Here is a 56,745-nt window from a genome sequence, read left to right on the forward strand (position 1 = left end):
CTCGATCGCCGTCTCGATCATCGACAGCGTGAATCCCTTGATGCCGAAACCGTAGACGGCAAGGTTGCGTCTCTCCGCCTCCAGCAGCCGTGCCGAGATATGTTCCTCCTCGCCATGATCGGCAAGCATGGCGGCAAGCCGCTTCTCGGTCATGCGGAAGAACTGTTCGTTCTGCCACAGCGTATCGTCGGCATCGAAGCCTATGGTGGTCAGTTCGCCGGTCTTCTGCATCGAGGCGTTCTCATGTGTAAACGAGGCTGAACCTAAGCTCACGGCCGCGATTTTCAACCGCAACGGCCAATGCCGACCGCTCCCCTTCCCTTCCGTCGCCGGGGACGACTATACTCCTAAATCCGCAACCCAATCTGGTGAATGATGCCGCCTGCAAAAAAGGAAGTCCGTCCGTCGAGTCGCGGAGGGCGCGCCCGCACGCCTGCCTTCGTGAAAAACCTGCGTGGCGTCAAGAACTGGAAGGAAGTCAGCGAATGGCTGGACTGGCGCGGCATCGAAGACATCGAATGCATTACGCCTGACCAGGCCGGCGTCGCCCGCGGCAAGATGATGCCGTCGAAGAAATTCACCTCCAACACCTCGCTGGCTCTGCCTTCAGCCGTGTTCATGACCACCATTTCAGGCGGCTATCCCGAGGACGGCAACGGCTTCCATTACCCGGAGGACGACGGCGACCTCAAGCTCATGCCGGACCTGTCGACGCTGACGGTGGTGCCCTGGGAGGAAGACCCGACGGCGGCCGTCATCTGCGACCTCGTCCACCAGGACGGCCGCTCGGTGGAATTCACGCCGCGCAACGTCTTGAAGCGTGTTCTGGCCGCCTATGACAGGCGCGGGCTGAAACCGGTGGTGGCGCCCGAGATCGAATTCTATCTGGTGCGCAAGAACCCGGATCCGGACTACCCGCTGACACCGCCCGTCGGCCGTTCGGGGCGGGCGATCGGCGGCGGCGCCGGCTATTCGATCGCCGGCGTCAACGAGTTCGACGAACTGATCGACGACATCTATCATTTCTCCGAAAGCCAGGGCCTGGAGATCGACACGCTCATCCATGAGGAGGGCGCCGGCCAGCTCGAGATCAATTTGCGCCATGGCGATCCCGTCGAGCTCGCCGACCAGGTGTTCATGTTCAAGCGCACCATTCGCGAGGCGGCGCTGAAGCACGAAATCTACGCCACCTTCATGGCCAAGCCGATTCAGGGTCAGCCGGGTTCAGCCATGCACATCCATCAGTCGGTCATCGACAAGAAGACGGGCAAGAACATCTTCTCGGCCGAGGACGGCTCGGAAACCGAGGACTTTTTCCATTTCATCGGCGGCATGCAGAAGCATGTGCCGAACGCGCTGGTCATGTTTGCGCCCTATGTCAATTCCTACCGCCGGCTGACACAGGCGGCTTCAGCTCCGGTCAACAACAAATGGGGCTACGACAACCGCACGACGGCATTCCGCGTGCCGCGCTCGGATCCGGCGGCGCGCCGCGTCGAAAACCGCATCCCCTCCTCCGACGCCAACCCCTACCTGGCACTGGCCGCTTCGCTCGCTTGCGGGCTGATCGGCGTAACCAACAAGATCAAGGCCGAACCTCCGGTGCTGACCACCGCCAATGCCGACGAGATCGACCTGCCGCGCAGCCTGCTCGAAGCCGTCGACCTGTTCGAGGGCGACGAGGAACTCGGCGCGCTGCTGGGCAAGTCCTTCGCCGCGACCTACGCGGCGATCAAGCGGGCGGAATTCGAGACGTTCATGGAAGTGATCAGTCCTTGGGAGAGGGAGTATTTGTTGCTGAATGTGTGATGGCTGGATGGCTCGCAAGTAGTGAGTAGTGAGTAGTGAGTAGTGGGTAGTGGGTAGTGGGTAGTTTCTCAACTCACCTCCACACCATAGACTATTCACTACTCACTACTAACTACTAACTACTAACTACTAACTACTAACTACTAACTACTCACTACTCACTACTCACTACTTGCTACTTACTACTCTCTCAAAAAAACACCCGGGTCTTCGTCGCATCATGCCCTACCAATCCCCGATCTCCCCCGGCCGTTCCTGGTACGAGGACACGGCCGGCCCGCGACCCGAATATCCGGCGCTGGACGGCGACCGGAGCTGCGACGTCGTTATTGTCGGGGGCGGTTTCACCGGCTTGTCGGCGGCGGTGTATCTGGCCAAGGCTGGCACCAATGTCGTTTTGATCGAGGCGTATCGCTTCGGAGACGGCGCTTCCGGGCGCAATGGCGGCCAGCTTGGCACCGGGCAGCGCGCCTGGGCCGAGGAGCTGGAGGCCGAATACGGGTTTTCCCGCGCCAAGGCACTGTTCGATCTCGCCGAGGAAGCGAAGGCGCATCTGCTCGAATTCGCCGCCACCAACCAGATCGATATCGACTACATGCCGGGGCAGCTCTCGGTCGCGCACAAGCCGCGCTATGTCGACGACTACAAGACGCATGCCGAGATCATGGCGAGCCGCTTCTCCTATCCGCACATCTCCTTCATGGACAAGATCGAAACGGCGCAGCGGCTGGGCTCGACAGCCTATTTCGGCGGTACGCGCGACACCGGCACGGGCCATATCCATCCGATGAAACTGGTGATCGGCACGGCGCGGGTGGCGGCACAGGCCGGCGCACGATTGTTCGAAGCGACGCCGTCGACCGGGATTGTTTCGAGCGGCGGCACGGTGAAGGTTTCGACAGCCAGGGGGACGATCACAGCGCAGAAATGCCTGATCGCGGTCAATGCCTATGGCGGCACGCTCGAACCGGTGAGTGCCGCGCACATCATGCCGATCGGCTCGTTCATCGGCGCGACCGTGCCGCTTGGAGCTGGCACAAACGTGCTGCCGGGCGGCGAGTCGGTCGATGATTCCCGCTTCGTCGTGCGCTACTTCCGCAAGTCGAGGGACGGCCGGCTGCTGTTCGGCGGACGCGAGGTCTATGGCGTCAACGACCCCAAGGATATCCATATCCATATCCGCCGCCAGATCGCGGAACTCTATCCTGCACTGAGGGACGTCGAAATCACGCATGGCTGGGGCGGCTATGTCGGCATCACGGTGCCGAGAAAGCCGTTCGTGCAAGAAGTGATGCCGAATGTGATCTCGGCCGGCGGCTATTCCGGCCACGGCGTCATGCTGTCGAACTTCTTCGGCAAGCTCTATGCCGAAACGGTAGCCGGCAACCGCGACCGGCTGAAGCTGATCGAGGATCTGAAGATCCCGCCGTTTCCCGGTGGCCGGCGCTTGCGCGCGCCGCTGCTTTTCCTGGCGCTCAACTGGTTCGCGTTGCGCGACAGGATTTAACAATTGTTGAGTAATATCATGGGGGCTGCGACATCCAAGCGTTGCAGAATCTTCAGCAATGGCGCACTGATGCCACAATCGCGGGCAAAAAGTGCATTCTCTGGGCGAATATAGACGGGGATTTTCTGCGGGCCCGCCCGCTGTTTGATTTGGGACCGGTGTGATCGACGCACGCGTTGCGGTGTTTGATCGAAGAACATCGCCCCTTATGGAGGTGGCAAGAGTGAGAGAGCCCTTCAGTTTCGGTGCTCCGGAACGTCGGCGCTTTGCCATGCAGTTCGGCTACGACATGCGCCCGTCATTCTGGCAGGAAGTCCGTTCGAACTCGCATCTGGTGATTGCCGCGGTCGGCACGGCCGCGCTGCTCGGCGTGGCCGCGGTGGCCCTTTGGCTGGCGTTGCCGGCGAACGAGCGGCAAGCGGTTGCCAATCCAGAGCAAGCCATTCCGGCCGTTCCGGTGAAGACGACGAAGATCGCGCCGGCGGGGATCACGGTGGCCGCGGCGGCGATGCCGCAAGCGGCGCGAAAGTCCGACCAGGTCTCGCCGACGGTGGCTGTCTCGGAAGCCGCCATTCCGGCGCTCGCGGCGAACGACCCGCGCTGGACCGCTTCCCGGTCGAAGACCGCACCGGCTCCCGAGCCTGCCGCTTCCGGCCAGTCGGCGAGCAAGGCCGGGCAGACGCCTGACAAGCCGGCGGCGGCCGCGGCATTCGCGCAACCCGCTGCCGACACCGACGCCGCCGCCGAGCTCGCCAAAGTCGCCGCACCGGCCCCGCCGGCGGGCAGCAGTCCCGATGGCGCGCAGACCGCCGCCATTCCTGCCGTGCAACCACAAGTACCGTCGCAGCAATCTGCGGCGCAGGATGACGACAGCAATGCCAAGCCGCGCAAAGCGGCCGCCGGCACCGGTCGCATCCTCAGGGCCGTGACCATGCGTAGCGGCCCGAAGAAGAATGCGGCCGCCATCGTCACGGTGCCCGCCAAGACCTCGGTGCAAGTGATGAGCTGCAAGCGTTGGTGCCAGATCGTCTACAACGGCAAGACAGGCTGGGTCTACAAAACCTACATCAAGACCGGTGCCTGACGCACCAGCGCCCCGATCAAGGCAAGCACGGCCGGGCCGAGGTTGGGGGCAGCGATGACGGTGTGCGTCAGATGCAGCGCCCGCCGTCGACCTCCAGCGCCACGCCGGTGATGAAGGCGGCCTCGTCGGATGCCAGCCACAGTGCCGCATTGGCGATGTCGAGTGGGGTCGAAAGCCGCCCGAGGGGGATCGAGGCGCGGAATTTCTCGCGGATTTCGGGTGTGTCGGCGCCCATGAATTTTTCCAGCATGCCGGTCTCGCCGGCCACCGGACACAGGCAGTTGACGCGGATGTTCTTGGGCGCGAGTTCCACCGCCATCGATTTGGTGGCGGTGATCGCCCAGCCCTTCGAGGCATTGTACCAGGTGAGGCCGGGCCGAGGCCGCAGGCCAGCGGTCGACGCCGTGGTCAGGATCAAGCCGCCGCCTTGCCGCTCCATGATCGGCACGACTGCAAGGGCGGCATGATAGACCGCCTTCATGTTGACCGATGTGATCAGGTCGAACGTCGCCTCGTCGACTGCGAGCATGTCGCCATTGCGATGGGTGAACCCGGCATTGTTGACCATGATGTCGATGCGGCCGAAGGCGCTTTTGGCGGCATGGACCATGTCGTCGAATTCGGAGCGCTGCGAAACGTCGGTCTGGGTCCAGATCGCCGCCTCGCCGATCTCGCCGGCCACGCGTTCGGCACCCCTGGCATTGAGGTCGGCCACGACGATCCTGGCGCCCTCCTCGGCAAAGCGCCGGGCAATGCCCTCGCCGAAACCCGAAGCGGCCCCGGTGACGATGGCGACCTTGTCCTTCAGACGCATGTTTTTCCGCTCCCTCGGTTCATCGCGTGGCTTTTACCGCGGGCTGCCGGCGGCATGGCCTGTGCCGCAACAAGCAGAGCGCTGATTCTCCCTTAGCTTTCGTCACATTCACGTCCTATGCTGCAACTGCGAAGGCTTGGCGGAGTTGTCGCTTGCCGACAAGCCTCCGCCTGGTGCCAGTGTCAAGCACACATCTGGACCGACGCAAATATGTAGCGATCGGTCCTCGATGTGACACCATGGCACTGGAATATTTAAATCGATTAGAATATATCAGCCGCGTACTCGCGACCGGCGTCAAAGCGGATAGACCATGACCAGCCAGATCATCCCCGTCGACCCTTTCGACTTCATCATTTTCGGTGGCACCGGCGACCTGTCGGAACGCAAGCTTCTGCCGTCGCTCTACTATCGCCAGCGCGACCATCAATTTTCCGAGCCAACCCGTATCATCGGCACGTCGCGTTCGAAGATGAGCGATGACGAATTTCGGGCTTTCGCCAAGCAGGCCATTTCCGACCACGTCAAGGCGGCCGATATCGACCCCAAGGAGCTGAAGACCTTCCTGGCGCGGCTTTCCTATGTCCCGGCCGATGCGACGAGCGGCGCGGGGTTCGACAGGCTGAAGAAGGCTATCGGCGACAGCGACTGCATCCGCGCCTTCTATCTGGCGGTGGCGCCGGCGCTGTTCGGCGACATCTCGCACAAGCTGAAAGAACACGATCTGATCACGCCGAACTCGCGCATCGTGCTGGAGAAGCCGATCGGCCGCGATCTCGCTTCGGCGCAAACGCTCAACGATCTGGTCGGCGACGACTTCCATGAAAGCCAGATCTTCCGCATCGACCACTATCTCGGCAAGGAGACGGTGCAGAACCTGATGGCGCTGCGTTTTGCCAATGCGCTCTACGAGCCGTTGTGGAACTCCGCCCATATCGATCACGTGCAGATCACCGTCGCCGAGACCGTCGGCCTGGAAGACCGTGTCACCTATTACGACAAGGCCGGCGCGCTGCGCGACATGGTTCAGAACCATATGCTGCAACTGCTCTGCCTGGTCGCCATGGAAGCGCCCTCCTCCATGGACGCGGATGCCGTGCGTGACGAGAAGCTGAAGGTGCTGCGCGCGCTCAAGCGCATCAACGGCAACGAGGCGCCGAAGCACACGGTGCGTGGACAATACCGCGCCGGCGCCTCCGCAGGCGGGCCGGTGAAAGGCTATGTCGAGGAACTCGGCAAGGACAGCAACACCGAAACCTTCGTCGCGATCAAGGCCGAGATCGGCAACTGGCGCTGGGCAGGCGTTCCGTTCTACCTCAGGACCGGCAAGCGGCTGGCGACCCGGGTCTCGGAGATCGTCATCGAGTTCAAGCCGATCCCGCATTCGATCTTCGGCGGCGACAGCGCCGGGCCGATCTTCGCCAACCAGCTGGTCATCCGGCTGCAGCCCGACGAAGGCGTCAAGCAATTCATTATGATCAAGGACCCGGGTCCGGGCGGCATGCGGCTGCGGCAGATTTCGCTCGACATGAGCTTCGCGCAGTCCTTCGACGGCCGCGCGCCGGACGCTTATGAACGGCTGATCATGGATGTCGTGCGCGGCAACCAGACGCTGTTCATGCGCCGCGACGAGGTCGAGGCCGCGTGGAGGTGGATCGACCCGATCCAGAACGCCTGGGAAAGCGCCAGGCAGGAGGCGCAGGGCTATACGGCGGGCACCTGGGGACCTTCGGCCTCGATAGCGCTGATCGAACGTGACGGGCGGACATGGCACGAGAGCAATTGAACAGCGCCAGCTACAACTGGAATGGCTTTTCCGATCGCGCGGAATTGGCGGCGGCGCTGGCCGGCCGCGTCGCCGATCGCCTGGCAAAGGCAATCGCGGCGCGCGGCACGGCGTTACTGGCCGTTTCCGGCGGCACGACGCCGGCAAAATTCTTTGCTGCCCTGTCGGGAATGCCGATCGCCTGGGACAAGGTGACGGTGACGCTGATCGACGAGCGCTTCGTGCCGGCGTCCTCGCCGCGTTCCAATGCCGGACTGGTGGCCGCCAATCTGTTGCAGAACGCGGCTGCGGCGGCACGGTTCGTGCCGCTCTATCATGAAGCCGTCAGCATCGAGGATGCCGCGGCATCGGACAATGCGGCGCTCCAGTCCCTGCCCTGGCCGCTCGACGTCGCAGTGCTCGGCATGGGGCCTGACGGCCACACCGCTTCATTTTTTCCCGACGCCGACGGTCTTGCGAAATTGCTGGACCCGTCCTCGGACAGGATCGTGCTGCCGGTTCATGCGGCAAGCGCCGGCGAGCCGCGGCTGACCCTGTCGCTGGCGCGCATCATCGATGCCGGCCTCCTGGCGCTGCACATAGAGGGCGAGGACAAACGCACCGCCTTCGACGGCGCGACCAGTGCCGGGCCGCGAAAGCCTATCCGCGCCGTACTCGACGCATCGCCCCGGCCCGTAGAGGTTTTCTGGGCACCCTGATTTCAACTTACTGCGGTCCCGGCAACGGCGGGAGGATGTTTCCGGGACCCTCGCCTGAAAGGACCGACACCATGACCGCCAGACGCGACATCGAAGCCATCACGGAGCGCATCCGCCAACGCTCGAAGGCGGGACGCGAGGCCTATCTCGGCCGCATCGCCAGCGCATCGAACCAGACCGCCAACCGGACGGTGCTGTCCTGCGGCAATCTTGCCCATGGCTTTGCCGTGTGCAGCCCCTCCGAGAAAGTGGCGCTGGGCGCCGACAAGGTGCCGAACCTCGGTATCATCACCTCCTACAACGACATGCTGTCGGCGCATCAGCCCTTCGAGACGTTCCCGGCGCTGATCAAGGAAGCGGCGCGGGAGGCCGGCGGCATCGCCCAGGTTGCCGGCGGCGTGCCGGCGATGTGCGACGGCGTCACCCAGGGGCAGCCGGGCATGGAGCTTTCGCTGTTCTCGCGCGATGTCATCGCCATGGCTGCCGCGATCGGCCTGTCGCACAATATGTTCGACGCCGCCGTTTATCTGGGCGTCTGCGACAAGATCGTGCCCGGGCTGGTGATCGCGGCACTGACCTTCGGCCATCTGCCGGCGGTGTTCATTCCGGCCGGGCCGATGACGACAGGCCTGCCCAACGATGAAAAGGCCAGGGTTCGCCAGCTCTATGCCGAGGGCAAGGCAGGCCGCGCCGAACTGCTGGAGGCCGAGTCCAAGTCCTATCATGGACCGGGGACATGCACCTTCTACGGCACGGCCAACTCCAACCAGATGTTGATGGAGATCATGGGCCTGCACACGCCAGGCGCTTCCTTCGTCAATCCGGGCACGCCGCTGCGGGATGCCTTGACCCGCGAGGCGACGAAGCGGGCCCTGGCGATCACCGCGCTTGGCAACGCCTATACGCCGGTCGGGCGGATGATCGACGAGCGTTCGATCGTCAACGGCGTGGTTGGCCTGCACGCGACCGGCGGCTCGACCAACCATACCATCCATCTGATCGCCATGGCCGCAGCCGCTGGGATCGCGCTGACCTGGCAGGATATTTCCGACCTCTCGGAAGCGGTGCCGCTCCTGGCGCGCGTCTATCCCAACGGGCTTGCGGATGTGAACCATTTCCACGCTGCGGGCGGGCTCGGCTTTCTCATTCGCGAGCTGCTCGACGAAGGCGTGCTGCATGAAGATGTGCAGACGGTATGGGGCGAAGGCCTGCGACCCTACGCAGTCGAGGCAAAGCTCGGTGCCGAGGGCAGCGTCGTGCGCGAAGCCGCCCCGCGCGCGAGTGGAGACGCGAAGGTGCTGGCGCCGTTCAAGAAAGCCTTTCAGCCGACGGGCGGCCTGAAAGTGCTGGCCGGCAATCTCGGCCATGCCGTCATTAAGACGTCCGCGGTGAAGCCGGAACGGCGCCTCATCGAAGCGCCGGCCAAGGTGTTCGACAGCCAGCAAGGGCTGAACGAGGCCTTCAAGGCCGGCACGCTAACCGGCGACTTCATCGCCGTCATCCGCTTTCAGGGACCGAAGGCCAACGGCATGCCGGAACTGCACAAGCTGACCACCGTGCTCGGCATCCTGCAGGATCGCGGCCAGCGCGTCGCGCTGGTCACGGACGGGCGCATGTCTGGCGCCTCCGGCAAGGTGCCGGCGGCGATCCATGTCACGCCGGAAGCGGTCGAGGACGGCCCGATCGCCAGGATCCACGACGGCGACATCATCCGGCTGGATGCGGACGCCGGCACGCTTGAAGTGTTGGTACCGGCGGCGGAATTCGCGCTGAGGCGAACAGCGGAAGCCGATCTCATCGGCAATGAGTTCGGTTTTGGCCGTGAACTCTTCGCCGGATTCCGGCAATTGGTCGGCCGCGCCGACCACGGGGCCAGCGCGTTTGGAACCGCCTGATCCATCTGCAAGGAATTCATGAAAAAGGGCGGTTCGGAACCGCCCTTCTTGCTTCGGGAACCCCGGCCATCATTCCGCGACGGCGATCTCGGTCCGTTCGCCGGCCTTGACTGTTACCGGCATCTCCTTGTCATGACCCTCATCCGACATATGCCGGACAACCACATAATCGCCGGCCGGGATCGTCTGCTGCCAGTTGTCGCCGTAGTTGAAGCCGAGCGATTTGCGCTTGCCCTCGATGTCCTTTTTCGACGAAAGCACCTCAATTGAATAAGCGCCGGGCGCCGATATTGCGAGCACGCCCGCATCGAGCACGACCTTCACATCCTGGCTGTCGCCGGCCTTGACGCTGAAAGGCTGCTCGACGACGGCGAGATCGAGCGTTGTCACCGCCACATAGTCGTCGGGCGGCAGCCAGAACTTGCTGTCGGCCCCATAGGAGTGGTCGACGCTGTCGCGGCTGCCGTCGATCTTCTTCTTCGCCTTGACGATCTCAAAGCCGATGGCCGAATTGTCGGCCTTGTCGCCGCCCGATGTATAGTAGGCATTGAGCACGGCCTGGCCGACGCCGACCACGAGGTCCTTTTCAACGGTCTGCCCGGGGGCGAGCTGGATTGTTTCCGTCATCGTGCCGGCACCGATCTGCACCGTCACCTTCTGTTCGCCCGCCGGCACGATGGCCTGGGTGTCGCCGTAATGGGTGGTGCTGCCACCGGGATAGGCGAAATCGACGCGGGCTTCGCTGCTGATCTCGGCGCCCTGGCTTGCATGTGGGTGGATGATCAATGTGCCGGCGTTCAGGGTGAAGAGCGGCTTGTAGATCTGGCCGGCCTCGATCTTGACCAGCTGCTCAACGTTGGCTTCGTCGTCGCGCGCAACGACGATATAGTCGCCGGGATCGAGTTTGCCGTTATAGGTGCCGTATTCGGTGGTGACGGACTCGCCGCGCGAGCCGTCGGGGTTGGCTTTGTAGATCTCCCAGGCATTGCCGTCGGTGATCGGCTCGCCGCCTTCGGCCATCACCACGGTCGGCTGGAAATTGAAAGCAGGCCTTGCGGGCTCCGGTGCAGGGGCCGGCGCAGGTTCGGGGGCCGGTGCCGGCGCCGGTGCGGCGACGGTTTCGACCAAAGCTTCCCGCAGCGCCTTCTCGTCGGACGCCTGGATGTACTTGCCGCCGGTGTTGTCGGCGAGGCAAGCGATCTGCTTGCCTTCGTCGGCCGTAAGGCCAAAGCCGACAACGTCGGCTGTGAAATCCACGCCGGACGATTCGAGTTCCTTGCCAAGCGCGCAAGGGTCGCCGCCACAGGTCTCGAGCCCGTCGGTGATGAGAACGACGGTCGCCTTGTCCTCGGTGTATTTCAGCGCTTCGGCCGCCTGCTTGACGGCTGATGTCAGCGGCGTCTTGCCGAGGAATTTCATGCTGTCGGCCGCGGCCGAAATCGCGCTCGCCGAGCCGGCCTGCGGCGGTACGATCAGCTGGATATCCTCGCAACTGCCTTGCTCGCGATGGCCATAGGCCATGAAACCGAGTTCATCGTCGGCGGGAACCGATTGCAGCACGCTTCTCAGCGACTCACGGGCGATTTCGAGCTTGGGCCTGCCTTCGATCTGCGCCCACATCGACCCGGAAGCATCGAGGATGATGATGACCTTGTTCGCGGCAAAGCCGAATGTGGTCATCGACAAAAGGAGAAACGCCGCAGCGACGCTCCGTGCAAGTCCCGCCATCGAAATCTCCTGAGTAGCCGCTCCGTCCGCCGGCTGAAGCTATTTGAGCCCACCTTGGGACACAAGCCCGGACGCGGCTTGTCCGCGGCTTAGTAGGTGGTGCGGCGCTCTTCGGAAGGCGGGCGGCCAAACTGCAGCCGGTAGCTCTGGGCAAAATAGGAATGCGAGGTGAAGCCGGTGGCGATCGCCACGTCGAGGATCGGCATGTTGGTCTGGCGCAACAATTCGCGCGCCCGCTCCAGCCGCAGCCGCATGTAGTAGCGGCCGGGCGTGACGTTGAGGTGGCGCAGGAACAAACGCTCCACCTGACGCACCGAAAGGCCGGCCGATTTGGCGAGCTGCACCGCCGAGAGCGGCTCGTCGAGATGGTCGGCCATCAGTTCGACGATGCGCCTGAGCTTCTCCGACTTGCCGGTGAGGTCGCGCTCCGGCCCGACGCGCTGGCGGTCGCCGGCCGAGCGGATGCGCTCGTGCTGGAACTGGTTGGCGACGCCATTGGCGAGGTTCGAGCCGAAATCGCCGCGCACGATCTCCAGCATCAGGTCGATCGAGGTGGTGCCGCCGGCGCAGGTGTAGCGCTTGCGGTCGATCTCGAAGACGTTGCCAGTGCAGTTGATGTCGGGAAAGCGCTCGACGAAGCCGGCGCGGTTCTCCCAATGGATGGTGCAGCGATAGCCGTCGAGCTGGCCGGCCTCGGCCAGCAAATAGGATCCGACCGACAGCGCGCCGAGCGCATTGCCGCGCCGGCCCCAGCTGCGTAGCGCCGCCAGAACCTTGCTCTTGCCGGGAAATTCCGTGGTCAGCCCGACCGAGACGAAGAGGATATCGACCGGCGGCAGGTCGGCAACCGCATAGTCGATCTTGAGCGGCAAGCCGTTGGACGCCATCACCGGATCGCCATCGGCCGACACCGTCGTCCAGCCGTAGAAATCGCGGCCGAGCAGCCGGTTCGCCGAACGGAACGTGTCGATCGCGGCGGCCAGCGAAAACATGGAGAACTTGTCGACCAGCAGGAATGCGAATTGCCGGCCGCCTTGAACGGGATCATTCATGACCGGCCGTTCCAAGGGAATAGTTGGGTTCGGCAAAGCTGCTGCTTTCTGGTGGTCAGAAGGAGGGCCGTTTCAACCCGGCCGCTAGGTAGGCGGAGGCTAACGTATTGGCCATCAGCATGGCAATGGTCATCGGCCCGACGCCGCCGGGCACGGGCGTGATGGCGCCGGCGGCCTTGGCCGCTTCGGCATAGGCGACGTCGCCGACGAGGCGGGATTTGCCCTCCCCCTTCTCCGGGGCCGGGATGCGGTTGATGCCGACGTCGATGACGGTTGCGCCGGGCTTCACCCAATCGCCCCTGATCATCTCCGGCCGGCCAACGGCGGCGACGAGAATGTCGGCGGTGCGGGCCAGCCCCGGCAGATTCTTCGTGCGGCTGTGCGCGATGGTGACGGTGCAATTGGCGGCAAGCAGGAGATTGGCCATCGGCTTGCCGACGATGTTGGAACGGCCGACGACGACGGCATTGAGGCCCGACAGATCCTTGCCGCGCACGCGCTCGATCAGGAGCATCGAGCCGGCGGGCGTGCAAGGAACGAAAGCGGTGTCGAGTTCGCCGGTGCCGAGCTTGCCGACATTGATGAAATGGAAGCCGTCGACATCCTTGTGCGGCGCGATCGCCTGGATGACCTTGCCGGCATCGATGTGGGCGGGAAGCGGAAGCTGCACCAGGATGCCGTTGATGCCGGGGTCGGCGTTGAGGTCGGCGATGATCTTGAGCAGCGCCTCCTGGGAGGTGTCCGCCGGCAGCGTGTGCTGGACCGAATGAAAGCCGCATTCCTTTGCGGTGCGGGATTTGGAGGCGACGTAGACCTGGCTCGCCGGATCCTCGCCGACGATGACCACGGCGAGGCCGGGCTGGACCTTGCCCTTGGCGACAAGCTCGGCGGTCAAGGTCTTCACCGCCCGCACCACGTCTTCGGCAACGCTTTTGCCGTCAATCACTTCGGCCATATGAATCACCCCTCGATACGTTCCGCCAAACCGGCCGCGTCCGAAAATGCGGCGCTTTGGATCCTTTTCTCAAGCGTGCCGAAGCCTGCATGGCCCGGCCAGCCGGGCTGCGTCTTCGGCAAGACACCGCGCGGCATTTTGACGAAAATTCGGACACGCAATCCCGTCAAAGCGCCGTCCGATGCCGTTTACGCGAAACCGGCGCGCTTTTGTTCGACACAGGAGACTATCTTGTGGCTCAGAAATAGCGGCGGCCCGCGCGGCTCTCGGTAAGCTCGCGAACAGCCTCGCGAAATTCGCGCAGGCTGGCGCGAATTTCCTCGATCGACGCCTGCTCGGCGCCCTTCTCGGCGGCGGCGGGCTGCTCCAGCGGCGCGAAGGGATAGGCCGACGGCTGAGCCGGAGCGGGTGCCGCCGGGTAGGGCATCGGCGCGCCATAGGGCGCCGTGGCCTGGGGATGGCCTGCCGGCGACCGCGTCTGCCAAGGCTGCATGTGCGGATAGACCAAGGGCTGCGCATAGGGATGGGACGAGGCCGGATACATCGCCTGATGCGGCATCAGGGGCGACCGCGATGGCGGTGCCATGGGCCGCGCATAGCCGGTGTCCGCGGCTGACTGAAAAGATGGCCGCGGATAGTCCGGAGCTGGCGGGCGATGTCCAAAGGCGGAATCTGGAGCCGGATAGTCGGGAAATGCAGGAATGTTCGCCGGCCGGCCCTCTTCGGCGACAGGGGCCGACGCAGATGCACTGGGAAACGCATCGTCCTGCGCCTCGGCGGCGGGCTTGCGGGAAACAGCCTTGCGCAGCCTGGACATCAGCGCGCCCATCCGCCCTGGATTCTCGACGGCAGCGGCCCCGGCCTGCGCGGCAGGCGGGGGCACTGAAGCTGGTGGCGGCGGCGGTGATAGCGGCGATGCTTGCGGTATCGGCAGGGCCGGCGGAGGTGGCGCCCGGAATGCCTGGTCATCGAGCGGCACCCGGCGTTCCTCTATCTTGCGGTCACGGCGGGATCGTGACCCGGCGGTCTCACGCAGGCTTTCATAGGCGCCGCGCATGGCGCCGAGACCGACGCCGGAGGCAAAGCCCAGCAGCAGGCCGGCAAGCGCCACCACGGCGCGCGACGGCCCGTTCGGCTCCAGCGGAATGGAGGCGGGCGAGATGACGCTCATATTGGCGGTGTTGATATTCTTCTGCTCGCCGGTCTCCTTGGCGCGCAGGAGATATTGCTCATAGACCGAGCGCTTGGCCGAGGCCTCGCGCTCCAGTTCGCGCATCGAGACAAGGTCGCTGTTGACGTCGCCGCTGCGCACCTTCATCTGCGCCAGGCGGGAAGCAAGGTCCTGTTCGAGCTGGACCGAGCGTTTCAGGTCAACCTGCAGCGACGATGCGATGCGGCTGAGTTCGGCGACGATGCGTTCGCGCGCGCCGGCGAGCTGGGCCTCGAGCGCCTGGCGCTCGGGATGGCGCGGCCCGAGCCGGACCGCTGCCCGATCAGCCTCCTGTTTGAGCGTTGCGTATTGCGAGCGCAGATCGCTCATGGAGTTGGAGTTGATCTCTTCCGGCAAGGTGCCGCTGAGCACCGAATTCACGTTGACCTGACGTGCCGAGGCCGCGCGGGCGTTCAGCTCCAGCGTGCGGGCGCGGGCTACGGAAAGCTGCTCGTTGAGCTTGAGCATCTGGTCGTCGCTGATCAGGTGGCCCTGCGCGTCGACAAGGTCATGGGTGGCCCTGAAATCCTCGACCTTGCGCTCGGCGGCTTCGACGCCCTTGCGCATCTCGTCGAGTTTCGCCGTCAGTTCGTTGTTGGCCCGGCTGGCAGTGTCGGACTGGATTTCACCCGAAGTCTGCAGGAAAACCTTCGTCATCGTTTCGGCGATGAGCGCCGATTTCTGGGCGTCCTGCGTGGTGACGCCGATGGTGATCACGGACGTCTTGCCACCGCGCTCGACCGAAACGCTCTCGGCCAGGTTGACGATAGCGAGGGAAAGGCGGCGGGATTGGTCGACACCGCCCGGTCCGTCCTGGCGCAACAGGATCGAGCGGATCAGCGACATGACGCCAAGGCCGCCATTGCCTTGGCCGTTGAACTCGGGGTCGTCGACCAGGTTGAGCTCCTGGACAACCTTGTTCAACACAGTGCCGGAGGTCAGCAACTTGATCTGGTTCTCGACGTTGACGAGCGCCGCGTCGGGCATGACCACCGCCTGGGTGAGATCGCGGTCCGTAAGCTTCAGATCGCGCGGGTCGACGATCAGCTCGGTGGTGGATTCGTATTTCTTCGGCGTCGACAGGGCAATCGCAACGCCGAGCGCCGCGCCCAGCACCGTCGTGGTGATGATCAGCGCTTTGGACCTGGCGACGCCGCGAACCACCTGCATCGGATCGATCAGGGGCTTCCATTGCTGGCTGTCGGCATCCTCGCCAGGAGATGTTCCCGCTTCGCTCGCGCTCAGCGGTTCGGATGTGCTGCGCGGGGAATCGACGCTTGAGGCGATCTCAGGAACCGTCTCTTCGTAAGACATCGCCGGGTCGGAACCGCCGAGACCGGCCCCATGGTGCGAATGCGAAACGCCGGCGGACGCCGGAGCCGGCTCGTCGCCCGGCTGCAAGCGTTGTGTTGCGGCGGATGCGGGAGGCGCCGGATTCATCTTCGCTTCGCGCTGCGAACGCGCCAGGCAATGACGTGTGGCGGCATCCTCGCGCCAGGACGGATTTGCCCGATCCCCTAGCGAGACCAGCGATGCCTCGTCCTCACCGCGCACGGCTTGGCCAAGCGCCAGCAAGGATCGCTCGCGCCTCCAGTCCTCACGATTTTCCCTGTCGCCCATTGTCGCGGAGCTTACTTTCAGCCGCCAGACAGCGGCAGTCGGCCATTTGTTAAGCCACGCTAAACAAGCATAGGAAACAAAAGGTTAATTTTAGGAGGCTGAAAGCATTGCTTGATGCCGGCTGCTTGGAATTTCAGCTGATGCAGGAAGATTCAGAAGGGCACGTTAAACTTTGCCGCCTATGCCTTTCCCTTGACCTATGACTGAGGCCAGCGACATACCGCAGAGGCGGCCCCTCGCCCGGATCGGCACCTTCGTGGCCGAAAGACGGGGGCTGGTTCGCGACTATTTTTCGGCGATCAGCGGCGCCGGCGGGCGGCTGGTGTTTTCACTCGCCTACTTCATCGCCTTGGCCAATACGCTTTCCATCGCCGAGTTCGGCATGTTCGCCACCGCCTCGGCCGCCGGAGTGATGCTGTCGCGGCTTCTGGCCTTCGGCTTCATCTCGGCACTTTACCGCACCGCCACCATCCGCCCCAACCTGATCGGCACCTTCACCGCAGGCTTCCTGCTGCTCGGCATCGTCTCGTTGCCGCTGCTCGGCGCGGCCTCCTACATCGTCTACCTGATCTTCTTCGCCAGCACCGTGCCGCTGCCGGTGTTCGCGGCAATCGTCTTTGCCGAGGCGCTTCTGTGGCGGCCGGTGGAGGTGGCGCTGATCGTCAACAACGGGCTCGGCAAATTCGGCCGTGCCGCCGTGCTGGCGATCCTGGCGACGGCTTTGCGGGCGGCCGGCGCGGTGCTGTTCATGTTCTGGGCGCAACACAGCGTCTGGGTGTGGTCCTGGTTCTATATCGGCGCGAACGCGGCCTCGCTGCTGGTCGCGTTCGGCCTCTTCTATCCGCGCCAGCGGCTGCGGCTGCGCGGCGAGCTTTATCTCAGGCGGCTCGCCGATTCGATCTATGTCGCCGGCGCCGAGGTGCTGTTCTACCTGCAGATGGAATTCGACAAGCTTCTGGTGCTGGCGATCGGCGGGCCGCATCTGGCCGGCATCTATGCCATCATCATGCGGCTGGTCGACCTGACGGCGATCCCGATCCGCACCTTCTCCATGATGCTGGTGCAGCGCATGATGCGTGCCCCGGAGCTCTTGTCACGGCTGGCGGTCAAGAGCGGGATCGAAGGCGGCGTGTTCGCGGTCTCGACGCTGGCGCTGCTGGCGCTTGCCGTGGTGCTGCATTTCTTCCCCGGGGCGCTCGGCAAGAACGTCTCGGAGGCCGCTCCCCTGGTGGCGCTGGCGATCGGCGTTCCGGGACTGCGCAATCTGGTCGAATACCAGGCGGAACTTCTGTTCGCGCGCGGCCAGACGCTGGTGCGGGCGCTCAATCTCGGCCTGCTCGCGGCTCTCAAGGCGCTGCTGCTGACCTATGTGCTGACAACCATTGCCGACACATCGAAGCTGGTGCTGTCGCTCAACGTCGTCTTCCTGCTGCTCTATCTCGCGTCGATGCTGCTGACCTATTCGGCGCTGCGCAAGCCGGCGAAGGCGATCTGATCCTTCATCCGGGCAGTCTTTCCAAGAACCGACCGCTTTTCAGGATCAGGACCGGTCGAGCCCGATCAGCCGGCGGATGCGGCCGGTATCGGTGCCGATGAAGGACTGCATGCCGATCGCCACCTGTTCGGGCGCCATGGCGGCAACGAAGCGGCGGAATTCATCGTCCGACAGCGCCTCGCCGGTCCAGTGGACGCGGCAGAATTCTTCCGAGCCATGGAAGTGGCCCGCGCCGTCCAGCAGATCGTCGACATAGCGGCCATAGATCATGCATTCGGAGAATTTGCGCGCCGAGCCGACGACCTCTACCCAGTTTCGGCCATGCACCTCCTCGATCCGGCTGCACATGGCCAGCACGGCATCGCGGCGCCAGGCGATCAACGTCGAGATATAATCGTGGATCGAATTCCTCGACGGATCGATGCCGAGCGCGGAACCGGCATTGCGCGACCATATGCGATGCTCGTCATGACCGCCCTGCGCAAGCACGCCGTCGCGGCGGAACAGCCGCGCCTTGCCGTCACGCCAGAACGCGCCGCAATCGAAAGGCTTCAGGAAGGCTACGTCGGAATCGCAAAAGACCAGGACGTCCTGGCATGCATGCGCCGCTATGGCGATGCGGCGCAGTTGCTGCACGTGCCAGCCGCGCAGCGGCTGTGTCTTCAGGCTGAGCCAGACGCGCCGCCGGAACAGGCTGAGCGGATCGTCGAAGACATGCAGCCAGCGCGGCAGCAGCTCACGTTCGTCGATGATGGATCGGTTGGCGCTCTCCAACCGGCGAAACAATTTGACGTCGCGGCCTTCGACCAGAATGTAGTGATGGGCGACGCCCGTGACGTGCCGGTCGAGGGTTTCGCAGAGCAAGCGGCAACGCTCGAAATCCGGCGCATAGCTTGCCGTCACCATGGCTGCCGTCGCCGTTGCCCGAAGCAGTCCGGGTTCGGCGATCGCGCCTGGAACGAACCTCTCGTTCAACGGACGTCTCCGGCGGCTTGGGGCCGGTTCAATACTTTCTGTTTGAGGACCCGCCACAGGAACAAAGGGTTGCCGACCACATAGCGGCGCCAGAGCCGTCCCGGCTCGACCGCCAGCCGAAACAGCCACTCCAGCCTGAGGCGCCGTATCCACAAGGGCGCGCGCGGCACGGCGCCGCTGAGAAAATCCAGCAGCGCGCCGACCGCGACCGGCAGCGTGCAGTGGCGCTCGTCGATGTGCCGTTCGATCCACAATTCCTGGCGCGGCACGCCCATGGCGACCAGCAGCATATCAGGCCGCAGCGCCGCGATGCGTTCGATGATTTCCGGCTCCTGCGCAGCGGAGAAGTAGCCGTCATGGATGACCACGAATCTGTGCTGGACGGCGATCGCCGCGAGCTTCTTCGACGCGGCCTCGGCATTGACTTGCGTCGCGCCGAGCAGCCCCACGGTCAGCGGCCGGGTCACCGACCGCAGAAAGGCCGGTACGAAGTCGGTGCCGTTGAGATTGTCCGGGAACGGCGCGCCATAGAGAAGCTGCGCTGCGAGATCGACGCCGATGCCGTCCGGCAGGATGAGAAAATCGTCGAGCGCCTGGGCGAACACCGGATCGGTGTAGGCGAGATTGGCGTTATGGGCGTTGAGGAAGCTGACCTTGGTGAAGCGTCGTTCCGCGATCAGCCGCGTCAGCAGGGCGATCGCGTCGTCCCAGCGAATGGCGAGCACGGAGATGCCGAAGATCGTCTTCAATGTGTCGGGCCCGAACGAGGCGCGGGCGGCGTGCATGTTCATGCAAACGCCTCCTGCATGACCGGACCGAGCTTCTCCAGGCCAAACCGGATGGCGGCGTCGAGCGCCTTGAGCTGCCGGCGGTGGAACGCGCTGCCGTCGACGTCCGTAATATCGGCCGCCGCGGCCTCCAGCGCCTTGGCAAAGGCAACCGGATCGTCGGTGACGGCGCAATTGACCGGGCGATGGTCGATGCCGCGCAGCGCGTGGCTGGTGGCGACGGCGGGCAGGCCGAGCTCGAACGTTTCGATCGTCTTCAGCTGCACGCCGCTGCCGGCGGTGCTGATGAGCGGGATGACGGCGCCGCCGCGTATGAAAGCCTGGGCGTCCGGCACGCGTCCGACGAAAGCGACGCCGGGATGCGTCGAGGCGATGTCAGACGGCATGCTGCCGGCGATCCTGATGCGGAAGTCCGGGCGCAGATGCGGCACCACCTTGTCCAGGAACCAGCTCAGCCCGATGCGGTTCGGCTGCCAGGTCCAGGTGCCGATCAGCGCGGCGTCGCACTCGATCTTGCGCGGGCCGTTACGCGCCGGTGGCCTGGCGCCCGTCACCAGCGGCAGCACCGCCGAGCGGTCGTCGGAGGCCACGCCAAGTGCCGAACGGTCTTCCTCGGCCAGCGTGAAGACGAAACGCGCGCGGCGGCACAGACGCTCTTCCACGCTCTCGAGCAGCCTTGCCTCACGGCGAAACAACAGGCGCTGGAAGATGCCCGGGGCCGCAGCGGCATTTTCCCGCGCCGAAAGATGCTCGACATTGTGGGCGACGAAGATCGAAGGCCGCTCGTCGAAGAGCTTTTCGAAGGCGCCGGCGAACTGCACGGAATTAAGCACATAGCCGTCGAAGGGGCCGGCGCGCTCGATGGCGGCGAGGACTTCGGCATCGGAGACCGCACGCACCTTGGCCGACGCGAAGGTGAGGCCCGAAAGCATCGCCTTGCCCACCCAGGCAAGCTTTTGTAGCGCTGAAGCATTTTCGGTGCGCACCTCCAGGGCACCCAGCACGATGGTGTTTTCAGGATCGGCCGCGGCTTTCCCCGGCCAGATGAAACCGATGACGGTGACGCGCGCGCCGGCGCGCCGCAAGGCAGCGATGATTGCAGCATTGGCGATCTCGTAGCCCGATGCGAGAGCGCCATCGGGCACGATCGATGTGGCGAACAGCAGATGCATCTCACCTATCCTGTGGTGCAGCCGGTAGCAAAGCGCGGTGAACCCTTGATTAAACGCGCGCGCATCGACGGCCCAAAACCCCGGCTTGAAGGGCCACTCCGTGAAAGGTGATTAACGAAACGTTATCGTCGTGGTGCTAACAGAACCTCGACCCACCATGCGGCTGACACGGATGATCCCTTTGCCATCGAACGGTTCGGTATCGATCGCGGGACGATCCCCCCGGCTTGACACGGATGCCGTCGAAGCCGTCGTCACCTTGCCGACCTTCAAGCGGCCGGACCAGGTCCTGCAAACGCTGGCGTCGCTGCGTGCGCAGCAGACCGGCAGGCGCTTTGCCGTCATCGTCATCGAGAACGAGACCGAGGCGCGTGCCGGCGCCCAGGCGTCGCTGCCGCTGTTCGAGCGCGGCAACATACCGGGCATGGTGATCATCGCGCATCAGCGCGGCAATTGCAGCGCCTACAATGCCGGCTGGCAGGCGGCGATCCTGCACTTTCCGAATTTCAGGCACCTGCTGGTCATCGACGACGACGAGATAGCCGATCCGCACTGGCTGGAACGGATGTGCGGGGCGGCCGAGAGCCTTGGCGCCGATATTGTCGGCGGCCCGCAAGTGCCCGACTTTGCCGATCCCGCCCATGCGCGCTGGGCCGAGCATCCGGTCTTCGCGCCGCCCTACCGCAAGACCGGCCTCGTGCCGGCGCTCTATTCGTCCGGCAATCTCCTGATGGGGCGCAACGTGCTTACCGCGATGGGGCCGCCGTTCCTCGACCTAAAATTTAATTTCATGGGCGGCGGCGATTCCGACTTCCTGAGCCGGGCGGCGCAGCGCGGCTTCGCGCTTGGCTGGTGCGCCGAGGCCAGCGTGACCGAGACCGTCCCGGCCCGGCGGGTCGAGGCCGACTGGATCCGCGCCCGCAGCCTGCGCAACGGCGTGATATCGACGCTCGTCGAAAAGAAGAAACGCGCCGGCACCCCGCTGGCCGGCGTCAAGGTATTGCTGAAGAGCCTGGCCCTGCTTGCCGCCTCGCCATTTCGCGGCGCCGCCAGGCTGGCACGTACAGGATCGCCCGCGGCCGCCATCTACCCTGTCCATGTGGCGCTGGGCCGCGTGCTGGCCGAATTCGGATATGCCAATGAGCAATACCGCCAGCCTGAAAAGAACTGAGCGCGCGCCGCTCAGCGCAGCGTTCACGCGCGACGGCGTGGCAACCGCGATCGCGGCGCTGCTGTTCACCGTCATCATGGTGTCCTTCCGCCCGTTCCAGCCCGCGGGCGCGGAACTCACCGGCGAAGGCGGCGACATCGTCAACCAACTCGGCTTCGGCTCGCTCGGCGCCGTTTCCATCTTCTCGCTGATGGCTTTCGCCGATCCGCGCATCGTGCGCTCGCTGCTCAGCCCGTCCTGGATGCTGATGCTGGGCTTCTTCTTCCTGTCGGTGGTGTTGGCGACAGACCCGCCCTCGGCGATGCGCGCCGCCTCCTTCACCATGATCGGCATCCTGACCATGGCGACCATCCTCGTGCTGCCGCGCGACGCGGACGCCTTCTCGAAGGTCATCATCTTCACCGCCGTGGTGGTCATGGGCCTTTCCTATCTCGGCCTCATCGTCTTTCCGCACGAGGCAATGCACACGGCCGATTCGCAGGAACCCGAACATGCCGGCCTGTGGCGCGGCGTCTTCACCCACAAGAACATCGCCGGTCCGGTCATGGCCTGCTTCAGTTTCGCCGGCCTCTATCTCTTCCGGCGCGGGCAGCGGTTCTGGGGCGCCGGAATTTTCTTCGCGGCGATGGTGTTCATGCTGCACACCGGATCCAAGACCACGGCCGGCCTGGTGCCGTTCTCGATCCTGATCGTCATGTTTCCAAGCATCGTCGGCATGCGGCTCGGCACGCCGATCCTGTTCGCGCTGGCGATTGTCGCTACCGCGGTCGGCACGCTGGGCATCGTTTTCCTGCCGCCGGTGAAACAGCTGGCGGCGATCTATTTCCCCGGCCTGACCTATACCGGGCGCACCACGCTCTGGGAGTTCGCCGGCGAGATGCTGGCGAAGAAACCGTGGACCGGCTACGGCTATGAGAGTTTCTGGGGAACGCCGCTGCTGCTCAACCAGGACCAGCCTTTCGACCGGCCGTGGGATATCAGGACCATCGTGCACGGCCATGACGGTTATCTCGACATCGCCGTGCTGATGGGCATTCCGGCCCTTTGCGTGGCGGTCTACACTTTCCTGATCGCCCCTTTGCGCGACTACATGCGCATTCCCTTGCGCAAGGAAAACATCTATCTCGGCGACTTCTTCATGATGGTGGTGCTGTTCGCCGCGCTCAACGCCTTCCTCGAAAGCTTCTTCTTCCATCGCGGCGATCCGGTGTGGCTGTTCTTCGTGCTCGGCGTGCTCGGGCTCAGACAAGTTTCGCTGCGTCCGATCGCGGTGCGCAACGCCGGTCGTGGCGCGCGATTGGGCCACTCCAACTGACAGGGCTTCCCCGTTGATCCGGGAGCGTTTATGTGAAGCCTTTCCTCGGAGGGCTTTCGATGACGATCAGGCTTGTTCTCGCCGGCTGCGGCAATATGGGTTACGCCATGCTCTCGGGCTGGCTGAAATCCGGCAAGCTTGCACCGTCGGCCGTTTTCGTGGTCGAGCCCAATGCCGACCTGCGCCAGCGCGCGGCCGCACTCGGGTGCGGCACGGCTGCCGACGCCGCCAATATTCCGGCCAATGCCGTGCCTGATCTCATCGTCATCGCCGTAAAGCCCCAGGTGATCCGCGACGTGACGGCCGCCTACAAACGTTTCGGCGAGGGGCGCACCACTTTCGTCAGCATCGCCGCGGGCACGCCGGTCGCCACCTTCGAGGAAATCCTGGGCGACCGCGCGCCTGTCGTGCGCTGCATGCCCAACACGCCTGCTTCCATCGGCAAGGGCATGATGGTGGTGTTTTCCAATCCGCTGGTTTCCGACGACACCAAGCGCTTCGTCGCCGACCTCTTGTCGGCCAGCGGCGAAGTGGCCACCATCGACGACGAGGGACTGATGGATGCGGTGACCGCCGTGTCGGGATCGGGCCCGGCCTATATCTTCCATTTCATCGAAGCGCTGACCGTGGCCGCCGAGAAGGCGGGCCTGCCGGCGGCTACCGCCAGGCTGCTCGCCATGCAGACCGTCTATGGTGCCGCCTCGCTCGCCGCCGAAAGCGGCGAGGAGCCGGGCCTGCTGCGCCAGCAGGTGACCAGCCCGAACGGCACGACGGCGGCCGCGCTGGCAGTGCTGATGGGCGATGACCGGCTGACCAATCTTCTCACGCAAGCGGTGGAAGCGGCGCGGCTGCGGTCAATCGAACTGGGGAAATAGAGCGGATGTCCGGTTAGATCGTTTCACCGTTTCATGGAAACGGTGAAACGATCTAACTCCGTGTTTTGACGCAATTCTGGACGAAAAACCGCTCACACTTTTCCTAGAATTGCTCTAAGCGAGATCCGTGTGTGAGAAGTCGTTGCCTTTGTAGAGCAAAGCCGAACCGTGGCCCTTCGCGCAAGCATAGGACAAGCAATCGGCAAGGTTGATCTGCGCGGGGTGCCCACGTCCCTTTCCGTAGTCTGAAAACGCATGGATGGCGAGTTTGGCATCGTCGGCGCCGATCGGCACAATTTCGATTTCGGCTTCGCGCAGAAATGCTTCTATCGCCGTTTCCGCAACCAGCGGCTCGACAGCAAGCATGGTGGAAAGCCGCATCGCTGCCTCAAGCACCACCAGCGCGGAAGTAATCTTGCGTGGTGCTGCCGCGATCCTGTTACTCCAGTCGCCGGCATCCCCTTCTGCCGAAAGAATTGCGACGACCACGGAGGTGTCGACGAACATCAGGGATGTCCCCACATGTCGTCGATCTCATCCTTGTTCACAGGCCGGCCGCCCTGGCCGGCTTTGGTCTTAAGGTCAACGGCGATCGCCGACAGCCGCTTTGCCAGGGGAATGCGTCCGCTTTCCCGTTTCAATTCCGACTCAAGCGCTTCGATAACCGCTTCGGTCATTGAAATCTTGCGTTTGGCGGCGAGCCGCTGTGCCAATTCACGTGCCCGCGGGTCTCTGATCTGGAGGTTCATTAATCGATCCTCAGCGACAGTTGCCACTACAATATAGTGCACTTGTCATGACAGCGCCACAGCGGCCTATTTTCCGTACAGCATCTCGTCCTGCAACTTGCGCAAGGCGAAAAGTCTCGTCGTCTGGTCGGGCGCGGCGTTGTCGGCCGTCAGCAGCTCGCCTTTCCTGACCGGTTTCAGCACCTTGCCGCCTTCGAGCAGGCCGACCGGCACGCCGCGCCGAGCGCCAGCGTCTTCGACGGTCATTGTCCAGGAGCGATAGCAGGTTTCGCCAATCGCATCGAAGGTTTCGCCGGCTATGAGGTCGCGCTTGGCGACGGCGCATACCTCGGCGACCGGCCTTGGCAGCGGCACCATGTCGGGCTTGCCGAAGAGCACGATGCGGGCTGCCGTCAGCGGGACTTCCAGCGAGGTGAGATGGTAGGGCCGGAACAGGCTGTAATAGGGACCGTGGCCGATATGCAGGTCGTCCATGCGCTCGACGATGCGCGGATGGGTCGCCTCGACGATGACGAAGACACCGGGTGCCACACCCTTGCCGACGGTGTAGTCGACGACGCCCCTTTTCATGAGCAGCCCACCATGCTCGCGCGGGATCAGCACCTTGACGAGGTCGTCGCGGTCGGCCTTCGGGCCGTGCATGCCGGGCACGTCGGGCACCAGCCCGGTGGCGTTGGCGATGGCGCACATCTCGACCATGGTTTTCGAACCATCGACGAACTCGACCAGCATGCGCGGGTTCATGTTGCGGCGGATGGCTTCCGCGCGATAATCGTCGGGCATGGCATCGTGGTTGAGCGGGTTGTTCTTGCCCTTGCCGGCGGAGACGATGGTCAGGCCCAGCGTGGACGCGAACTCGATCAGCTCCATGCAGCTCGAGGGCTCGTCTCCGGCGCCGACCGAATAGACGACGCCAAGCCGGTCGGCCTGTTGCTTGAGATAGCAGCCGATGGTGACGTCGGCCTCGACATTCATCATCACCAGATGCTTGCCATGCTCCATCGCCATCAGGTCGAAGTCGGCGGCGACTCCGGGCTTCCCGGTGGCGTCGATGACGACGTCGATCAGCGGATTGGTGACCAGCATCTCGTTGGAGGTGACGGCGATCTTTCCCGACTCGATCGCCGCGGTGACTTTCGACGCAGTGCCGGCTTCGACGGCCTTCGCTTCGTCACCATAGGCAATGCGGACCGCTTCGCGCGCCGTATGCGGACGTCTTGTCGAGACCGCGCAGACCGAAATGCCGGGCATCAGCATGCCTTGCGTAACCAGGTCGGTGCCCATTTCGCCCGAACCGATGACGCCGATGCGCACCGGGCGGCCCTCGGCGGCACGGCTGGCGAGATCTCGGGCAAGCCCGGTCAAGGCGACATTGGTCATGCGGGGATGTCCACAGCTTCATGGTTCGCCTTGGATTAGCAGGGAATAGCTCCCCCTTGCCAACGAAACTGGCGTCGGCCCGTCAATTTCCTTTGAAATCGCGCGGTACCGACGCGCCCGCCACGGTCCGACTGGCCCAAAGCGGGCCCCGAACCCGGGCAACAAAGACCTGACGAGGGCCAGTCCGCCGTGCCGGCAGTTTCTCATGATAGGAATTTTTTCTTGACTGGGTGAGGGCAACTATGCTACATATTTGCCCATGGTGCTGAGTTGCGCCAAGGACCCGCCGCACAGGCGGGTTTTTCCCTTCAATGGTCCGTCAAGAGCGCACAGGCGAAGGCTCCGTCAGCCCGGATTCGTTGCCTTGGGTTCAAAGACTTGCCAATTGACATTGCCTTGAACTGCCTCAATAAAACATTCGTTCGCCAGCGAAGGCAAAAGTTCATCCCGCATCACCGAGCGGGACGCATTCCGGCTCGCGGGCAGAACGGGGAGTGCCTTTGCGCCGAGGTGGGCGGCAAAGGCGTTGGAGGTCAACGGAGCATCATTTCGAACCCGGGGGTCGGGCTCGGTGCTCCAGGGGAGGACAAATGGATACTATTCTTGCAGGCCTCAAAGGGGCCATCGACACGCTCGGCGCAACGGTGCTGCTGCCGATCGTCATTTTCATCATAGCCGTCGTTCTGGGCGCAAAGGTCAGCAAGGCCTTTCGCGCCGCGGTCACCATCGGCGTCGCCTTCATCGGCATCAACCTCGTGCTTGGCCTGATGTTCACGTCGATCGGCGACGTCGCCAAGGCCATCGTCACCAATACCGGCATTCATCGCGACATCATCGATGTCGGCTGGCCGTCCGCAGCCGCCATCGCCTTCGGCTCGTCGGTCGGCCTCTGGGTCATCCCCGTCGGCATCCTGGTCAACATCGTGCTGTTGCTGACGCGCATGACGCGCACGCTCAATGTCGACGTCTGGAACTTCTGGCACTTCGCCTTTGTCGGCTCGCTGGTCGTGGCGGCGACCGACAATCTGGCCTATGGCATCGCCATCGCGGCATTGGTCGCCGCGTTGTCGCTGTTGTTCGCCGACTGGTCGGCGCGCGCGGTTCAGCAGTTCTACGGCGTGCCCGGCATTTCGGTGCCGCACCTGGCCTCGGCGCAGATCCTGCCGATCGCCATCATCCTGAACTGGATCATGGACCGCATTCCCGGCATCAACCGCATCAACATCAACACCGAGACCATCGAGCGCCGGTTCGGCGTGTTCGGCGAACCTGTCGTGCTCGGCTTGATCATCGGCCTCGTGCTCGGCGCCATCGCCTTCTACAATGCGGGCGATCTCGGCACGGTGCTGGCCAAGGTGCTGGGCACCGGCATGACCCTGGCGGCCGTGATGCTGCTTTTGCCGCGCATGGTGAAGATCCTGATGGAAGGGCTGATCCCGGTTTCCGACGCGGCGCAGGAATTCGTGCGCAAGCGTACCGGCGACCGCGAGCTTCTGGTGGGCCTCGATTCGGCGATCCTGATCGGTCATCCCGCCGCGATCTCGTCGTCGCTGATCCTGGTGCCGATCGCGATCATCCTGTCGGTGATCCTGCCGGGCAACCGCGTCATCCTGTTCGCCGACCTGGCGGTCATTCCCTTTATCGTCGCCATGACCGCGCCATTGGTCAAAGGCAATGTGTTCCGCATGGTGGTGATCGGCACGGTGACGCTGGCGATCGGCTTCTACGTCGCCAACGCGCTGGCGCCTCTGTTCACGAGTGCGGCCGTCGCGTCGGGCTTCAAGCTGCCGGCGGACGCGCTGCAGATCACCTCGGTCGTCGACGGCTTCCTGTGGGTGCCCTATGTGATCATCGAGGCGATCCAGGGACTTGGCCTTGCCGGCATCGTCGTGATCGCCGTGGTCATCGCGGTATTGTTCGTCCTCTATCGCCGCAACACGCTCGGCTGGGAACGGGCAGCGGGCGCCGAGGACGAGCCGGCCGAAGGCACGGCCTGAGCCTCATCACGCCTGACGTTTGAAATGATCGTGCGCCCTTCCCGGGCGCACGATTTTATCGACGGAGCAAAAACATGTCTGACGGACTCATGCAGCTTCTGGATCCCGAAGCGATCGTGCTCGGATCCGATGCCTCGACCAATGAGCAGATCATCCGCATCCTGGCCGGCCGGCTCGAGACCCTCGGCTATGTCAAAAGTTCCTACGCCGATGCGGTCGTGCGCCGCGAGTTGACCATCCCGACAGGACTGCCGCTGGAGCGCGCCGACAATGTCGCGGTGCCGCACACCGATCCGGAACATGTGCTGAAGCCCGGGATCGCCCTGGGCACATTGAAGCACCCCGTCGTCTTCGCCAACATGGAAGACCCCGACGAGAAGCTGCCGGTCGGCTTCGTCTTCCTGCTTGCCATCAATGACAAGGACAAGCAGATTGAAGCGCTACAGGCCGTCATGGCCACCATCCAGAACCAGCAAACCTTGGACGGCCTGAGGGCGGCCAGGACGCTAGACGACGTTCGGGCCGTGCTCGGCTGAACAAGGAGAAGCAAGAAATGTCCAGACAGAAAACAATTCTTTTTGCCTGCGGCACGGGCATAGCCACCTCGACCGCAGTCAACGTCGCCGTCACCGAGGCGATGAAACAGCGCGGCCTGACCTTCAACGCCCAGCAGGCCAAGGCAACCGAAGTACCGGGGCTGGCCGACAGCGTCGATTTCATCGTTGCCACGACGCCGATCTCGGCTTCGGTGACCAAGCCGGTCATCAAGGGCCTCGCCTTCCTCACCGGCATAGGCAAGGACAAGGTGCTCGACGAGATCGAGGCGCAACTGCGCAAATAGGCGCCGCGGACAGCGCGGCTCCTGCCGCGATGGGGCGGCTTCAGGTCACCCTGATGTAGCTCGTCATGCCCGATTTCTGGTGCTCGATGATGTGGCAGTGCAGCAGCCAATCGCCGGGGTTGTCGGCGACGAAGCCGAGGCTCACCTTCTCGTTGGGCTGGATGAGATAGGTGTCGGAAATCAGCGGCTCAACCTGCCGCGTCGAGGATGACAGCACCTTGAAGCTCATGCCGTGCAAATGCATCGGATGCGATTGCGGCGTCAGGTTCTCCATGTCGATGACATAGCTCCTGCCAAGCTTCAATTCGGCCAGCGGCGCGGTCGGGTCCGGCGTATCGCCCGGCCACGGCACCTTGTTGATGGCCCAGAAACTGTAACCGAGCGAACCGCATATGCCGTCGCCCGGAACGTTCTCGGCCGTAGCGCTGAGCGCCAGAGAAATATGCCGGGCCGCGCCGAGATCGACCTCCGCCACCGGATTGGCCTCCAGCGGCGCGATATCGCGAATGTCGCGCTTCAGCGACTGGCCGGCCGCGCGCAAGGTCGTCAGCACCTTGGGTTTGGTGCCCCTGACGTCCCGCAGGCTCACGGTCGCGCCCTCCTCGTCGGGCATGCGGATGGCGAGTTCCATGCGCTGTCCCGGGCCAAGCAGCAAGGCGTCGGGCGAAAAACGCCGCGGCACCGGATTGCCATCCAGTGCGATCACCGTCGCCTCCGCGCCCTCGACGCGAAAGGCATAGATGCGCGTCACGTCGGTGATGGCGACGCGCAGCCGCACCAGCCCGCCGGCCGGCGCGTCATAGCGCGGCTGGTCGAGCCAGTTGGCCGTGCGCACCGTGCCATAGGTGCCGGTTCTCGCGGCATCGCGCGGCCGGAACTGGTCGATGAACTGGCCGTCGTCGCCGAGACGCCAGTCGCGCAGATTGAGGACGATTTCGGCATCGAATTTCGGATCACCGGGGTTCTCGACGACGATGACGCCGGTCAGGCCGTGACCCATCTGCTCCAGCGTGTTGCAATGCGGGTGATACCAGAAAGTGCCGGCGTCCGGCGGGGTGAAGGCGTAGTCGAAATGATCGCCGGTATAGACATAGGGCTGGACCAGGAACGGCACGCCGTCCATCCTGTTTGGAACGCGAATGCCGTGCCAGTGGATGGTCGTCGGGTCATCGATCGCGTTGACGAGCCGGGCGGCGAAGGGCTCGCCTTTTTTCATTCTGAGCACCGGCGGCATACCGGCATTGCCATAGGTCAGCACGTCCCTGGTCTGGCCGACCTCCATCAGTTTCGCCTGGATTTTGGCCGTCTTGAGCACCACCGGCTCGGGGCTGGCGGCGGCCCAGCCGCCAAGCCTCCCCATCGCGGCGAGCCCGCCCGCACCGGCAACCGCGGCCGATTTCAGAAGTCGACGGCGTGTGATCAAGGTCATGCTGCGCTCCAGCGGGAAAACCCTCGGAATCGCCGACTTGAATCACGATCGGGCGGCCGGCGCAAATGCCGATATCGGCATTTGCGTCTCGATGAAGCCGCAGCCAGCGCCATCTGCGCGGACGGCACTTCGCCCTGCCGTTTCGGCGGGGACGTGTATGCCGAATTTTCTCATCTTCAATGAGAGGAACGGACGGGCAAGCCGACCCGGGACCGGATTGTGCGATTGCGCGATCCGGTGCCAGACCATGTCGTTGAAGCCCATTCGTAAGATATTGCCGGCAAACGGGAACCAACCTTGCGCGAAATCCTCGGATTCAGGTGCCGGGATGCGCCTTGTTTTGCCCATTGGTGCCGCAAAGACACAAGAACGGGGCGAATGGCGCTGAAAATGTCGAATAGACTGGTGCTGCGAGAGAGGATTGAACTCTCGACCTCTCCCTTACCAAGGGAGTGCTCTACCACTGAGCTACCGCAGCCGCCGATGGCGGGGCTTCTGCCATATCGAACCGGCAAGCGCAAGGCCAAGTGCAAAGCATCTGTGAAAGCCTTTGCCGGATACGTTTTGATGACATGGCCGCGCCACAATGTTGGTTATGCCTGAATGGCGGGCTGGCCGGTCGCCGGCTAGGACGGGACGATGAACGACAAGACAATTCCACCGAAAAAGGGCGGCACCGGCCGCAAGGACCGGCTGGCCGAGCAGCTGCGCGCGAATCTGCTTAAACGCAAGGCGCAGTCGCGCTCGCGGCGCGCCGGGGACGCTGACAAACAGCGCACCGGCGACGTTGACAACCAGCGCGCCGGGGATGCCGACAAGCGGCCGGACGGGCTCGGCGCGGTGAAGGAAATACAAAAAGATTAACTCAAATCAGCCACTCTTGGGTCGGGTGCCAGGGAATCCTATTTCTTGAACCAGCTTGGCCGATGGTCTAGACGGGCCGACACTCAAACGATTGAAACCGGCCTTTGGGCCGAGGGGATAGTCTTCATGGATCGCATCAGAATTGTCGGCGGCAACCAGCTCGCCGGAAGCATTCCGATCTCGGGCGCGAAAAACGCCGCCCTGCCGCTGATGATCGCGTCGCTTCTGACGGACGACACGCTGACGCTCGAAAACGTGCCGCATCTGGCCGATGTCGAGCAGCTGATCCGCATCCTGGGCAATCACGGCGTCGATTATTCGGTCAACGGACGCCGCGAAAAGCAGAATGAAGGCTATTCGCGCACCATCAATTTCTCCGCCCGCAACATCGTCGACACGACGGCTCCTTACGAATTGGTGTCGAAGATGCGCGCTTCGTTCTGGGTCATCGGCCCGCTGCTGGCCCGCATGGGCGAGGCCAAGGTGTCGCTGCCGGGCGGTTGCGCCATCGGCACGCGGCCGGTCGACCTGTTCCTGGAAGGCCTGCAGGCGCTGGGCGCCGACATCGACGTCGACACCGGCTACGTCATCGCCAAGACCAGGAATGGCCGCCTCGTCGGCAACCGTTACGTCTTTCCGAAAGTGTCGGTCGGCGCCACCCATGTGCTCATGATGGCCGCGTCGCTCGCCAAGGGCGAGACGGTGCTCGAAAACGCCGCCTGCGAGCCCGAGATCGTCAACCTCGCCGAATGCCTCAATGCCATGGGCGCCAAGATTTCCGGCGCCGGCACGCCGACCATCACCATCGACGGCGTCGAGGCGCTGTCGGGCGCGCGCGTGCGTGTCATCCCGGACCGCATCGAGACCGGCACCTATGCCATGGCCGTCGCCATGACCGGCGGCGACGTCGTGCTCGAAGGCGCGCGTCCCGACCTGCTGCAGACCGCGCTGGACGTGATCTCGCAGACGGGCGCCGAGATCACGCCGACCAATTCCGGCATCCGCGTCAGGCGCAACGGCGCCGGCATTTCGCCGGTCGACGTGACGACGGCGCCCTTCCCGGCCTTCCCCACAGATCTGCAGGCGCAGTTCATGGGCCTGATGACCATGGCCAAGGGCAAGTCGCGCATCACCGAGACCATCTTCGAAAACCGCTTCATGCATGTACAGGAGCTGGCGCGCCTGGGCGCCCACATCACGCTTTCGGGCCAGACGGCGATCGTCGAGGGCGTGCCGAAATTGAAGGGCGCGCCTGTCATGGCGACCGACCTTCGCGCTTCCGTTTCGCTGGTCATCGCCGGCCTGGCGGCCGAAGGCGAAACCACGGTCAACCGCGTCTATCATCTCGACCGCGGCTTCGAGCGGCTGGAAGAAAAGCTGTCCAACTGCGGCGCGGTGATTGAACGGATCTCGGCTTAAGGCCGATCCCCCGCCCGCCTCACGGCTGCGCGGACCGGAACGACCTCCGGATTCCTGTTAGAGCATGATCTTTTCCGAAAAGCGGTTTCCACTTTTCGGGATCATGCTCTAACAGAAGGCTGAACAGTCAATTTTCAGGTGCGACATCCGCATGACCGGCCTCAAGCTTATCGCCCTCGACGACCAGGACCTGAGCATCGTCTCCGCCCATGTCCAGGACGCCGTGATGAAAGTCTCGGACCTTGAATACCTTCCCTCGGCCAAGCGTTTCGTGCTGACCATGAACCGTTTCGTCTGGGAGGCCAAATCGGGCTTCTTTCGCCAGCACAACGAGCGGCGCCAGGCCGTGCTGCATTTCGATCGGGTTCTGGGCGCCAAGACCAGCGGCATTGCCCGCGACAAGCCGGCCGAAGTGCTGTCGCTGCTGGCGATCAGCTTCATCGAGATCAGCAAGCCGGCCGGTATCGTCGAGCTGATCTTTTCGGGAGGCGGCGCGATCATGCTCGATGTCGAATGCATCGAGGCCCGCCTTGCCGATGTCGGCGGCGCGTGGGAAGCCACGTCGCGTCCCGTGCACAGGGCTTGAGCGATGGCCATCACGCTTCGCCAGTCCGATGCCGATTTCGAACAGCGTTTCGCCGCTTTCCTCACCACCAAGAGGGAAGTGTCGGCCGATGTCGACGCGGCCGTACGCCAGATCATCGCGCGCGTGCGCGCCGACGGCGACGCCGCCCTCGTCGACTTTACCAGACGATTCGACCGGGCCGACCTCAGAGAACTCGGCATTGCCGTGTCAAAGGACGAGATCGCCCGCGCCTATGCCGCTTGCGACCACCAGACGATCGAGGCGCTCGAATTCGCCCGCGACCGCATCCGCGCCTATCACGAGCGGCAGCGGCCGAAGGACGACCGCTTTACCGATGCCGCGGGCGTCGAGCTCGGCTGGCGCTGGACCGCGGTCGAGGCGGTCGGGCTTTACGTGCCGGGCGGCACTGCGAGCTATCCGAGTTCGGTGCTGATGAACGCCATACCGGCCAAGGTCGCCGGCGTGGAGCGCATCGTCATGGTGGTGCCGGCACCCGGCGGCGTCATCAACCCGCTTGTGCTGGTGGCGGCCGATCTTGCCGGCGTGCCGGAAATCTATCGCGTCGGCGGCGCCCAGGCGATCGCCGCGCTGGCCTATGGCACCGAAACCATAAAGCCGGTCGCCAAAATAGTCGGCCCTGGCAATGCCTATGTCGCGGCGGCCAAGCGCCAGGTGTTCGGCACCGTCGGCATCGACATGATCGCCGGCCCCTCGGAAGTGCTCGTCGTGGCCGACGGCGACAATGATCCAGACTGGATCGCCGCCGATCTTCTGGCCCAGGCCGAACATGACGCGTCCGCGCAGTCGATCCTGATCACCGACGATCCGGCCTTTGGCAAGGTGGTGGCGGAGGCGGTCGAACGGCAGTTGCCGGGCCTGCCGCGGGCGGAGACGGCGGCGGCGAGTTGGCGCGATTTTGGCGCGGTGATCGAGGTCGAGGCGATCGAGGCAGCGCTGCCGCTGGTCGACCGCATCGCGGCCGAGCATGTCGAACTGGCAATCGACGACGCCGAGGGTTTCCTGTCGCGGATGCACAATGCCGGTGCAGTGTTTCTCGGACGCCATACGCCGGAAGCCATCGGCGACTATGTCGGCGGTTCCAACCACGTGCTGCCGACGGCGCGCTCAGCGCGTTTCTCGTCAGGCCTTTCGGTCCTCGATTTCGTCAAGCGCACCTCGATCCTCAAGCTCGGGCCCGAGCAATTGCGCGCGTTGGCGCCCGCCGCGATCGCGCTGGCCAAGGCGGAAGGGCTCGACGCGCATGGACGCTCCGTCGCTATCCGGCTGAACATGTAGGCGCCATGTCGGGCTCCGATCAAACCCGTGCGAGGCTGATCGATGTCGAACTCGATGAATCGATCGGCCGCTCGACGCCCGACGTCGAGCACGAACGCGCGGTGGCGATCTTCGACCTGATCGAGGAGAACAGTTTTCAACCGGTCAACGACAGCGGTGCCGGCCCCTACCGGCTGAAGCTGTCGCTGGCCGAGTCCCGCCTGGTTTTCGCCGTGTCGCGTGACGACGGTTCGGCCGTAGTCACCCATATCCTGTCGCTGACGCCGCTCAGGCGTATCGTCAAGGACTACTACATGATCTGCGAAAGCTATTACGACGCCATTCGCTCCTCGACGCCGAGCCATATCGAGGCGATCGACATGGGTCGCCGCGGCCTGCACAACGAAGGTTCGCAGACGTTGATGGACCGGCTCGCCGGCAAGATCGACATCGATTTCGACACGGCGCGCCGGCTGTTCACGCTGGTCTGCGTGCTCCATTGGCGGGGTTAACCCCTGACCGCCGGCGCGCCGCCCCGTTCGATCCTGTTCCTGTGCGGCATGAATGCCGTGCGCTCGCCGATGGCCGAGCTGTTGGCGCGGCGCATGCTGCCGGCCACCACCTTCGTCGCCTCGGCGGGCGTGCGCAGCGGCGAGCGTGACCCGTTCGTCGATGCCGTGCTTGCCGAGGAAGGCCTGTCGCTGGGCGAGCGCCACCCAAGGACGATGGACGAGCTGGAAGACGACTATTTCGATCTCATCGTCACGCTCGCGCCGGAGGCGCACCATGCCGCGCTGGAGCTCACCCGCTCGCTCGCCGTCGAGGTCGAATACTGGCCGACGCCGGACCCTACCGGCGCCAGCGGCACGCGCGACCAGATCATCGCGGCCTATCGCGATGTGCGCGAACGGCTGAAGTTGCGCATAGGCCGACGTTTTTTGCTTCCGGAAGCAAAAAACACGACGGATTAAGCGTGTTCACAAGCCGACGATTATCATATAGGTTCCGCCGAATTTCCGGCTGGAGTCGGATGCTGTTGGGTCTCTTCGACCTGACAGGATCCGACTCCAGATCAAAGAAGTAGAGCATGATGTCGTCCGAAAACCGCTTCACACTTTTCGGCATCGTGCTCTAAACGCCGGGAAACCATCCAAGCAAAGGTATCGAATGCCGAAGGAAGAAGTCCTCGAGTTTCCGGGTGTCGTCACGGAACTGCTGCCCAACGCCATGTTCCGGGTGAAACTCGAAAACGAACACGAAATCATAGCCCATACGGCCGGCCGCATGCGCAAGAACCGCATCCGCGTGCTGACCGGCGACAAGGTCCTGGTCGAGATGACGCCTTACGACCTGACCAAGGGCCGCATCACCTATCGTTTCAAGTAAGATCAAGGCCGACTGGTCCGCGATGAGCATTTTGCTGAAGCTGGTGCTTGCCTCGGGTTCGCCGCGCCGCATCGAACTGTTGCAGCAGGCCGGCATCGAGCCGGACCGCATACTGCCCGCCGACATCGACGAGGCGCCGCTGCGTGCCGAGCATCCGCGCTCGCTGGCCAAAAGGCTTTCGAAGGAAAAGGCCGAAAAGGCGTTCGCCTCGCTGAAGTCGGAAATCGACTACGCGCCGGCCTTGGTGCTGGCCGCCGACACGGTGGTCGCCGTCGGGCGGCGCATCCTGCCCAAGGCCGAGACGCTCGACGATGCCGCCAACTGCCTCGGATTGCTGTCGGGGCGTTCGCACCGGGTCTATTCCGGCATCTGCCTGATCACGCCCGGCGGCAAACTGCGCCAGCGGCTTGTCGAGACGCGGGTGCGGTTCAAGCGGCTGCCGCGCGAAGAGATCGACGCCTATGTCGCGTCGGGGGAATGGCGCGGCAAGGCCGGCGGCTATGCCGTACAGGGGCTCGCGGGCACTTTCGTCGTCAAGCTGGTCGGCTCCTACACCAATGTGGTCGGCTTGCCGCTTTACGAGACCGTCGCGTTGCTTTCGGGCGAAGGCTTCAAAGTCCATCAAAACTGGTCCACGGCGCGGCCATGAGCTCGGACGACAAGGTGACGCCGCTGCGGCCAAAGCGCCCCTGCCCCGAATGCGGCAAGCCTTCGGCGCGCGAGACCTACCCGTTCTGCTCCAAGCGCTGCAAGGACATCGACCTCAACCGCTGGCTGAAGGGCGCCTATGTCATCAAAGCCCGCGACGACGAGGAAGAACCAGACGCCGACGAGCCGAAGTGAGAGACCGGCTGCCGGTCAGGCGGCTTGGATCTTGCGGCTCACGCGTGCCCAGGCCGGCAGCCAGTCGCCGTGAGCGGCAAGAAGCTCGTCCACCAGTGACCATATCTGGTCGAGATCGAGCTCGGCTGCCGTGTGCGGATCCATCATCGCCGCATGGTAGATGTGTTCCCGGTTCTCGCTCATCAGCGCCCGCACCGTCAGTTCCTGCACGTTGATGTTGGTGCGGATCAGCGCCGTCAATTGCGGCGGCAGGTCGCCGATGTAAGTCGGCTGGATGCCGGAAGCGTCGACCAGGCACGGCACCTCGGCGGCGCATTCGCGGGGCAGCGAGGTGATGCAGCCATTGTTGCGGACGTTGCCGTAGATCACCGACGGCTCGCCGGTCCAGACCGAATTCATGATCGAGGAGGCATATTCCTTCGACTGCTCGACCTCGATGCGCTCGGCCGAGCGGTAGGCTTCCGCCTGCCCCTGCCAACGCTCGATCTGCTCGATGCAGCGCTTGGGATATTCATCCAGCGGGATGCCGTATTTCTCGATCAGGTCGGGACGGCCGCTCTTGATGAAATAGGGCGTGTATTCGGCGAAATGTTCGGAGCTTTCGGTGACGAAATAACCGAGCCGGGTCAGCATCTCGTAACGCACCTTGTTGGGGCAGCGCGGATTCCAGCCGGGCTTGGGCGCGCGGCCCTCGCGATAGGCGCGCAGGAGATCTGGGTAGAGGTCGCGGTAGGAGCCGTCGGCCTGGCGGTGCTCGAAGCTGAGGTAGAAGGCCATGTGATTGATGCCGGCGGAGCGATAGCGGATGTCCTCGTAGGGAAGGTCGAGGTCGTGCGCCAGTTCCATCGCGGTTCCCTGCACCGAGTGGCAGAGGCCGACCTGCCTGATGGTCGGGAACTTCTCCGATATCGCCCAGGTGTTGATCGCCATCGGATTGACGTATTGCAGCATGATCGCATCGGGGCAGACGGCGAGCATGTCCTCGCAGATCTTCCACAGATGCGGCACGGTCCTCAAGCCTCGCATGATGCCGCCGACGCCGAGCGTGTCGGCGATGGTCTGGCGCAGGCCATATTTCTTCGGCACTTCAAAGTCGGTGACGGTGCAGGGCTCGTAGCCGCCGATCTGGAAGGCGACGACGACGAAATCGGCACCGGCCAGCGCCTTGCGCTGGTCGGAATAGGTCTCCGCTTTGGCCTTCACGCCGAGCGTCGCGATCAGCTTGTTAACGACGACGGCACTCTCTTCCAGCCGCTGCGGATCGATGTCCATCAGCGCGATCGTCGCGCCCGAAAGCGCCGGCCGCTGCAGCACGTCGCCGACGATGTTCTTCATGAACACGGTCGAGCCGGCGCCGATGAAAGTGATCCTGGGATTTCTTGCCACGCTAACCTCCGGCATATGTTCAAGCCACGTCGAAAGCGGCCCGGACGAGCCGTTCGGTGTAGGCGGTCTTGGGATTGGTGAGGACCTCGTCGACAGGTCCCTGCTCGACGATCTTGCCGTGCTGCATGACGATGACGCGGTGGCACAGAGCGCGAACCACCTTGAGATCGTGCGAGATGAAGAGATAGCTCAAGCCACGCTCGTCCTGCAGCTTGCGCAAGAGATCGATGATCTGCGCCTGGACGGAGAGGTCCAGTGCCGATGTCGGTTCGTCGAGCAAGATGAATTCGGGTTCCAATGCGATGGCGCGCGCAATCGCGACGCGCTGGCGTTGGCCGCCGGAGAATTCGTGCGGGAACCGCGAAAGGATGCCGCCCGGCATGCCGGCACTGACCAGCGCCTCGCGCACCCGCTCGACCCGCTCGCGCCGCGTCGCCCCGATGCCGTTGACGACCAGCCCTTCCTCGATGATCTGCCCGACCGTCATGCGCGGGTTGAGCGAGGAGAAGGGATCCTGGAAGACGATCTGCATGCGCGACCGCAGCGGCCGCATCTCATTGCGGGACAGCCCCTGGATCGGCTGGCCGTCGAAACGGATCTCGCCGCGCTTGGCATCGATCAGCCTCAGCAGCGCCTGGCCAAAAGTGGTCTTGCCGGAGCCGGACTCGCCGACCAGCCCCAGCGTTTCGTGGCGACAAAGCTTGAGATCGAGATCGTCGACGGCGACCAGCTCGCGCCAGTCCGGTTTGAGGAAAGTGCCGTGGCTCAGCATGAAGCAGACGCGCACCCCGTTCGCTTCGAGAATGGTGCCGGAGCCCTCCGGCAGCGGCTGTGGTCGCCCGCGCGGTTCGGAGGCGAGCAGTCGTTGCGTATAAGGATGCTGGGGATCGGAGAACAGACGTTCGGTGACGTTGTGTTCGCGCATTTCCCCATGCTGCATGACATAGACGTAGTCGGAGAATTTGCGCACGACCGTGAGGTCATGGGTGATCAGGATCACCGCCATGCGCAGCTCTTTTTGTAGGTTGCGGATCAGGTTCAGAATCTGTGCCTGGACGGTGACGTCGAGCGCCGTCGTCGGCTCGTCGGCGATCAGCACGTCGGGGTCGTTGGCCAGCGCCATGGCGATCATCACGCGCTGGCGCTGTCCGCCCGAGAGCTGATGCGGATATTGCTTGAGCCGCGCGACCGGATCCGGGATCTGGACATGCTGCAGGAGTTCGAGCGCCCGTGCCCAGGCTTGCCGCCGGCCGACCTTGCGATGAACCCTGATCGCCTCGACGATCTGGCTGCCGATCGTGTAGATCGGATTGAGCGAGCTCATCGGCTCCTGGAAGATCATCGAGATGCGGTTGCCGCGCAGCTTGCGCCGGGCGCTCTCGGGGAACTTTAGGATGTTTTGCCCATCATAACAGACGGTCGATCTCGGCGACACGGTGGCGCGCCGGGACAGCAATCCCATGACGGTGCGCGCCGTCACCGATTTGCCGGAACCGGATTCGCCGACGATGGCGATCGTCTCGCCTCGATAGAGCTGGAACGAGACGTCCTTGACCGCCTCGACGGTGCCGTGCTCGACCTTGAAGGCGACCTCGATGTTGCGGGCATCGATGACGGGTTCTTCCTGGCGTCCGTCATGGTCGTGCCGTACGGAAGGTGCGAAGGGTTCGGCGAGCGCGAGCGTCATCCCAACCACCTCAATAAGGATCGACGGCGTCGCGCAGCCCGTCGCCCAGCGCGTTGAAGGCAAAGACGGTGACCAGCACGAAACCGACCGGCGACAGGATCCACGGATAGGTGCCTATGACGGAGTAGGTCGCGGTGTCCTGCAGCATCAGCCCCCAGGAGATCAGCGGCGGCTTCACCGCGAAGCCGAGGAAACCGAGGAAGGATTCGAGCAGCACCACGGTCGGGATCGCCAACGTCACCGCGACGATCACATGGCTCATCACATTGGGGAAAATGTGCTGCATGATGATGCGCCGGTCGGTGGCGCCGACCGCCATTGCGGCGCGTACGTATTCAATGCGCGCAAGCGCCAGCGTCTTGCCGCGCACCTCGCGCGACATCTGCGCCCAGCCCAGCGCCGACATCACGATGATGACGAAGGCGAGGAAGACGTTGGTGGGCGCGGTGACCGGGATCAGCGTCGTCAGCGCCAGATAGAGCGGCAGCTGCGGGAAGGCCAGCACGAGTTCGACGAAGCGCTGCATCCAGACATCGAACCGACCGCCGAAATAGCCGGAAGCCATGCCGACCGTAGTGCCGATGACGGTGATGATGAAGACCACCGTCAGCGCGATCATCAGCGAGACGCGCGAGCCATGGATGGCCCGCGAGAGCACGTCGCGTCCGAACTTGTCGGTGCCGAGGAAATGCACCGGCTGGCCGTCCATCGAACCGAACAAATGCCGGTTCGCCGCAATGAGCCCGAAGAGCCTGTAGGGCGCGCCCTCGACGAAGAAGCCGAGCAGTCTTGGATGATCATAGTCGGGACCGACGATGGGCTGGAAGGTGACCGGATCGAGATCCGCCGAATCCGCCAGCGCATAGACCCTGGGCCGGGCGACGAAATTGCCGTCCCTGTCGTGGAAAACAGGGGTTTGCGGCGGCGCGAAGGCGACATCGGTCACCTTCGGGTCCATCGGCGCCAGGAACTCCGCGAACACCGCCATAAGGATCAGCAGCACGACGAGCCAGAACCCCGCCATGCCGGTCCAGGAGCGCTTCAGCCGGCGCCAGACAAGCGCGGTGTAGCTCTCGTTGCCGCGCGCGGGTCTCTCGACAGGTCCTTCGGCCGGCAGCGGCGGCGGCGATGTATCGCGGGCCAGCATCTAGCTCTCCCCGAACTGGCGCACGCGCGGATCGAGCAGGACCAGCAACATGTCGGCGATGATGTTGCCGACGATCAGCGTCGCCGACAGCACCATCATGAAGGTGGCGGTGACATAGACGTCGCCGACCGCCATCGAACCGACGATCGCCGGGCCGACGGTCGGCAGCGCGAAGATGATCGCCGTCTCGATTTCGCCGGTCAGCATGTAAGGCAGCACCACGCCCTGATACATGACCAGCGGATGCAGCGCATTGGGCACGGCGTGTCGCATGACGACGGCGCTCCCGGTCAGTCCCTTGGCCCTGGCCGTCTCGACATATTGCGCATTCAGCGTGTCGAGCAGATTGCCGCGCATGACGCGCATGTTGTAGGCGAGCCCGCCGAAGGTGGCGATCGCAACCACCGGCCAGACATGCTTGATCAGATCGACGAACTTGGCCCACGACCATGGGGCGCCGCCATATTGCGGCGAGAAGAAGCTGCCTATCTCCGAGACGTTGAACTGGAAGACCAGGAGATAGACGATGATCAGCGCCATCAGGAAGCGCGGCACCGTCATGCCGAGGAAGGAAATGGCCGAAAGTGTCGAGTCGATCCAGGTATATTGCCGGGTCGCCGCCCAGATGCCGAAGGTGATGCCGAGCACCGAGGCGAGCAGATGGCACACAAGCGCCAGGATGAGGGTGCGCGGCAGGCGCTCGCCCACGACGTCGGCTACTGGCTTGTTGTAATAGAGGCTGTAGCCGAAATCGCCGCGGGTGACGATGCCGCCGATCCAGTTGAGATACTGGACGGGCAGCGGCCTATCGAGGCCATGTTCGATCCGGTAGGCGTTGGCCTGCGCGTCGGCTTCGGCGAAGGAAGCGCCTCCCTGGTTGATCAGCTGCGAGCGGATGTAGTCGGCATAGTCGCCGGGCGGTGCCTGGATGATGGCGAAGGTGACGAGGCTCAGTATGGCAAGGACCGGGATTGCCGACGCTATGCGCATGAGCAGAAATCGCAGCATGGACGGTCCGCTTCCTCGTCTTGCCGATCGCGTCTTTTTGGTGCGTTCGGAGGTTGCCTTTGTCCGGCCGCGCCAGCGGCGCGGCCGGAGGTCTCAGTCAGGGGAGGTAAACTTACATCGGGCCCTTGTCTCCAGGCTTGCCAGGCAGCTCTTCCGGGAACAATTCGTATTTCGCCTGCTTGTCGGCCGCCACGAAGACCCGCTCGCGGATGATCGAATCCTCTGCCCAGTTGAACATGTAGATCGGCGTGCCCTTTGGAACGTTGGAGAAGCGTTTGTTGACGATCAGCGCACCGGGATATTCCGTCAGGCCGACATTGTAGACGTGCTCGGTCGAAATCTTCTGGAAGTCTCTCATCAGGGCGGCGCGCTGGTCATTGTCCTCAGACGTGACAAATTTGTTGACGATGTCGACAAGGTCCTTCTCGAAAGGCATCAGGTCGACCTCGCCGCTTTCAGGTGCGCGGTGATCCCAGCTGGTCTTGGGGCCGACGGGAGCGAGCTGCACGGTGTTCTGCACGACGGATGTCAACTCCTGGTCGTTACGCCGGATCAGCCAGTCGAAGCGCCCGGAATATTGCGAGGCATCGCGCTGCGTGCCGTTGAGACCGTTGAGCACGATCCGCAGCCCGAGTTTCTCCATCTGGGCGACGACGCCTTCGGCGAGGCTCTTGTCGGTACCGTAGTCATTGTTGACCAGCATGACGATCTCGACATTCTTGCCGCCGGCCGTGCCGGCCGGGAAGTTCACGAAACCGTCGCCATCGGTATCCTTGAGGCCGGCCTTGGCGAGTTCGGCCTTGGCGCCCTCGAGATCGAAGGGATAGTAGACCGTCGACTTGCGGTCATAGAAGCTGGTGCCGGAGGACAAGCCGCCGGGGTAGATGGCGGTGAACGGCCCCTTGACCAGGGAGTTGCCGAGCGCCTTGCGGTCGAGCGCCATGGTAACGGCCTTGCGGAAATCCTCATTGCGGTTCAGCTCGCGAATCGCCTGCCCGCGCTCGTCCGGGTTGCCCCAGCCATTGGCGGAAAAGTTCAGGCGCAGATTGTAGCCGATCAGCCGTGGGCCGAACGCCAGGCGTGCAGGGGCATTCGCCTCGGCGGCCCGCTTTAGCGAGGCGACGAAGTTCTCCGGCTGCTCCAGATTGGAGAAATCGCCCGAGCCGGCCACCGCCTGGACATCACGGTCGGCCCAGGTGGACAGCTTGTAATGCAACTCGTTGAGATAGGGCAGCTGATTGCCCTTCTCGTCGACCTTCCAATAATAGGGATTGCGGCGCATGACGATGATGTCGTCCGGCCGGTATTCGACCGGCACCCAGGCGCCCATGACCGGCATGTTCATATATTCCGGCGGGAAGGCGTTCTTGAACTGGTCGTAGGTGTTCTTCGAATATTTCGGATGCTGCGGCTTCAGTATGTGCGCGGGGCCGGGGCAGAAAGTGCCGTAGGCCATTGCGTAGAGATACTGTTTCGGGAAGGCCTCCTTGAAGGTCCACTCGACGGTGTAGTCGTCGATCTTCTTCAGCGTCGTGCCGACGCCGAACGTTTCCTGGGTGGCGCCATTGAGCGGCGAGACGTTCGGGTCAACGACCTCGTCGTCCCAGTAGAACATGACGTCGTCGGCGTTGAAGGGCGCTCCGTCGGACCATTTCGCACCCTCGACGAGATGCATGGTGAGCTTGTGGCCATCCGCCGACCAGTCCCAGCTTTTGGCGAGGTTGGGCAGCGGTTCGGTGTCCTTGGCCTCGACCTGGAACAGCGGCGCGGTGCGCGTCAGGCATTCGGACAGGCCGATATCGATGCCGCCCCAGCCTTGGGTTTGGCCGGCGCCGTAGTTCCAGCCTTCCGGCCGCCCACCGATGACATGGCGCATCGTGTCGCCGTAGACACCGATGCCATCCGGCATGTTGGCGGTCTTGAAGACCAGCGGCTCCTTCGGCAGCCGATCCTTGACCGGTGGCAGCTTGCCGGCCTTGACGTATTTCTCGGTCACCCAGTCCGGCTCGTGATAGTCCGGCAGCGCCTTGAACTCCAGGATGGAGTCGCGCGGCACATAGGTGATTTTGCCTTCGGCCGGAAACGCCGCCGGTACCGGCGGGACCGTCGGCTCGGAGGCGAAAGCGTTGAGCGCCGGGACGGAGACGCTCAGCGCCAGTCCCGCGACCATGCCAATGCTGCGTATGTTCCTCATTTTCTCCTCCCTCGTGTTCAGACGCTTTGTTTTGCTGCTGCTCGTCTTGTGCCTGGACGGCTGACTGCGGTGGACCTACCTCCCGTGGATCCGCCGTCGCACCCGGTTTTCAGCCAGCCTGCTTCAGCGCGGCCTTCTCGGCGCGCAACTCCTCGATCGAGCGGACGCTGCGCCGCGCGGCACCCGCCCATTCGCGGGTCTTGACGCTGGATTTGGACAACCGCTCTTTTGCCGCCGGCACCGCATGCGCATATTGCGGCAGCCAGGGCGCCTGGGCGACGACCATTTCGTCGACCATCTGCCAGACCTCCTCCGGTGTCGACACCGCGCCGACCAGCGGGTCATGCAGCACTGCAAGCTTGAGCAGGTCGATGTCGCCGGATATGGCAGCATGCACCGACATGCGCTGGACATTGATCGAGGACATGCAGGTCGCGGCACATGCCTCCGGCAAGGTGATGCCGGCCGCCATGTTGATACCGAAGCGGTCGACGAAGCCGGGCGATTCGACGATGGCGTCCTGCGGTAGATTGGTGATGACGCCGTCATTCTTGACGTTGAAGTGGCCGCGATAGACGCGGTTGGTCTCCAGCGCCTCCAATATATGGCTGGCATGCTCGTTGGAGCGTTTTGACGGATCGATCGGCTTCGCCGCCGCTTCGAGGAATTGCGGATATTCCGTCTCGAACCAGTTTCGGGTCTCGGTGGAATAACGGAGATAGCCGCCCGTCTCGCCATGGATCCAGTCGGACATGTCGATCCAGCGGGTGATCTCGTCCGGACGCTTGCGATACCAGGGAAGGTATTCGGACAGGTGGCCGTTGCTTTCGGTCGAATAGACGCCGAAGCGCTTCAACACGTCTATGCGCAGTTTTTCCTGCCTTGAATAGACCGGATGCGCCTCGAAGGCGGCGACCAGCTCGTCCTTGCCGATTTCGCGGCCGTTCAGGCGCAGCTTGATGAACCAGGTCTGGTGGTTGATGCCGGAACAGACATAGTCGAGTTCCCGAGGCGATTTCGCGCCCAGCACCTCGGCGATCTGCTCGGCGCCGTGCTGGACGCCGTGGCAGAGCCCGACCGTGTCGACCTTGCCGTACTCGATCGCCGCCCAGGTGTTCATTGCCATCGGGTTGGCATAGTTGAGGAATTTCGCGTCGGTCTCGGCGACTTCGCGTATATCTTTGCAGAAATCGAGGATCACAGGGATGTTGCGCTGGCCATAGAGGATGCCGCCGGCGCAGATCGTGTCGCCGACGCATTGGTCGATGCCATATTTCAAGGGGATTCTGATATCGTCGGCATAGGCTTCGAGCCCACCGACCCGCACACAGCTGATAACATAACGTGCGCCCTCGAGCGCCTTGCGGCGGTCCGTCGTCGCCGTCACTTTGGTCGGCAATTTGTTGGCCTCGACGATCCGGTCGAGGATCGCCTTGATCATCTGGAGATTGTGCTCGCTGACATCGGTCAGCGCGAATTCAATGCCCTTGAACTCCGGTACGCACAATATGTCGGTGAACAGCTTCTTGGTGAAGCCGACGCTGCCGGCGCCGATAATAGCGATTTTGAAACTCATCACCTTCACCTCGATCCGATCGAATGCTAGGCAAGGGGCAGCAAGGGAGGATATGGCGACACGCCAAGGCGCGCGCGCCAATCGAGCCGGATTCCGGCTTTTCTCCTCCCGCCCGCTCCTCGACCGCGGGTTCTTCGCGTTCTTGAGGACCCGATTATGCGCTTATTCGCGGGCGCGACCAGAGAAGGATTATGCTTTCAAGGGTAATTTTGTGCTGCGGGATCTGATCGCCAACGGACAGTCGATGCGCACGATCTCGCTGCCGCGCGGTCGCCAGCGCCTGCATGCCATGCCGACGAGCACCGGCTACGAAGTGCGCGAGGGCGAAATCTACGATTGGGACGGGCGCAAGCGCGGCCAGACGCCATTCACCGTGCTCCAGCACACGATCAACGGAAGCGGCCGGCTTCGCTATGAGAACCGAAACTATCGCCTGCAGCAGAACGACACGCTGCTGGTGCTGGTGCCGCACAACCACCGCTACTGGCTGGCCAAGGACGAGCGCTGGGAATATTTCTGGATCTCGATGAATGGCGAGGAGGCGCTGCGCATCCACAAATCCATCCTCGACGTCTCGGGTCCCGTGTTCCGGCTGCAGCCGGAGACGATCGATCACCTCGCCGATTGCAGCCTGCGGCTCATAAACGGGGCCGTTTCGCCGGGCGCGGCCTCGGCGATCGCCTACGAGGCGGCGATGGCGCTCTATGACGATGTCTTCGGCTCGCATGCCTTTGCCGAAAAGCAGAGCGCCATGCAGCCGGTCATCGACCACATCAACGCCAATCTCGACAGGCGGCTACCGGTAGCGGACCTCGTCCAGATCAGCGGCCTCAGCCGGGCCCACTTCTCGCGCTGCTTCGCCGAGAGCGAAGGCATCCCGCCCGCGGAGTTCGTGCTGCAGCAGCGGCTGCAACGGGCCGCCAAGCTTTTGACCAAGGCTGACTTCCTGCCGGTGAAGGAAGTCGCCATCCTGTGCGGCTTCGAGGACGCGAACTATTTCTCGAAGGTCTTCCGCCGCTGTTACGGCATTAGCCCGGGCCAGTTCCGCACCACCGGCATGTATGCCAGCATGAGGGTTCCGGCCAGGCGCGACATCAGGGTGTCCGACGACGAGACCTGACCCCGTCGCCGTCCAGCGCAGCCTTGGACGACATGCACTACGCCGCTTGCCGGCTGCCGCCGTCCAGCCATTGGAGATCGGCAGGTGAAAGCGCGATGTCGAGGGCGCGCAAGCTGTCGTCCAGTTCGCCCAGCGTGCGCGGACCGATCAACGGCACCGATGGGAAAGGCTGGTTGAGCACATAGGCCAGCGCAACATGAATCGGGCTCTTGCCCAGCCGCGCGGCGAGTTCGATCGCCCGGTCGCGGCGGTCGAAATTGCGCTCCGAGTACCAGACCCGCACCAGTTCTTCATTGTCGCGCCGGTCGCGCCCGGCGCGTTCGGTGAAGAAGCCGCGCCCCTGGCTCGACCAAGCGAAATTAGGCATCTGCCGCGCGGTCAGCCAGGCCTTCCAGTCATCGGTGGAGGAGGTCACGCAACCGGCCCAGATCGGCTCCAGCATTTCGGCCAGCGAAAAATTGTTGGAGAGCGCGCCCGGCTTCTGCTTGCCGGTGCGCTCGGCATAGGCGATCGCCTCGTCCATGCGCTGCATCGTCCAGTTCGAGCCGCCGAACGGGCCACGGATGCGGCCTGCCCTGACCTCGCGGTCCATCGCATCGACGAATTCTCCGACGGGCACATCCGGATTGTCGCGGTGCATGAAATAGATATCCACATGGTCGGTTTGCAGGCGGTCGAGCGACTGGTCGAGCTGCTTGCCGATCACGTCGGGATAGCAGAGCGGGGAATGCGCACCCTTGGCGATGACCACCGATTGCTCGCGCACGCCACGGTTCTTCAGCCATAGCCCAAGCAGCGTCTCGGTGTAGCCGCCGCCATAGACATAGCCGGTATCGAACAGATTGCCGCCTGCCTCGAAGAAGGCATCGAGCAGGATCGAACCCGAGGAGAAGGTGCGGAAATCCTCGAAACCGAGCGCCACCACCGAGGCCGGTTTAGCCAAGCCAGGGATAGCACGCTTGCCGATTGCCGTTCCTGCGGACCGCAGAGGCCGGCCGGAGATGGTGTTGTTGCGCAGCGAAGCTTTCTCGATCTCGTACTCCAGCCCCACGGCCGCGCGCCATCTGTCGAGCACGCGCAATGTGCCGAGGCTGTCGGCCCAGGCCATGCCCGGCCAGGCGAATTCCTGCCGACCGGCAAGGATGGCATCGCCGGCGGCGTCGACCTCGAAGGAATAGACGTGACGCTTTTCGTTGACGCTGATGGTTTCGCGCACGCCGTCCGCGCCGATCACATCGATCCGGCCGAGGCCGACATCGCGGTCGCCGCCGGCGAACCAGAAATCCGGCACTTCGATGCGGCCTCTGGTGCCGAAGATGCGCAGCACATTGTCCTGGTTGAGCGAGATGCTGCAGGACAGTTCGGCGACGATGCCGCCGGGAAAATGCAGCAGCGCCGAGGCCCACTCGTCGACGCCCGACTGGCCGAGATGGGCAGTGCCCACCACCTTGTCGGGCTCGGCGAAAGCTTGTCCCGATGCCGCCCCGGCAATCAGCCGCGCCATCGAGACGGGATAGCCGCCGACGTCGAGGATGCCGCCGCCGGCAAGATCGTTGGCGTAGAGCCGGTGCTGCGGCATGAAATCAGGCATGGCGAAACCGAAGCTCGACTTGATCATCCTGATCTCGCCGATGACGCCGGATTTGATCAGTTCCACCAGCTTCAGCGTCTGCGGGTGCAGCCGGTACATAAAGGCCTCGCCGAGGAAGGTGCCGGCCTTGCGAGCGGCATGCATCATGGCGTCGGCCTCGAAGGCGGTCAGCGCCAGCGGCTTTTCGCACAGCACATGCTTTCCCGCTTCCGCCGCCCGGATCGCCCATTGCGCATGGCCAGGGTGCGGGACCGAAATGTAGATCGCGTCGATTTCCGCGTCAGTGAGCAATGCTTCGTAGCCGTCGAGAATGCGCGCGCCGGGAAAGCTCTGCGCCAGGCCCGGCTTGCCCGGATCGCGCGCACCGATGGCGGCCAGCTTTCCGTTGCGCGAGCCGGCGACGCCGCTGGCGAAGGCCTTGGCGATGCTGCCCGGGCCGAGAATGCCCCAGCGGATGGGCGTGGTTGCAGTCATTGTCATTCTCCTTGCGGGATGGGAAAGGGCAGCCGATCAGCGCAGCCGCAGCCCTTTTTCGTCGAACAGGTAGGATTTGCGGATGGACACGGTGATCTCTGATGTGTCGGGAACCTTGGCAGCGTCACGCTGGATCACCACGTCCTCGCCATTGGCCGTTCTGGCGTAGAGGAAGCTCGTGCCGCCCAGGTGCTCGACCACATCGATGGTGACGGCAAGATCGGCGTCCCCCTCCCCGGCACTGCCGAAATGTTCGGGCCGCACGCCAACGATGACCTTGCTGCCGATTGCGGACGCGGCGCCCGTCAGCGGCTGCGTGATGCGGGTCTTCTCCTGGCCAGCGAGTTCCACCACGACGCCGCGCGCATCGCAGCCGACGACGCGGCCCTTGATGAAATTCATCTTCGGCGAGCCGACGAAACCGGCCACGAACTGATTGTCGGGATTGTCATAAAGATCGAGCGGGCGGCCGATCTGCTCGACATGGCCGCCGCGCAGCACGACGATCCGGTCGGCGAGCGTCATCGCCTCGGTTTGGTCGTGCGTGACATAGATCATGGTGGTGCCAAGCTCCTTGTGCAGGCGCGATATCTCGACCCGCATCTGGACGCGCAGTTCGGCGTCGAGATTGGAGAGCGGCTCGTCGAACAGGAACACTTGCGGCTCACGCACGATGGCGCGGCCGATGGCGACACGCTGGCGCTGTCCGCCGGAGAGTTTCTTCGGGCGGCGCTCCATCAATTCGCTGATGCGCAGGATCTCGGCCGCGCGCTTCACCCGCCGGTCGGTGTCGGCCTTCGGGTTGCCGGTCATGCGCAGCCCGAAGGAAAGGTTCTGCTCCACATTCATATGCGGATAGAGCGCATAGGACTGGAACACCATGGCGATGCCACGGTCGGCCGGCTCGACATCATTGACCACCTTGCCTCCGATGGCGATCTCGCCGCCGCTGATATCCTCGAGCCCGGCGATCATCCTGAGCAGCGTGGACTTGCCGCAGCCGGAGGGACCGACGAAGACGACGAATTCGCCGTCCCTGATGTCGATGTTGGCGCCATGGACGACTTCGAAGACGCCGAAGCGCTTGACGACATTGTTGAGCGTGACGGTTGCCATGCCTACCCTTACTTGACCGCGCCGGCAGCAATGCCGGCAATGAAGTGGCGTTGCAGCAGCACGAACACGATCAGCATCGGCACCGTCAGCATTACCGCGCCCGCCATGATGCCGCCCCACGACACTTTGGTGAGGCCAATCAGCGTGCCGAGCGCCACCGGTGCGGTCATCGCGCCGGGCTGGCTGTTGATCAAAAGCGGCCAGAGATAATTGTTCCAGGACGCCAGGAACAGGATGATGCAAAGCGCGGCCAGCATCGGCCGCGCCAGCGGCAGCGCGATGAAGACGAAGATGCGCCACTCCTTCACGCCTTCGACGCGGGCGGCGTCGAACAGGTCATCGGGCATCATGGAAAAGCTCTGGCGCATGAACAGCACGCCCAGCGAATTGAACAGCGGCGGCACGATCAGCGCCACCCAGGTGTTGGCGAGCTTGAAGTCGCGCGCCACCATGATGAATTGCGGGATCAGCACCACCGCATAGGGAAGCGTGATGGTGCCCAGGATGATGGCGACGACCACGCCCTTGCCGACGAACCGGTAGCGGGCCAGCGCCCAGCCGGCCATGGAGGTCAGCAGCACCGACAGAAAGGTGTAGGTGACCGCCACCGAGACGGAGATGATGATGGCGCCGACAAAGTCGGTGTCGCGCTGCAGGTTATTGAAATTGTCCACGAAATTGCCGTGCGGCAGCAACTCGATGCCGGGGCTGAAGATGCCGTTGTCCGGCATGGTCGAGAACACGACCATCATCCACAGCGGAAACAGCCAGATCAGCGCCAGTGGCGTGAGGAAAAGATGCAGCAAGAGGCTGCGCTTCAGCCTGGCCGAGGCGAGCGAGCTCATTTCGGTTCCCTCGTCAGCCACAGTTGCACCAGCGTGATGGCGATCGCCAACCCCGCCATGGTGTAGGCGACGGCCGAGGCGTAGCCGAAATTGAGCGACCGAAAGCCCTGGCGATAGAGCAACAGGCCGAGCGTCTCGGTGCCGCCGCCCGGTCCGCCGCGTTCGGTGATCAGGAACGGCTCGGTGAACAGCTGCATGGTGCCGATGATCGACAGCACGGTGCAGAACACGATGACCGGCTTCAACAGCGGCAAGGTGATGAAGAAGAACTGCTTGAGCTTGCTGACCCGGTCGAGCGTCGCCGCCTCGTAGACATCCTCGGGGATGGATTGCATGCCGGCCAGAAGGATGATGGCGTTGTAGCCGGCCCAGCGCCAGGTGACCGCGATCATGATCAGCGCCATGGCCGGCGTGACATTGGAGAACCAGTCGATCTTGGGCAGCCCGACGCTGTTCAAGAGCTTGTTGATGATGCCGAAATCGAGGTTGAACATCAGCCGGAACACCGCGGAGTAGGCGACCTCGCCGACCACCACGGGAGCGAAGAAGGCGAAGCGGTAGAGGCCTCGCGCCTTCAAGAGCGGTGAATTCAAAAGCACGGCCATCACCATCGCCAGCGCGATCATCACCGGCACCTGGATGACGAGGATGAGCAGCGTGTTCTTCAGCGCGTTGAAGAAGGCCGGATCGCCGATCAGCCGGCCCCAGTTGAAGCCGGGCGCAAAGCGCCAGGGCACTGTGCGCGTCGCCTGGAACGAGATCAGGAACGAAGAGATGATCGGCCATACCCAGAAGACGGAGAAGATCAGCAGGTAAGGCGCAAGGAAACGATAGGCCGTGGCGTTGCGGTTGCGCATCCTGCTCCTCCTTCTCTCGTCGGCGTTTCAAGCTGTGGTCCCCGCAGGCAGCGGCAACCGGTTGGTCAGGACATGCGACATTTCACACGTCCCGCGAGGCGGCCCCCGTGGCTCGGTCGGGCCCGGGCGGCGCATGCCTGCCCGGACCCCGTCTGGGAGGTTATGATTTGACCGGCAGCCCGGTCGCCGCCGCGATCTGGCTGGCGGCATCGTCGAGGGCTGCCTTGGCATCGGGATAGCCGCCGGCGAGATATTTGGTCTGCACCGCGCGCATGATGATTTCGGCGTCGCTCTGGAACTGCGTGCCGCGGCTGGGGACGATCTTGGGCAAAGTGGCGAGGATGTCCTTCCACACCGCCTGGCCGCCCCAATAGGGCAGGCCTTGCGAGACGTAGGGGTCGTTCAGGGCAGACACCAGCGAGGGGACCAGGCCGAATTCCTTCAGCATGGTGATCTGGCCCTCATTGGTTTCGAGCGTGTATTTCAGGTACTCGTAAGCCGCTTCCTTGTTCTTCGACCCCGAAGTGATGGCCAGCGACGACCCGCCGAGATTGGCGGCGCGTGGCCCGTCGGCGGTAAGGCTCGGCATCAGGTAGACGCCCCATTTGCCGTTTTCGCCGGCCGATTCGGTGCGGATGGTGCCTTCATACCAGCCGCCATAGACCTGGGTGGCGACGGTGCCGGCGGTGTTGTTGGTGATCTTGGTGCCCCAGTCGGCCGAGGAGATGATGCCGGCGTCCTTCATCTCCTTGATCTTGGCCAGCGTATCGACGCATTTCGGCTGGTTTACCGTGATCGACTGGCCATCCTCGGAGAAATAACCGCAGCCCTGTTCATTGGAGATCATGCGGAAGAATTCGGTGTCGCCGTTGAAGTCGGCGTTGGTCATGGTGACGCCGGGATTGGCGGCCTGGATCTTCTTGCCGGCGGCGATGAAATCGTCCCAGGTCTTGATCGATGCCGGATCGACGCCGGCCTTTTCGTAGAAGTCGCGGCGGTAGAAGGCGGCGACCGGGCCGGAATCCCACGGCATCGCATAGGCCTTGTCGCCGACCTCGAGCTCGGTGCGCTTGAAATCGGGGAATTTCGCCTGATCCTCGGCGCTGTAGCCCAGCGTGTGCAGGTCGACGAAGCAATCGGGAAACTGGCTCCAGTAATTCTCGGCCTCGCCGTTCTCGATGGTAACGACATCAGGCAGGCCGACGCCGCCGGCGGCACATCCGGCGATCGACTTGTCATAGGTCGGCTGGTTGCCGAGATCCTGGACGGTGACCTTGATGTCAGGATGCAGCTTGTTGAAGCCAGCAATCGTCGCCTTCAGCGACGAGGCGGCGATATTCCAGCTCCAGATGGTGATTTCGCCCGATTGCGCGAAGGCCGGGGCTGAACCCAAGGCAAGCGCGAGCGCGACGCAGGACAGTGTGATGCGCATTGAAATCCTCCCATTTCATTTGCTCTCTCTGCGAGCCGGGCTAGACTATGCGGCGCGGAAGGCTTGTCCCCGACAAAGGGAATACGAAATTGGCGGAAAGTAAGATGCCGGACCGGCCGTTTTACCAGCCTGGCGCCAGCAGCGTGGAAGGAATGCCGCTGCTGTTGCAGATGTTCCACACCGCACCCCTGGTGATGCTCAAGCCGCACTGGCATGCGCAGGTCGAGGTGAACTTCATCATGCGCGGCAGCGTGCATTACCGCATGAACGATCACGAAATCTCGCTTTCGGCCGGCGAGATGTGCCTGTTCTGGGGTGGCCTGCCGCATCAGATGGACGATTTGAGCGACGACGCCATCTATGCCGGCGCGCACCTGCCGCTGGTGCATTTCTTCCGGCTGCACCTGCCGGCTGACATACGTCACCGGCTGATGACGGGTGCCACGCTGGTGACCAGCGCCACCGATCAGTCCGACAGCGATAATTTCGACCGCTGGAACCGCTACGCCCGCTCCGGCGACCCGGCCAAGGCGGAGCACGCCGTCAACGAACTGTTGCTGCGGCTGGAGCGGGTGCGGTTCGAGCCATACAGGCTGGTGCCGGAAAACGCGGCCGGACAGGAAGCGGGCAGCCCGTTCGACCAGCAGTCGTCACGCAATGTCGGGCGCATGTGCGATTTCATCGCCGAGAATTTCCTCTACGACATCGATTGCATGAACATAGCGGCGGCCGCCGACCTCCATCCCAAATACGCCATGAGCATCTTCAAGAAATCGACCGGCATGACGCTCAACGAATATGTCAACCTATTGCGGCTGAGCTATGCGCAGGCGCTGCTCATACACCAGGACGCCAATGTGCTCAGGGTCGCGATGGATTCGGGCTTCGGTTCGCTCAGCGCCTTCAATAAGTCGTTCCGGAAGCTCGCCGGCATGACACCTACGGATTTTCGCAAGGGATTGGCGGGCGCCAGATAGCGGCGACGCGGCGCGGAACCAGCGCATCGGGCAGCACTTCTTTTCCTGCCGGAAATCCACATCTGGGCGCTGGACAGGCCGGATTCCCATGCTATAACCCACGCGCTTTCAAGGGACGCCCACGGCGCTTCCATGAAATCCGGAGCGCGAGTTTTCGTTAGCCGGAACAGGCCCAGATAGCTCAGTTGGTAGAGCAGCGGACTGAAAATCCGCGTGTCGGTGGTTCGAATCCGCCTCTGGGCACCATTTTTTCTCAATTGAACCAAAAGCTTACTCTCCGGCGCAATAGTCTAGATGGCTTTAACGTCCGTGGCCATTATGTAATTACACCGCCTCCATACCGTCGAGTGAGTGATTCAGGTATGGCTACGCGGCCCAAGTCTGCGCCGAACGCATCTCTCGTGTGGGTTTGCGACAGAACCCTTGTTCTGACCCCTTTTTCAAGCGCCTCCACGATCGACCGGCTTGCCTGCCAGCGTCGTTTCAGACGTTCGTCGGTGGCAAGACCGTTGATCTCGCGCTCGATATCGAACAGGGCATCGATGCGTTGTCCGTGATCACGATGTCGCCGGGCCTGAGTTCGGGCATGAGCACCTTCTCGACATGCCTAGGGCAACGTGTAGGCGGTCTTCACCGTGGTGTAGAACTCCGCGGCATAGCGGCCCTGTTCGCGTGGTCCGTAGGATGAGCCTTTCCGCCCACCAAAGGGTGCATGATAGTCCACCCCGGCGGTCGGCAGGTTAACCATCACCATCCCGGATTCGACATTCCGCTTGTAGTGGCTGGCATGTTTGAGACTCGTCGTGCAGATTCCTGCCGTGAGCCCGAAATCGGTGTCGTTGGCAAGCGCCAGTGCCTCGTCATAGTCCTTGACCCGAATGACCGAGGCAACCGGACCGAAGATCTCCTCACGGTTTATACGCATCTGAGGCGTCGTCTCAGTGAATAGCGCTGGCTGCAGGTAGTAGCCTGGCACCGCCCGCTCCAGTCGAGAGCCGCCCCATGCAAGCTTGGCTCCCTCGGCCTTGCCAATCGCGATGTAGGACAGGTCTTGATCGAGCTGATTTTGATCCACGACGGGCCCGATATGCGTTCCATCCTTGAGCGCGTCGTCGACGACAAGCTTGCTCAATCGCTCTTTGAGCGCTTCGACAAAGGAATCGTGGATCTTGTCCGTCACGATCAGGCGGGACGAGGCTGTGCAACGCTGACCCGTCGAGAAGAAGGCGCCGTTCGCAGCACATTCAACAGCGGTTTGGAGATCCGCATCATCCAGAATGACGAGCGGATTCTTTCCTCCGAGTTCGAGCTGGAATTTGCGCATGTGTTCGACACTGCTGGCGGCAACCTTCCTGCCCGTCGCGACGGAGCCAGTGAAACTGATCGCATGCACATCGCGACTGGTAAGAAGCGCATCCCCAACGACTGAACCGCGGCCCATCACCAGGTTGAAGACGCCCTCTGGAATACCGGACCGGATGATGATGTCGGCAAGCGCCCAAGCTGAGCCAGGCACCAGGTCGGCGGGCTTGAAGACAACGCAGTTTCCATAGGCGAGCGCCGGTGCGATCTTCCAGGCAGGGATCGCGATTGGGAAGTTCCAGGGCGTGATTATACCGACGACGCCTACCGGTTCGCGCGTAATGTCGACTTCGACGCCCGGGCGAACGGAGGGCAGTTTCTCGCCGCACAGGCGCAGGGTTTCGCCAGAGAAGAAGCCGAATATCTGGGCCGCCCTGACGACCTCACCGATGGCTTCGCCCAGCGTTTTGCCTTCTTCGCGCGCCAGCAATCGGCCCAGTTCCTCCTTGCGTGCCGACAACTCCGTCGAAACCTTTTGCAAGATGTCGTGTCGGAGCTGGATGCTGGAGCGCGACCAGGACTTGAACGCCTGCTTGGCCGCAGCGATGGCAGCTTCAGCGTCCTGTCGAGACCCGCGAGCGTAGACACCGACGACGTCTGCGGTGTTCGAAGGATCGATGTTGTCGGCGGCCTCGGCCGAGTTCGTCCATTTGCCGGCGATAAAATTCTGATGCACGCTCATTGTCATGTCTTCCTGTTGCGGCTGACCCGCGTGATTGGATCAGGTGTCAGTTGAATCGAAAGTCTAGCCGCCCTGCTTGGGGCAAGAGTTGTCGAAGGTGACGATGGCCCAGCGGTTCTGGCGCAAGGCCAACTTGCGCATCCACCCGGTCCTCTCCCCGAACTTGGCGCGGCACCAGGCGCCGTCGGTCGCCGTCATGCACAGTTCGGTCGTGACGCAGGTTTTTTGCGACGGAACCACGCCGACCACCTCGGCGTCGTCGCGCGCCTCGGCGCGAAGGTTCAGATTGACCAGAACCTTGACGCTGGCGCGGTCAAGCGCGGGAGGCGCGGCCTGTGTCGCATCCACGCAGTGGCTCGTAAATAGAAGCAGCCGCCGGCTCGCCTGGCAGCCTCGAGCATGGCCGCCGTACCGGCAACACCGACCTTCTCGAAGGTCAACGGAGAGCCCGATGCACTTGTGCCGCTGATCCGCCGCTCTGCGTGCTGCTTGAGTGAAATGAAACGCACGGTGCTTATCCGAAATGACGCCGGAGCCGGTGAACCGCGCTCCGGCGTCACGAAGATGAGTCCT

Annotated in this window: 52 protein-coding genes and 2 tRNA genes (2 of these 54 running past the window's edge); 25 read left to right on the top strand and 29 right to left on the bottom strand. The window is 63.5% G+C overall.

Going from position 1 to position 56,745, the window contains the following annotated elements; genetic code table 11:
- Positions 1-231: the start of an HAD family hydrolase gene (locus tag LB532_RS28485; RefSeq protein WP_140643163.1), read on the bottom strand. It extends 480 nt beyond the left edge of the window; 231 of the gene's 711 nt are visible here — the first part of the coding sequence; its start codon is at positions 229-231; its stop codon lies beyond the left edge, outside the window.
- A gap of 141 nt (positions 232-372) precedes the next feature.
- Here LB532_RS28485 and LB532_RS28490 point away from each other — a divergent pair, with 141 nt between their 5' ends.
- From LB532_RS28490 to LB532_RS28500, 3 genes are all read left to right on the top strand, one after another.
- Positions 373-1,809: a glutamine synthetase family protein gene (locus LB532_RS28490; RefSeq protein WP_181169525.1), complete on the top strand. Its 1,437-nt coding sequence runs from the start codon at positions 373-375 to the stop codon at positions 1,807-1,809.
- Positions 1,810-2,029: 220 nt separating this feature from the next.
- A complete protein-coding gene (locus LB532_RS28495; RefSeq protein WP_140643178.1) occupies positions 2,030-3,316 on the top strand; it encodes an NAD(P)/FAD-dependent oxidoreductase in 1,287 nt (428 codons plus the stop codon).
- Positions 3,317-3,539: 223 nt separating this feature from the next.
- On the top strand, positions 3,540-4,400 hold the full coding sequence (locus tag LB532_RS28500) for an SH3 domain-containing protein (RefSeq protein WP_181169527.1): 861 nt from the start codon (positions 3,540-3,542) through the stop codon (positions 4,398-4,400).
- 67 nt (positions 4,401-4,467) lie between these two features.
- Here the strand turns inward: LB532_RS28500 and LB532_RS28505 are convergent, their stop codons facing one another.
- The gene (locus tag LB532_RS28505; RefSeq protein ID WP_140643182.1) at positions 4,468-5,214 is read right to left on the bottom strand and encodes an SDR family oxidoreductase; all 747 of its coding nucleotides are present in this window, start codon (positions 5,212-5,214) and stop codon (positions 4,468-4,470) included.
- A gap of 313 nt (positions 5,215-5,527) precedes the next feature.
- Between LB532_RS28505 and zwf the strand changes: the two genes are divergently transcribed.
- The 3 genes from zwf to edd all read left to right on the top strand — a co-directional run bounded on the left by zwf (position 5,528) and on the right by edd (position 9,593).
- On the top strand, positions 5,528-7,000 hold the full coding sequence (zwf, locus tag LB532_RS28510) for a glucose-6-phosphate dehydrogenase (RefSeq protein WP_140501096.1): 1,473 nt from the start codon (positions 5,528-5,530) through the stop codon (positions 6,998-7,000).
- Entirely contained in the window at positions 6,982-7,698 is a 717-nt protein-coding gene (gene pgl, locus LB532_RS28515; protein WP_140643184.1) for a 6-phosphogluconolactonase, read from the top strand. Before zwf ends, pgl begins: the two co-directional genes overlap by 19 nt.
- A gap of 71 nt (positions 7,699-7,769) precedes the next feature.
- Positions 7,770-9,593 (top strand): phosphogluconate dehydratase, encoded by a 1,824-nt coding sequence (gene edd, locus LB532_RS28520; RefSeq protein WP_140643186.1) that lies wholly within the window; start codon positions 7,770-7,772, stop codon positions 9,591-9,593.
- 69 nt (positions 9,594-9,662) lie between these two features.
- Here edd and LB532_RS28525 read toward each other — a convergent pair whose 3' ends face one another.
- The 4 genes from LB532_RS28525 to LB532_RS28540 form a co-directional block, all read right to left on the bottom strand.
- A complete protein-coding gene (locus LB532_RS28525; protein WP_140643188.1) occupies positions 9,663-11,321 on the bottom strand; it encodes a vWA domain-containing protein in 1,659 nt (552 codons plus the stop codon).
- Between the two features lie 89 nt (positions 11,322-11,410).
- On the bottom strand, positions 11,411-12,373 hold the full coding sequence (locus tag LB532_RS28530; RefSeq protein WP_140501084.1) for a GlxA family transcriptional regulator: 963 nt from the start codon (positions 12,371-12,373) through the stop codon (positions 11,411-11,413).
- Between the two features lie 55 nt (positions 12,374-12,428).
- Positions 12,429-13,328: a bifunctional methylenetetrahydrofolate dehydrogenase/methenyltetrahydrofolate cyclohydrolase FolD gene (folD, locus tag LB532_RS28535; RefSeq protein WP_140643190.1), complete on the bottom strand. Its 900-nt coding sequence runs from the start codon at positions 13,326-13,328 to the stop codon at positions 12,429-12,431.
- A gap of 238 nt (positions 13,329-13,566) precedes the next feature.
- Positions 13,567-16,158, bottom strand: a complete 2,592-nt coding sequence (locus tag LB532_RS28540) for a Wzz/FepE/Etk N-terminal domain-containing protein (RefSeq protein ID WP_140643192.1) — start codon at positions 16,156-16,158, stop codon at positions 13,567-13,569.
- Positions 16,159-16,357: 199 nt separating this feature from the next.
- On the opposite strand from LB532_RS28540, the gene LB532_RS28545 reads away from it, so the two are divergent.
- Positions 16,358-17,653: a lipopolysaccharide biosynthesis protein gene (locus LB532_RS28545; protein ID WP_140643194.1), complete on the top strand. Its 1,296-nt coding sequence runs from the start codon at positions 16,358-16,360 to the stop codon at positions 17,651-17,653.
- A gap of 45 nt (positions 17,654-17,698) precedes the next feature.
- Here LB532_RS28545 and LB532_RS28550 read toward each other — a convergent pair whose 3' ends face one another.
- From LB532_RS28550 to LB532_RS28560, 3 genes are read right to left on the bottom strand one after another with little or no spacing between them, the layout of a single operon-like run.
- Positions 17,699-18,628, bottom strand: coding sequence for a DUF6492 family protein (locus tag LB532_RS28550; RefSeq protein ID WP_224557526.1), 930 nt, complete (start codon positions 18,626-18,628; stop codon positions 17,699-17,701).
- Complete coding sequence (locus LB532_RS28555; protein ID WP_140643198.1) at positions 18,625-19,419, bottom strand: WecB/TagA/CpsF family glycosyltransferase; 795 nt, start codon at positions 19,417-19,419, stop codon at positions 18,625-18,627. The genes LB532_RS28550 and LB532_RS28555 overlap by 4 nt, the downstream gene beginning before the upstream one ends.
- A complete protein-coding gene (locus LB532_RS28560) occupies positions 19,416-20,588 on the bottom strand; it encodes a glycosyltransferase family 4 protein (protein WP_140643200.1) in 1,173 nt (390 codons plus the stop codon). The genes LB532_RS28555 and LB532_RS28560 overlap by 4 nt, the downstream gene beginning before the upstream one ends.
- A 172-nt stretch (positions 20,589-20,760) precedes the next feature.
- On the opposite strand from LB532_RS28560, the gene LB532_RS28565 reads away from it, so the two are divergent.
- The 3 genes from LB532_RS28565 to proC are packed head-to-tail and all read left to right on the top strand — an operon-like array spanning position 20,761 to position 23,949.
- The gene (locus LB532_RS28565) at positions 20,761-21,759 is read left to right on the top strand and encodes a glycosyltransferase family 2 protein (RefSeq protein ID WP_140643202.1); all 999 of its coding nucleotides are present in this window, start codon (positions 20,761-20,763) and stop codon (positions 21,757-21,759) included.
- Positions 21,728-23,074: an O-antigen ligase family protein gene (locus LB532_RS28570; protein WP_140643204.1), complete on the top strand. Its 1,347-nt coding sequence runs from the start codon at positions 21,728-21,730 to the stop codon at positions 23,072-23,074. The genes LB532_RS28565 and LB532_RS28570 overlap by 32 nt, the downstream gene beginning before the upstream one ends.
- Before the next feature lie 59 nt (positions 23,075-23,133).
- Positions 23,134-23,949: a pyrroline-5-carboxylate reductase gene (gene proC, locus LB532_RS28575; protein ID WP_140643206.1), complete on the top strand. Its 816-nt coding sequence runs from the start codon at positions 23,134-23,136 to the stop codon at positions 23,947-23,949.
- Between the two features lie 114 nt (positions 23,950-24,063).
- On the opposite strand, the gene LB532_RS28580 is transcribed toward proC, so the two are convergent.
- The 4 genes from LB532_RS28580 to LB532_RS28595 all read right to left on the bottom strand — a co-directional run bounded on the left by LB532_RS28580 (position 24,064) and on the right by LB532_RS28595 (position 26,615).
- A complete protein-coding gene (locus LB532_RS28580) occupies positions 24,064-24,456 on the bottom strand; it encodes a type II toxin-antitoxin system VapC family toxin (RefSeq protein ID WP_140643208.1) in 393 nt (130 codons plus the stop codon).
- Entirely contained in the window at positions 24,456-24,698 is a 243-nt protein-coding gene (locus tag LB532_RS28585; RefSeq protein WP_140643210.1) for a type II toxin-antitoxin system VapB family antitoxin, read from the bottom strand. The genes LB532_RS28580 and LB532_RS28585 overlap by 1 nt, the downstream gene beginning before the upstream one ends.
- 66 nt (positions 24,699-24,764) lie before the next feature.
- Entirely contained in the window at positions 24,765-26,078 is a 1,314-nt protein-coding gene (locus LB532_RS28590) for an NAD(P)H-dependent oxidoreductase (protein WP_140643212.1), read from the bottom strand.
- Positions 26,079-26,423: 345 nt separating this feature from the next.
- Positions 26,424-26,615, bottom strand: a complete 192-nt coding sequence (locus LB532_RS28595) for a hypothetical protein (protein WP_140643213.1) — start codon at positions 26,613-26,615, stop codon at positions 26,424-26,426.
- Between the two features lie 53 nt (positions 26,616-26,668).
- Here LB532_RS28595 and LB532_RS28600 point away from each other — a divergent pair, with 53 nt between their 5' ends.
- From LB532_RS28600 to LB532_RS28610, 3 genes are all read left to right on the top strand, one after another.
- The gene (locus tag LB532_RS28600) at positions 26,669-28,075 is read left to right on the top strand and encodes a PTS galactitol transporter subunit IIC (protein WP_140643215.1); all 1,407 of its coding nucleotides are present in this window, start codon (positions 26,669-26,671) and stop codon (positions 28,073-28,075) included.
- Positions 28,076-28,149: 74 nt separating this feature from the next.
- Positions 28,150-28,611 (top strand): PTS sugar transporter subunit IIA, encoded by a 462-nt coding sequence (locus LB532_RS28605; protein WP_140643217.1) that lies wholly within the window; start codon positions 28,150-28,152, stop codon positions 28,609-28,611.
- A 17-nt stretch (positions 28,612-28,628) separates the two neighbouring features.
- Positions 28,629-28,916: a PTS sugar transporter subunit IIB gene (locus LB532_RS28610; RefSeq protein WP_140513359.1), complete on the top strand. Its 288-nt coding sequence runs from the start codon at positions 28,629-28,631 to the stop codon at positions 28,914-28,916.
- A 40-nt stretch (positions 28,917-28,956) separates the two neighbouring features.
- Here LB532_RS28610 and LB532_RS28615 read toward each other — a convergent pair whose 3' ends face one another.
- Positions 28,957-30,345 carry a multicopper oxidase family protein gene (locus tag LB532_RS28615; RefSeq protein ID WP_224557527.1) on the bottom strand — a complete coding sequence of 463 codons (1,389 nt, stop codon included), beginning with the start codon at positions 30,343-30,345 and terminating at the stop codon, positions 28,957-28,959.
- A gap of 403 nt (positions 30,346-30,748) precedes the next feature.
- Positions 30,749-30,823 (bottom strand) — tRNA-Thr (locus LB532_RS28620).
- 161 nt (positions 30,824-30,984) lie between these two features.
- On the opposite strand from LB532_RS28620, the gene LB532_RS28625 reads away from it, so the two are divergent.
- From LB532_RS28625 to yacG, 9 genes are all read left to right on the top strand, one after another.
- On the top strand, positions 30,985-31,209 hold the full coding sequence (locus LB532_RS28625) for a hypothetical protein (RefSeq protein ID WP_140643219.1): 225 nt from the start codon (positions 30,985-30,987) through the stop codon (positions 31,207-31,209).
- Between the two features lie 126 nt (positions 31,210-31,335).
- Positions 31,336-32,628: a UDP-N-acetylglucosamine 1-carboxyvinyltransferase gene (gene murA, locus LB532_RS28630; protein WP_140643221.1), complete on the top strand. Its 1,293-nt coding sequence runs from the start codon at positions 31,336-31,338 to the stop codon at positions 32,626-32,628.
- 151 nt (positions 32,629-32,779) lie between these two features.
- The gene (locus tag LB532_RS28635) at positions 32,780-33,214 is read left to right on the top strand and encodes a DUF2948 family protein (protein ID WP_140643223.1); all 435 of its coding nucleotides are present in this window, start codon (positions 32,780-32,782) and stop codon (positions 33,212-33,214) included.
- A gap of 3 nt (positions 33,215-33,217) precedes the next feature.
- The gene (hisD, locus tag LB532_RS28640) at positions 33,218-34,510 is read left to right on the top strand and encodes a histidinol dehydrogenase (RefSeq protein WP_140643225.1); all 1,293 of its coding nucleotides are present in this window, start codon (positions 33,218-33,220) and stop codon (positions 34,508-34,510) included.
- 5 nt (positions 34,511-34,515) lie between these two features.
- Positions 34,516-35,001, top strand: a complete 486-nt coding sequence (locus tag LB532_RS28645; RefSeq protein WP_140643227.1) for a UPF0262 family protein — start codon at positions 34,516-34,518, stop codon at positions 34,999-35,001.
- Positions 35,002-35,049: 48 nt separating this feature from the next.
- Positions 35,050-35,460, top strand: a complete 411-nt coding sequence (locus LB532_RS28650; protein ID WP_140643229.1) for a low molecular weight phosphatase family protein — start codon at positions 35,050-35,052, stop codon at positions 35,458-35,460.
- A 196-nt stretch (positions 35,461-35,656) separates the two neighbouring features.
- Positions 35,657-35,875: a translation initiation factor IF-1 gene (gene infA / locus LB532_RS28655; protein ID WP_006200926.1), complete on the top strand. Its 219-nt coding sequence runs from the start codon at positions 35,657-35,659 to the stop codon at positions 35,873-35,875.
- A gap of 22 nt (positions 35,876-35,897) precedes the next feature.
- Positions 35,898-36,524, top strand: coding sequence for a Maf-like protein (locus LB532_RS28660; RefSeq protein ID WP_140643233.1), 627 nt, complete (start codon positions 35,898-35,900; stop codon positions 36,522-36,524).
- Positions 36,521-36,718 (top strand): DNA gyrase inhibitor YacG, encoded by a 198-nt coding sequence (gene yacG, locus LB532_RS28665; RefSeq protein ID WP_140552671.1) that lies wholly within the window; start codon positions 36,521-36,523, stop codon positions 36,716-36,718. Before LB532_RS28660 ends, yacG begins: the two co-directional genes overlap by 4 nt.
- A 15-nt stretch (positions 36,719-36,733) precedes the next feature.
- Here yacG and LB532_RS28670 read toward each other — a convergent pair whose 3' ends face one another.
- The 6 genes from LB532_RS28670 to LB532_RS28695 all read right to left on the bottom strand — a co-directional run bounded on the left by LB532_RS28670 (position 36,734) and on the right by LB532_RS28695 (position 45,716).
- Positions 36,734-38,104, bottom strand: coding sequence for an alpha-glucosidase/alpha-galactosidase (locus tag LB532_RS28670; RefSeq protein WP_140643235.1), 1,371 nt, complete (start codon positions 38,102-38,104; stop codon positions 36,734-36,736).
- A gap of 19 nt (positions 38,105-38,123) precedes the next feature.
- Positions 38,124-39,791: an ABC transporter ATP-binding protein gene (locus LB532_RS28675; RefSeq protein WP_140643237.1), complete on the bottom strand. Its 1,668-nt coding sequence runs from the start codon at positions 39,789-39,791 to the stop codon at positions 38,124-38,126.
- A 10-nt stretch (positions 39,792-39,801) separates the two neighbouring features.
- Positions 39,802-40,938, bottom strand: coding sequence for an ABC transporter permease (locus LB532_RS28680; protein WP_140643239.1), 1,137 nt, complete (start codon positions 40,936-40,938; stop codon positions 39,802-39,804).
- The gene (locus LB532_RS28685; protein WP_140643241.1) at positions 40,939-41,946 is read right to left on the bottom strand and encodes an ABC transporter permease; all 1,008 of its coding nucleotides are present in this window, start codon (positions 41,944-41,946) and stop codon (positions 40,939-40,941) included.
- A gap of 112 nt (positions 41,947-42,058) precedes the next feature.
- A complete protein-coding gene (locus LB532_RS28690) occupies positions 42,059-44,140 on the bottom strand; it encodes an ABC transporter substrate-binding protein (RefSeq protein WP_140643243.1) in 2,082 nt (693 codons plus the stop codon).
- A gap of 109 nt (positions 44,141-44,249) precedes the next feature.
- The gene (locus LB532_RS28695) at positions 44,250-45,716 is read right to left on the bottom strand and encodes an alpha-glucosidase/alpha-galactosidase (protein ID WP_140643245.1); all 1,467 of its coding nucleotides are present in this window, start codon (positions 45,714-45,716) and stop codon (positions 44,250-44,252) included.
- Between the two features lie 244 nt (positions 45,717-45,960).
- Between LB532_RS28695 and LB532_RS28700 the strand changes: the two genes are divergently transcribed.
- Positions 45,961-46,836: an AraC family transcriptional regulator gene (locus LB532_RS28700; protein ID WP_140643295.1), complete on the top strand. Its 876-nt coding sequence runs from the start codon at positions 45,961-45,963 to the stop codon at positions 46,834-46,836.
- Positions 46,837-46,873: 37 nt separating this feature from the next.
- Here LB532_RS28700 and LB532_RS28705 read toward each other — a convergent pair whose 3' ends face one another.
- The 5 genes from LB532_RS28705 to LB532_RS28725 all read right to left on the bottom strand — a co-directional run bounded on the left by LB532_RS28705 (position 46,874) and on the right by LB532_RS28725 (position 53,151).
- Positions 46,874-48,901, bottom strand: a complete 2,028-nt coding sequence (locus LB532_RS28705; protein WP_140643247.1) for an aldo/keto reductase — start codon at positions 48,899-48,901, stop codon at positions 46,874-46,876.
- Between the two features lie 36 nt (positions 48,902-48,937).
- The gene (locus LB532_RS28710) at positions 48,938-50,017 is read right to left on the bottom strand and encodes an ABC transporter ATP-binding protein (RefSeq protein WP_140643248.1); all 1,080 of its coding nucleotides are present in this window, start codon (positions 50,015-50,017) and stop codon (positions 48,938-48,940) included.
- Positions 50,018-50,025: 8 nt separating this feature from the next.
- Positions 50,026-50,862, bottom strand: a complete 837-nt coding sequence (locus LB532_RS28715; protein WP_140643250.1) for a carbohydrate ABC transporter permease — start codon at positions 50,860-50,862, stop codon at positions 50,026-50,028.
- Entirely contained in the window at positions 50,859-51,719 is an 861-nt protein-coding gene (locus tag LB532_RS28720; RefSeq protein ID WP_140501017.1) for a carbohydrate ABC transporter permease, read from the bottom strand. Before LB532_RS28720 ends, LB532_RS28715 begins: the two co-directional genes overlap by 4 nt.
- A 160-nt stretch (positions 51,720-51,879) precedes the next feature.
- Positions 51,880-53,151 carry an ABC transporter substrate-binding protein gene (locus LB532_RS28725; protein WP_140643252.1) on the bottom strand — a complete coding sequence of 424 codons (1,272 nt, stop codon included), beginning with the start codon at positions 53,149-53,151 and terminating at the stop codon, positions 51,880-51,882.
- A 104-nt stretch (positions 53,152-53,255) separates the two neighbouring features.
- Here LB532_RS28725 and LB532_RS28730 point away from each other — a divergent pair, with 104 nt between their 5' ends.
- Positions 53,256-54,128, top strand: a complete 873-nt coding sequence (locus LB532_RS28730) for a helix-turn-helix domain-containing protein (protein ID WP_140643254.1) — start codon at positions 53,256-53,258, stop codon at positions 54,126-54,128.
- Positions 54,129-54,298: 170 nt separating this feature from the next.
- A tRNA-Phe gene (locus LB532_RS28735) sits at positions 54,299-54,374 on the top strand.
- Positions 54,375-54,735: 361 nt separating this feature from the next.
- Here the strand turns inward: LB532_RS28735 and LB532_RS28740 are convergent.
- From LB532_RS28740 to LB532_RS28750, 3 genes are all read right to left on the bottom strand, one after another.
- Positions 54,736-56,172, bottom strand: coding sequence for an aldehyde dehydrogenase family protein (locus LB532_RS28740; protein ID WP_140643255.1), 1,437 nt, complete (start codon positions 56,170-56,172; stop codon positions 54,736-54,738).
- A gap of 63 nt (positions 56,173-56,235) precedes the next feature.
- On the bottom strand, positions 56,236-56,520 hold the full coding sequence (locus tag LB532_RS28745) for a hypothetical protein (RefSeq protein WP_140643257.1): 285 nt from the start codon (positions 56,518-56,520) through the stop codon (positions 56,236-56,238).
- Between the two features lie 223 nt (positions 56,521-56,743).
- Positions 56,744-56,745 carry a 2-nt sliver of a TRAP transporter substrate-binding protein gene (locus LB532_RS28750; protein WP_140643259.1) on the bottom strand. Its footprint extends 991 nt past the window's final position, so only 2 of the gene's 993 nt are visible here; its start codon lies beyond the right edge, outside the window — the gene reads right to left on this strand; the stop codon is cut by the window's right edge — 2 of its three bases fall inside, at positions 56,744-56,745.

The organism is Mesorhizobium sp. ESP-6-2 (genome assembly GCF_020164675.1).
GTDB lineage: Bacteria > Pseudomonadota > Alphaproteobacteria > Rhizobiales > Rhizobiaceae > Mesorhizobium.

Bases quoted from the DNA above. Each gene is read 5' to 3' on its own strand.
- LB532_RS28490 (WP_181169525.1), top strand. From the start codon at position 373: ATGATGCCGCCTGCAAAAAAGGAAGTCCGTCCGTCGAGTCGCGGAGGG.
- LB532_RS28495 (WP_140643178.1), top strand. From the start codon at position 2,030: ATGCCCTACCAATCCCCGATCTCCCCCGGCCGTTCCTGGTACGAGGAC.
- LB532_RS28505 (WP_140643182.1), bottom strand. From the start codon at position 5,214: ATGCGTCTGAAGGACAAGGTCGCCATCGTCACCGGGGCCGCTTCGGGT.
- zwf (WP_140501096.1), top strand. From the start codon at position 5,528: ATGACCAGCCAGATCATCCCCGTCGACCCTTTCGACTTCATCATTTTC.
- pgl (WP_140643184.1), top strand. From the start codon at position 6,982: ATGGCACGAGAGCAATTGAACAGCGCCAGCTACAACTGGAATGGCTTT.
- edd (WP_140643186.1), top strand. From the start codon at position 7,770: ATGACCGCCAGACGCGACATCGAAGCCATCACGGAGCGCATCCGCCAA.
- LB532_RS28525 (WP_140643188.1), bottom strand. From the start codon at position 11,321: ATGGCGGGACTTGCACGGAGCGTCGCTGCGGCGTTTCTCCTTTTGTCG.
- LB532_RS28530 (WP_140501084.1), bottom strand. From the start codon at position 12,373: ATGAATGATCCCGTTCAAGGCGGCCGGCAATTCGCATTCCTGCTGGTC.
- folD (WP_140643190.1), bottom strand. From the start codon at position 13,328: ATGGCCGAAGTGATTGACGGCAAAAGCGTTGCCGAAGACGTGGTGCGG.
- LB532_RS28540 (WP_140643192.1), bottom strand. From the start codon at position 16,158: ATGGGCGACAGGGAAAATCGTGAGGACTGGAGGCGCGAGCGATCCTTG.
- LB532_RS28545 (WP_140643194.1), top strand. From the start codon at position 16,358: ATGACTGAGGCCAGCGACATACCGCAGAGGCGGCCCCTCGCCCGGATC.
- LB532_RS28555 (WP_140643198.1), bottom strand. From the start codon at position 19,419: ATGAACATGCACGCCGCCCGCGCCTCGTTCGGGCCCGACACATTGAAG.
- LB532_RS28560 (WP_140643200.1), bottom strand. From the start codon at position 20,588: ATGCATCTGCTGTTCGCCACATCGATCGTGCCCGATGGCGCTCTCGCA.
- LB532_RS28565 (WP_140643202.1), top strand. From the start codon at position 20,761: ATGATCCCTTTGCCATCGAACGGTTCGGTATCGATCGCGGGACGATCC.
- LB532_RS28570 (WP_140643204.1), top strand. From the start codon at position 21,728: ATGAGCAATACCGCCAGCCTGAAAAGAACTGAGCGCGCGCCGCTCAGC.
- proC (WP_140643206.1), top strand. From the start codon at position 23,134: ATGACGATCAGGCTTGTTCTCGCCGGCTGCGGCAATATGGGTTACGCC.
- LB532_RS28580 (WP_140643208.1), bottom strand. From the start codon at position 24,456: ATGTTCGTCGACACCTCCGTGGTCGTCGCAATTCTTTCGGCAGAAGGG.
- LB532_RS28585 (WP_140643210.1), bottom strand. From the start codon at position 24,698: ATGAACCTCCAGATCAGAGACCCGCGGGCACGTGAATTGGCACAGCGG.
- LB532_RS28590 (WP_140643212.1), bottom strand. From the start codon at position 26,078: ATGACCAATGTCGCCTTGACCGGGCTTGCCCGAGATCTCGCCAGCCGT.
- LB532_RS28600 (WP_140643215.1), top strand. From the start codon at position 26,669: ATGGATACTATTCTTGCAGGCCTCAAAGGGGCCATCGACACGCTCGGC.
- LB532_RS28605 (WP_140643217.1), top strand. From the start codon at position 28,150: ATGTCTGACGGACTCATGCAGCTTCTGGATCCCGAAGCGATCGTGCTC.
- LB532_RS28610 (WP_140513359.1), top strand. From the start codon at position 28,629: ATGTCCAGACAGAAAACAATTCTTTTTGCCTGCGGCACGGGCATAGCC.
- LB532_RS28615 (WP_224557527.1), bottom strand. From the start codon at position 30,345: ATGACCTTGATCACACGCCGTCGACTTCTGAAATCGGCCGCGGTTGCC.
- LB532_RS28625 (WP_140643219.1), top strand. From the start codon at position 30,985: ATGAACGACAAGACAATTCCACCGAAAAAGGGCGGCACCGGCCGCAAG.
- murA (WP_140643221.1), top strand. From the start codon at position 31,336: ATGGATCGCATCAGAATTGTCGGCGGCAACCAGCTCGCCGGAAGCATT.
- LB532_RS28635 (WP_140643223.1), top strand. From the start codon at position 32,780: ATGACCGGCCTCAAGCTTATCGCCCTCGACGACCAGGACCTGAGCATC.
- hisD (WP_140643225.1), top strand. From the start codon at position 33,218: ATGGCCATCACGCTTCGCCAGTCCGATGCCGATTTCGAACAGCGTTTC.
- LB532_RS28645 (WP_140643227.1), top strand. From the start codon at position 34,516: ATGTCGGGCTCCGATCAAACCCGTGCGAGGCTGATCGATGTCGAACTC.
- LB532_RS28650 (WP_140643229.1), top strand. From the start codon at position 35,050: ATGAATGCCGTGCGCTCGCCGATGGCCGAGCTGTTGGCGCGGCGCATG.
- infA (WP_006200926.1), top strand. From the start codon at position 35,657: ATGCCGAAGGAAGAAGTCCTCGAGTTTCCGGGTGTCGTCACGGAACTG.
- LB532_RS28660 (WP_140643233.1), top strand. From the start codon at position 35,898: ATGAGCATTTTGCTGAAGCTGGTGCTTGCCTCGGGTTCGCCGCGCCGC.
- yacG (WP_140552671.1), top strand. From the start codon at position 36,521: ATGAGCTCGGACGACAAGGTGACGCCGCTGCGGCCAAAGCGCCCCTGC.
- LB532_RS28675 (WP_140643237.1), bottom strand. From the start codon at position 39,791: ATGACGCTCGCGCTCGCCGAACCCTTCGCACCTTCCGTACGGCACGAC.
- LB532_RS28680 (WP_140643239.1), bottom strand. From the start codon at position 40,938: ATGCTGGCCCGCGATACATCGCCGCCGCCGCTGCCGGCCGAAGGACCT.
- LB532_RS28685 (WP_140643241.1), bottom strand. From the start codon at position 41,946: ATGCTGCGATTTCTGCTCATGCGCATAGCGTCGGCAATCCCGGTCCTT.
- LB532_RS28690 (WP_140643243.1), bottom strand. From the start codon at position 44,140: ATGAGGAACATACGCAGCATTGGCATGGTCGCGGGACTGGCGCTGAGC.
- LB532_RS28695 (WP_140643245.1), bottom strand. From the start codon at position 45,716: ATGAGTTTCAAAATCGCTATTATCGGCGCCGGCAGCGTCGGCTTCACC.
- LB532_RS28700 (WP_140643295.1), top strand. From the start codon at position 45,961: ATGCGCACGATCTCGCTGCCGCGCGGTCGCCAGCGCCTGCATGCCATG.
- LB532_RS28705 (WP_140643247.1), bottom strand. From the start codon at position 48,901: ATGACTGCAACCACGCCCATCCGCTGGGGCATTCTCGGCCCGGGCAGC.
- LB532_RS28710 (WP_140643248.1), bottom strand. From the start codon at position 50,017: ATGGCAACCGTCACGCTCAACAATGTCGTCAAGCGCTTCGGCGTCTTC.
- LB532_RS28715 (WP_140643250.1), bottom strand. From the start codon at position 50,862: ATGAGCTCGCTCGCCTCGGCCAGGCTGAAGCGCAGCCTCTTGCTGCAT.
- LB532_RS28720 (WP_140501017.1), bottom strand. From the start codon at position 51,719: ATGCGCAACCGCAACGCCACGGCCTATCGTTTCCTTGCGCCTTACCTG.
- LB532_RS28725 (WP_140643252.1), bottom strand. From the start codon at position 53,151: ATGCGCATCACACTGTCCTGCGTCGCGCTCGCGCTTGCCTTGGGTTCA.
- LB532_RS28730 (WP_140643254.1), top strand. From the start codon at position 53,256: ATGCCGGACCGGCCGTTTTACCAGCCTGGCGCCAGCAGCGTGGAAGGA.
- LB532_RS28740 (WP_140643255.1), bottom strand. From the start codon at position 56,172: ATGAGCGTGCATCAGAATTTTATCGCCGGCAAATGGACGAACTCGGCC.